At 41.6% G+C, this 57671-nt stretch carries 54 protein-coding genes and 2 pseudogenes (1 of these 56 running past the window's edge); 14 read left to right on the plus strand and 42 right to left on the minus strand.

Annotated features, from left to right (window positions below; all coding sequences use genetic code 11):
- On the minus strand, positions 1-791 hold the 5' portion of the coding sequence (locus tag MHH92_RS22510) for an iron-containing alcohol dehydrogenase (RefSeq protein ID WP_340906406.1). The gene continues 373 nt to the left of window position 1, outside the view; 791 of the gene's 1164 nt are visible here — the first part of the coding sequence; the start codon lies at positions 789-791; the stop codon falls past the left edge of the window.
- A 97-nt stretch (positions 792-888) separates the two neighbouring features.
- Between MHH92_RS22510 and MHH92_RS22515 the strand changes: the two genes are divergently transcribed.
- Complete coding sequence (locus MHH92_RS22515; RefSeq protein WP_340906407.1) at positions 889-1845, plus strand: phosphotransferase family protein; 957 nt, start codon at positions 889-891, stop codon at positions 1843-1845.
- Positions 1846-2019: 174 nt separating this feature from the next.
- On the opposite strand, the gene MHH92_RS22520 is transcribed toward MHH92_RS22515, so the two are convergent.
- From MHH92_RS22520 to MHH92_RS22540, 5 genes are all read right to left on the minus strand, one after another.
- Positions 2020-2898, minus strand: coding sequence for an amidohydrolase family protein (locus MHH92_RS22520; RefSeq protein WP_076319943.1), 879 nt, complete (start codon positions 2896-2898; stop codon positions 2020-2022).
- Positions 2885-6052 carry a GNAT family N-acetyltransferase gene (locus MHH92_RS22525; protein WP_340906408.1) on the minus strand — a complete coding sequence of 1056 codons (3168 nt, stop codon included), beginning with the start codon at positions 6050-6052 and terminating at the stop codon, positions 2885-2887. Before MHH92_RS22525 ends, MHH92_RS22520 begins: the two co-directional genes overlap by 14 nt.
- 299 nt (positions 6053-6351) lie before the next feature.
- Positions 6352-6687, minus strand: coding sequence for a type II toxin-antitoxin system PemK/MazF family toxin (locus MHH92_RS22530; RefSeq protein ID WP_076252839.1), 336 nt, complete (start codon positions 6685-6687; stop codon positions 6352-6354).
- On the minus strand, positions 6684-6986 hold the full coding sequence (locus tag MHH92_RS22535) for an AbrB/MazE/SpoVT family DNA-binding domain-containing protein (RefSeq protein WP_017687001.1): 303 nt from the start codon (positions 6984-6986) through the stop codon (positions 6684-6686). Before MHH92_RS22535 ends, MHH92_RS22530 begins: the two co-directional genes overlap by 4 nt.
- Positions 6987-7240: 254 nt before the next feature.
- Entirely contained in the window at positions 7241-7564 is a 324-nt protein-coding gene (locus MHH92_RS22540) for a hypothetical protein (RefSeq protein WP_340906409.1), read from the minus strand.
- Positions 7565-7889: 325 nt separating this feature from the next.
- On the opposite strand from MHH92_RS22540, the gene MHH92_RS22545 reads away from it, so the two are divergent.
- A complete protein-coding gene (locus MHH92_RS22545; RefSeq protein WP_340906410.1) occupies positions 7890-8495 on the plus strand; it encodes a DedA family protein in 606 nt (201 codons plus the stop codon).
- Positions 8496-8723: 228 nt separating this feature from the next.
- Here MHH92_RS22545 and MHH92_RS22550 read toward each other — a convergent pair whose 3' ends face one another.
- From MHH92_RS22550 to MHH92_RS22565, 4 genes are all read right to left on the minus strand, one after another.
- A complete protein-coding gene (locus MHH92_RS22550; RefSeq protein WP_340906411.1) occupies positions 8724-9107 on the minus strand; it encodes a hypothetical protein in 384 nt (127 codons plus the stop codon).
- A gap of 103 nt (positions 9108-9210) precedes the next feature.
- Entirely contained in the window at positions 9211-10410 is a 1200-nt protein-coding gene (locus MHH92_RS22555; RefSeq protein ID WP_340907749.1) for an MFS transporter, read from the minus strand.
- Between the two features lie 260 nt (positions 10411-10670).
- A complete protein-coding gene (locus MHH92_RS22560) occupies positions 10671-11708 on the minus strand; it encodes an ROK family protein (protein ID WP_340906412.1) in 1038 nt (345 codons plus the stop codon).
- Positions 11709-11906: 198 nt separating this feature from the next.
- Positions 11907-12176, minus strand: coding sequence for a hypothetical protein (locus MHH92_RS22565; protein WP_340906413.1), 270 nt, complete (start codon positions 12174-12176; stop codon positions 11907-11909).
- 279 nt (positions 12177-12455) lie between these two features.
- Between MHH92_RS22565 and MHH92_RS22570 the strand changes: the two genes are divergently transcribed.
- The 4 genes from MHH92_RS22570 to MHH92_RS22585 all read left to right on the plus strand — a co-directional run bounded on the left by MHH92_RS22570 (position 12456) and on the right by MHH92_RS22585 (position 16602).
- The gene (locus MHH92_RS22570; protein WP_340906414.1) at positions 12456-13592 is read left to right on the plus strand and encodes an ABC-three component system protein; all 1137 of its coding nucleotides are present in this window, start codon (positions 12456-12458) and stop codon (positions 13590-13592) included.
- Positions 13589-14071, plus strand: coding sequence for a three component ABC system middle component (locus tag MHH92_RS22575; RefSeq protein WP_340906415.1), 483 nt, complete (start codon positions 13589-13591; stop codon positions 14069-14071). The genes MHH92_RS22570 and MHH92_RS22575 overlap by 4 nt, the downstream gene beginning before the upstream one ends.
- 19 nt (positions 14072-14090) lie before the next feature.
- On the plus strand, positions 14091-16043 hold the full coding sequence (locus tag MHH92_RS22580; protein WP_340906416.1) for a DUF3732 domain-containing protein: 1953 nt from the start codon (positions 14091-14093) through the stop codon (positions 16041-16043).
- A gap of 118 nt (positions 16044-16161) precedes the next feature.
- A complete protein-coding gene (locus MHH92_RS22585; RefSeq protein ID WP_340907751.1) occupies positions 16162-16602 on the plus strand; it encodes an amidohydrolase family protein in 441 nt (146 codons plus the stop codon).
- A 26-nt stretch (positions 16603-16628) separates the two neighbouring features.
- On the opposite strand, the gene MHH92_RS22590 is transcribed toward MHH92_RS22585, so the two are convergent.
- Entirely contained in the window at positions 16629-16886 is a 258-nt protein-coding gene (locus MHH92_RS22590; protein WP_340906417.1) for a type II toxin-antitoxin system HicB family antitoxin, read from the minus strand.
- A gap of 22 nt (positions 16887-16908) precedes the next feature.
- The gene (locus MHH92_RS22595) at positions 16909-17502 is read right to left on the minus strand and encodes a YdeI/OmpD-associated family protein (protein ID WP_340906418.1); all 594 of its coding nucleotides are present in this window, start codon (positions 17500-17502) and stop codon (positions 16909-16911) included.
- Positions 17503-17762: 260 nt separating this feature from the next.
- On the opposite strand from MHH92_RS22595, the gene MHH92_RS22600 reads away from it, so the two are divergent.
- The 3 genes from MHH92_RS22600 (at position 17763) to MHH92_RS22610 (ending at position 21576) form a co-directional block, all read left to right on the plus strand.
- Positions 17763-17984, plus strand: coding sequence for a hypothetical protein (locus MHH92_RS22600; RefSeq protein WP_017686982.1), 222 nt, complete (start codon positions 17763-17765; stop codon positions 17982-17984).
- A 295-nt stretch (positions 17985-18279) separates the two neighbouring features.
- Complete coding sequence (gene yidD / locus MHH92_RS22605) at positions 18280-18507, plus strand: membrane protein insertion efficiency factor YidD (protein WP_076329189.1); 228 nt, start codon at positions 18280-18282, stop codon at positions 18505-18507.
- Between the two features lie 102 nt (positions 18508-18609).
- Positions 18610-21576, plus strand: a complete 2967-nt coding sequence (locus tag MHH92_RS22610) for an AAA domain-containing protein (RefSeq protein WP_340906419.1) — start codon at positions 18610-18612, stop codon at positions 21574-21576.
- A 772-nt stretch (positions 21577-22348) separates the two neighbouring features.
- On the opposite strand, the gene MHH92_RS22615 is transcribed toward MHH92_RS22610, so the two are convergent.
- From MHH92_RS22615 to MHH92_RS22630, 4 genes are all read right to left on the minus strand, one after another.
- Positions 22349-22825: an EVE domain-containing protein gene (locus MHH92_RS22615; RefSeq protein ID WP_340906420.1), complete on the minus strand. Its 477-nt coding sequence runs from the start codon at positions 22823-22825 to the stop codon at positions 22349-22351.
- Positions 22826-22851: 26 nt separating this feature from the next.
- Positions 22852-23388, minus strand: coding sequence for a DinB family protein (locus MHH92_RS22620; RefSeq protein ID WP_340906421.1), 537 nt, complete (start codon positions 23386-23388; stop codon positions 22852-22854).
- A gap of 67 nt (positions 23389-23455) precedes the next feature.
- Entirely contained in the window at positions 23456-24403 is a 948-nt protein-coding gene (locus MHH92_RS22625) for a helix-turn-helix transcriptional regulator (RefSeq protein WP_340906422.1), read from the minus strand.
- Entirely contained in the window at positions 24400-24879 is a 480-nt protein-coding gene (locus MHH92_RS22630; RefSeq protein ID WP_340906423.1) for a MarR family winged helix-turn-helix transcriptional regulator, read from the minus strand. The genes MHH92_RS22625 and MHH92_RS22630 overlap by 4 nt, the downstream gene beginning before the upstream one ends.
- Positions 24880-25015: 136 nt before the next feature.
- Between MHH92_RS22630 and MHH92_RS22635 the strand changes: the two genes are divergently transcribed.
- Positions 25016-25894, plus strand: coding sequence for an SDR family NAD(P)-dependent oxidoreductase (locus tag MHH92_RS22635; RefSeq protein WP_340906425.1), 879 nt, complete (start codon positions 25016-25018; stop codon positions 25892-25894).
- A 70-nt stretch (positions 25895-25964) separates the two neighbouring features.
- Here the strand turns inward: MHH92_RS22635 and MHH92_RS22640 are convergent, their stop codons facing one another.
- The 9 genes from MHH92_RS22640 to MHH92_RS22680 form a co-directional block, all read right to left on the minus strand.
- A complete protein-coding gene (locus MHH92_RS22640; protein ID WP_340906428.1) occupies positions 25965-26792 on the minus strand; it encodes a sugar phosphate isomerase/epimerase family protein in 828 nt (275 codons plus the stop codon).
- Positions 26793-26938: 146 nt separating this feature from the next.
- On the minus strand, positions 26939-28261 hold the full coding sequence (locus MHH92_RS22645) for an LLM class flavin-dependent oxidoreductase (RefSeq protein ID WP_340906430.1): 1323 nt from the start codon (positions 28259-28261) through the stop codon (positions 26939-26941).
- Positions 28243-29439: an MFS transporter gene (locus MHH92_RS22650; RefSeq protein ID WP_340906431.1), complete on the minus strand. Its 1197-nt coding sequence runs from the start codon at positions 29437-29439 to the stop codon at positions 28243-28245. Before MHH92_RS22650 ends, MHH92_RS22645 begins: the two co-directional genes overlap by 19 nt.
- Before the next feature lie 146 nt (positions 29440-29585).
- The gene (locus MHH92_RS22655) at positions 29586-30029 is read right to left on the minus strand and encodes a GNAT family N-acetyltransferase (protein ID WP_340906433.1); all 444 of its coding nucleotides are present in this window, start codon (positions 30027-30029) and stop codon (positions 29586-29588) included.
- A 245-nt stretch (positions 30030-30274) separates the two neighbouring features.
- Complete coding sequence (locus MHH92_RS22660) at positions 30275-31174, minus strand: ROK family protein (RefSeq protein WP_340906435.1); 900 nt, start codon at positions 31172-31174, stop codon at positions 30275-30277.
- Positions 31175-31202: 28 nt separating this feature from the next.
- A complete protein-coding gene (locus tag MHH92_RS22665) occupies positions 31203-32675 on the minus strand; it encodes a glycoside hydrolase family 32 protein (RefSeq protein ID WP_340906437.1) in 1473 nt (490 codons plus the stop codon).
- A 25-nt stretch (positions 32676-32700) separates the two neighbouring features.
- Positions 32701-34311, minus strand: coding sequence for an ABC transporter substrate-binding protein (locus tag MHH92_RS22670; RefSeq protein ID WP_155985154.1), 1611 nt, complete (start codon positions 34309-34311; stop codon positions 32701-32703).
- Positions 34312-34366: 55 nt separating this feature from the next.
- Positions 34367-35248: a carbohydrate ABC transporter permease gene (locus MHH92_RS22675; RefSeq protein ID WP_036617174.1), complete on the minus strand. Its 882-nt coding sequence runs from the start codon at positions 35246-35248 to the stop codon at positions 34367-34369.
- Between the two features lie 16 nt (positions 35249-35264).
- Complete coding sequence (locus tag MHH92_RS22680) at positions 35265-36125, minus strand: ABC transporter permease (RefSeq protein WP_223200008.1); 861 nt, start codon at positions 36123-36125, stop codon at positions 35265-35267.
- A 540-nt stretch (positions 36126-36665) separates the two neighbouring features.
- Here MHH92_RS22680 and MHH92_RS22685 point away from each other — a divergent pair.
- Positions 36666-37742 (plus strand): LacI family DNA-binding transcriptional regulator, encoded by a 1077-nt coding sequence (locus MHH92_RS22685; protein ID WP_282320495.1) that lies wholly within the window; start codon positions 36666-36668, stop codon positions 37740-37742.
- Between the two features lie 119 nt (positions 37743-37861).
- On the opposite strand, the gene MHH92_RS22690 is transcribed toward MHH92_RS22685, so the two are convergent.
- The 13 genes from MHH92_RS22690 to MHH92_RS22750 form a co-directional block, all read right to left on the minus strand.
- A complete protein-coding gene (locus MHH92_RS22690; protein WP_036617166.1) occupies positions 37862-38680 on the minus strand; it encodes a purine-nucleoside phosphorylase in 819 nt (272 codons plus the stop codon).
- 536 nt (positions 38681-39216) lie between these two features.
- Complete coding sequence (locus MHH92_RS22695; RefSeq protein ID WP_340906451.1) at positions 39217-40218, minus strand: endo-1,4-beta-xylanase; 1002 nt, start codon at positions 40216-40218, stop codon at positions 39217-39219.
- 238 nt (positions 40219-40456) lie between these two features.
- Positions 40457-40804, minus strand: coding sequence for a hypothetical protein (locus MHH92_RS22700; RefSeq protein WP_081746078.1), 348 nt, complete (start codon positions 40802-40804; stop codon positions 40457-40459).
- Between the two features lie 135 nt (positions 40805-40939).
- Positions 40940-41812, minus strand: a complete 873-nt coding sequence (locus MHH92_RS22705; RefSeq protein WP_340906453.1) for an aminoglycoside phosphotransferase family protein — start codon at positions 41810-41812, stop codon at positions 40940-40942.
- A 33-nt stretch (positions 41813-41845) separates the two neighbouring features.
- On the minus strand, positions 41846-42274 hold the full coding sequence (locus tag MHH92_RS22710) for a GNAT family N-acetyltransferase (protein WP_179086557.1): 429 nt from the start codon (positions 42272-42274) through the stop codon (positions 41846-41848).
- Between the two features lie 42 nt (positions 42275-42316).
- On the minus strand, positions 42317-42796 hold the full coding sequence (locus MHH92_RS22715) for a DinB family protein (RefSeq protein WP_340906455.1): 480 nt from the start codon (positions 42794-42796) through the stop codon (positions 42317-42319).
- Between the two features lie 27 nt (positions 42797-42823).
- A complete protein-coding gene (locus MHH92_RS22720; RefSeq protein WP_339195036.1) occupies positions 42824-43360 on the minus strand; it encodes a GNAT family N-acetyltransferase in 537 nt (178 codons plus the stop codon).
- Between the two features lie 499 nt (positions 43361-43859).
- Positions 43860-44342: a hypothetical protein gene (locus MHH92_RS22725; RefSeq protein ID WP_339186089.1), complete on the minus strand. Its 483-nt coding sequence runs from the start codon at positions 44340-44342 to the stop codon at positions 43860-43862.
- Positions 44342-44869 carry a cysteine hydrolase family protein gene (locus tag MHH92_RS22730; protein ID WP_339186088.1) on the minus strand — a complete coding sequence of 176 codons (528 nt, stop codon included), beginning with the start codon at positions 44867-44869 and terminating at the stop codon, positions 44342-44344. The genes MHH92_RS22725 and MHH92_RS22730 overlap by 1 nt, the downstream gene beginning before the upstream one ends.
- Before the next feature lie 30 nt (positions 44870-44899).
- Positions 44900-45058 carry a hypothetical protein gene (locus MHH92_RS22735; RefSeq protein ID WP_339186087.1) on the minus strand — a complete coding sequence of 53 codons (159 nt, stop codon included), beginning with the start codon at positions 45056-45058 and terminating at the stop codon, positions 44900-44902.
- 305 nt (positions 45059-45363) lie between these two features.
- Complete coding sequence (locus MHH92_RS22740; protein WP_036617141.1) at positions 45364-45909, minus strand: GrpB family protein; 546 nt, start codon at positions 45907-45909, stop codon at positions 45364-45366.
- A 99-nt stretch (positions 45910-46008) separates the two neighbouring features.
- Entirely contained in the window at positions 46009-46608 is a 600-nt protein-coding gene (locus tag MHH92_RS22745; protein WP_340906461.1) for a hypothetical protein, read from the minus strand.
- 71 nt (positions 46609-46679) lie between these two features.
- On the minus strand, positions 46680-48170 hold the full coding sequence (locus tag MHH92_RS22750; RefSeq protein ID WP_340906463.1) for a glycoside hydrolase family 43 protein: 1491 nt from the start codon (positions 48168-48170) through the stop codon (positions 46680-46682).
- 180 nt (positions 48171-48350) lie between these two features.
- Here MHH92_RS22750 and MHH92_RS22755 point away from each other — a divergent pair, with 180 nt between their 5' ends.
- Complete coding sequence (locus MHH92_RS22755) at positions 48351-49253, plus strand: ArsR/SmtB family transcription factor (protein ID WP_340906465.1); 903 nt, start codon at positions 48351-48353, stop codon at positions 49251-49253.
- A gap of 178 nt (positions 49254-49431) precedes the next feature.
- Here the strand turns inward: MHH92_RS22755 and MHH92_RS22760 are convergent.
- Positions 49432-49614: pseudogene (locus MHH92_RS22760) on the minus strand (GMP synthase (glutamine-hydrolyzing)); the annotation flags it as partial.
- Positions 49615-49938: 324 nt separating this feature from the next.
- Here MHH92_RS22760 and MHH92_RS22765 point away from each other — a divergent pair.
- Positions 49939-50667, plus strand: a complete 729-nt coding sequence (locus MHH92_RS22765) for an HNH endonuclease (protein ID WP_340906466.1) — start codon at positions 49939-49941, stop codon at positions 50665-50667.
- A gap of 40 nt (positions 50668-50707) precedes the next feature.
- Here the strand turns inward: MHH92_RS22765 and herA are convergent, their stop codons facing one another.
- The 3 genes and pseudogenes from herA to MHH92_RS22780 all read right to left on the minus strand — a co-directional run.
- Positions 50708-52456, minus strand: a complete 1749-nt coding sequence (gene herA, locus MHH92_RS22770; RefSeq protein WP_340906469.1) for an anti-phage-associated helicase HerA — start codon at positions 52454-52456, stop codon at positions 50708-50710.
- A 24-nt stretch (positions 52457-52480) separates the two neighbouring features.
- Positions 52481-53620, minus strand: a complete 1140-nt coding sequence (locus MHH92_RS22775) for a hypothetical protein (RefSeq protein ID WP_340906472.1) — start codon at positions 53618-53620, stop codon at positions 52481-52483.
- Between the two features lie 1216 nt (positions 53621-54836).
- Positions 54837-55040, minus strand: a pseudogene (locus tag MHH92_RS22780) (GMP synthase (glutamine-hydrolyzing)); the annotation flags it as partial.
- A gap of 421 nt (positions 55041-55461) precedes the next feature.
- Here MHH92_RS22780 and MHH92_RS22785 point away from each other — a divergent pair.
- Complete coding sequence (locus MHH92_RS22785; RefSeq protein ID WP_340906475.1) at positions 55462-57189, plus strand: ATP-dependent nuclease; 1728 nt, start codon at positions 55462-55464, stop codon at positions 57187-57189.
- The last annotated feature ends 482 nt before the right edge of the window (positions 57190-57671 follow it).

Raw genomic sequence — 57671 nt, forward strand, 5'->3', positions numbered from 1 at the left:
CAATCTCCGGCAAGACCCATATTCAGGACATCGTTAAGCGCCATTGTTCCACAGTAGAGAATGGTTTCGCGCAGTTCATAGTTTTCCGGATCTTTGATCAGACGAGGGGCCGTATCAATAACGGTACGAAGAATCGTCTCACAGAATCCAAGCTGAACCGGTGTATTCGTATCCAGATGGAAATAATGTTCAAACACATGAGACATCATGTCCACCATGCCGTATACAGTCTGATCCAGTGGTACGGTGTATGTGTACTCCGGATCAAGAATGGAGAACGCTGGGAAAGAATACTCGCTGAACCATGCCCATTTTTCCTGCGTGTCCTGATTGGTTATTACTGAACCGTTGTTCATCTCGGAGCCTGTCGCTGCCATCGTTAGAATTGTACCCAGTGGAAGTCCGCCCTGCGGAGTTGCTTCGCGCACAACAACATCCCACATGTCTCCATCGTATTTGGCTCCTACCGCGATGGCTTTCCCACAGTCAAGTACACTGCCGCCGCCAACCGCAAGAACCAGATCAATGTTATGTGTTCTGCATAGTTCTACACCCTTATGAACCGTAGACAGACGAGGGTTAGGTTCCACACCGGCCAGTTCCGTAACCTCTGCTCCAATTTCATTCAACTGGCTGATTACCTGATCGTACAGCCCGCTACGTTTGATGCTTCCACCACCATATACAAGCAAAATACGCTTTCCGTATTTTGGAACTTCGGTTTGTAGTGCTTGAAGTTGCCCTTTGCCAAAAATCAGCCGGGTCGGATTATAAAACTGAAAAGATCTCATAACGTATGTTCCTCCAAAGAAGTCTGAAATTTTGTGCATCCACCATTATAGTTCTCTTTATTCGTAAAAACAAATACAGGCAAGAAGGAGACAACAGATGAGTATGGAGTCTGTCACATTACAACAATTAATAAAACAAACCATTAATCAATATGTATCCTCGGATATTCACATTCTAAGTATCAAAAGTAACCCAATCGGTGCGGGATCTCAAGCCGTTGAATTGCTTCGACATCATATTGAATTCCTTATAAATGGAGTGAATAGGGATATTTCTTACGTAACAAAGAAGGCCACGTTCATTGAACGCTCTGCCTTGTCCAGATTATTTTTAAAGGGAGCCAATGTACCATATCATCTTTCGAATGAACCCCATACTCAAGATCGCAGTCTGATCTGCATTCAGGATGTGGACTACCAAACCGATTATAGTCATCTGGATATAGACCTGCTTCAGAATAAAGAATTACGAGCACTGGCTTACATACATGGAACGAATATGGGGTCGAAAAAAGAACTGCCATGGATACCTATTGTGGATCGATCTCATATCATCGAAATGATGGAAAGACGCTGGAGGCCTTTGTGGAACACCGCCATAGAACGTCCATCATTCATTGAGGAATTTGGATCACCGCTCATTTCGGAAATTGAAACTGTAGCAAGTCATATTGTAGATGATCTTGAAATTCTCATCGAAGATGAGCACACACATACGATGATTCATAATGATCTGAATCCTGGCAATGTATTGGTACACAACAATGAGGATGTTTATTTTATCGATTGGGAGGAAGCAAGGTATGGCTCCCTGTTCTTTGATATCCCTCTGCGCTGTACACATTTGAAACAAGTTGATATCTATCGGGAGTCCCTAAGTTCTCACGGATACGATATTCCACAACATCAATTTGAGAAGTACTTCTCTCTGGCATCCCGATATCTCGGCATCCGTTATATGAGTTGGAACCTTGGGGTTTGGGAACAATACCCACATGCAGAAAACGACTTAAAAAGGTATATGAACATGGTGACTCAACCTTTGTTCTCCTGATCCCTCATTACACATTTAGATGTAAGATGAATTCACTGTTTTCCTGAACAAAAAAAGCTCCTGCCAGCAAAGTGGCAGGAGCTTACATCACAGGGATTCAATATAATCATCGCATGCTTCCATGACAGGCATGCTATACGTCCCCTCAGATATTAATAATTCGGTACTTAGGTTCTACCCCAGATCGGCAATCCGCTGTCCAATACGTGGAAACAGCCCGAAGGCATTCTCGTAGAACACTTTATCATGATGTTGCTCCGGTACAAGTCGGCGGACAAATTCGGCATACAGATCGATGGGCGCAAGCGGCCAGTCGGTGCCAAACAGCATTTTCTCGTAATGATCCGAATAGACCAAGGCCCGGCGGAAATGATCCATGAACAAAGGCTCGTTCATGAACCTTTCAAAATGGGGCCGATCCCCCACCACAAGACCAGACAAATCCGCGTACACGTTAGGATTCTTCGCCACCACTTCAGCTGCATCCATCACCCATGGATCACCCAAATGACAGATCATGAAGTTCACACCGCGCTGCTGCAAGGCTAATTCATCCACCGTCAACGGATGCGAATATTTGAGTAATCCATTCATGGAGTACGTGTCACCCGTATGAATCACGACAGGCAGGTTGTACTTGGCTGCGAGTTCATAGACTGGGGTATAGATTTTGTCGTACACATAGTGATGATAGTATCCGGCATAGAGTTTGATTCCGGCTACCTCCGGGGATTGCAGTCTAGCTTCAATCCTGTCAAGCTCGTCCTGAGCGTTTTTACCGTCTAGCGCATTAGGATTGATCCCCACACATTCCATGAGGAATGATGGGACCTTCTCTTCCAGATCAAGTCCCATCGGGTTAGGGGAACTGGAATCCGGGAACGCTCCCTTCGTCTGCTCCGTAACCCCCATTCCGATACCCATAATGACGTCGTTTTTATCAAACTCCGCTTTAAGACCAGCGGCAGAGTAATCCACTTTCGACAGATCGATTGCTGTTCGGTGAAAGCTGTCGATGTCCGACAGATGAATGTGAATATCAATGATCGGCATGTGAAGCCTCCTTTTCATCGGTAGAAATTGCAAAATTCAGTTTGAGAAGGTCATGCACATCCGCTGAACTCAGCGGGATCTGTCCCAGAACCAGATATGTCGGCTCCGTCCAGACCGTTTCCCCCTGCTGGAGTGTCAGATGATGATGTACGTTCAGACCCGTCACCTGATTATTAGCAAAACCCCATGCACTCTGATTCGGGTAACGATGTACCGCATGCAGCATGTTTTCACGCGAAACCGATCCTACTCGCAAAAGGTCTTCAAGTGGCAGGCCCACATCCACCTTGCCCAGCGGGAATCGATCTTTACCCGGTTGCTCTATCCAACCTTCCGCAAATACAGATGAAGGCTGGAGGAAACGTTCCTCCGCAAGCGAGTAATCCGTCAGCGTCAGGCCACTTTCGTTTGTCACGGCAAGCAGCGTGCATAGCACAGGAACACCGGGCAGCATCAGATAATGCTGGTGGATCGTCATTCCCCGATTCGCTTCATGCTTCTCAATCCGGGTGGTCAGCTTTATACCCTTCCAGACGTTGCCGTATTGATCCTTCTGCTCTGTCCAGGAAGCGGTTCTTTGTTCCAACTGGCGGCTGAAACCATTCATGCCTGGAACCCCAACACCCAGTCCGCCGTACCACGGATTCCACCACGAGCGTGGAGCGGGTTCAGGGTATGAGCTATCCAGCCATTCTTCTCCTGCATATTTCAGGGAGTGTACTACACTCCCGAATTCAGGAGCAACAGCGATTGACAACACCCCATTGTCTACGATGTACAAAGGTCCAGATGAACCTTCTTCAATCTTCTGCTTCACCTCTGTTCCGCTCTGCGGGAACCAAAGGGCAGTTCGCTCCTGAATCCGATCTTCGCCCCGGTATAGCCCACGAACTTTCCAACCACTCACGTGCTGGTCTCGGTCCGCTTCGTCTGGTGAAAATGTCAGCTTGGCGGAGTTTAGGTTCTGCTCCGGACTGAATTCCTTAGCATTTGCCATAACCTCCGGTTCGCCACCCTGTTGCACATATAGCTCCAGCTTGCCCGCAAGCGGAACCAGTTTGTGTTCAGTCAACGTTGCTTGCAGCTCGTCTGGTGCAAATGGATTCCCCTCACTTAGTGTCAGATCCAGATGACTGTCCAGCAACGGAATGACCGGGTTACGCTGCTTGCGTGCAAACGCACGGAAATCATGCCATTTGGCAAACGTGTTCAAAGCATATACAGTTGCTTTGGTCCGTACAACGGCTCCTGCGGCAATACGGCCAAGCTCATGCTGCAACCCCAGCGTGTATTCCGGGCGAAGCAGCTTCAGAGAAGGGTCCCAATAGATACCGCTGGCACCATACTCTTCTTTGCAGAACAGCCAGTTCTCCGTAATCTGTGAGCTATTCCAATGGCTCGGATCGCCAGCGTAAGAATCACCCATATCCACGAAGCGCCCCTGATAAGGAAGGATTAACCTGCTACCATAGAACCCAAAGTTATTCATTAGATACAGGTCCTCTTCCCAGGCAGTATCTCGTGTATTTTCAACCTCATGGTGGAATTCGGCGATTCCATTCGCAGACAGCTTGACCACCGACTTAATCTGCAAGCCAGGGAAATCCTCCGAGTCATACAGTGCTTCAAGAACCTGACGTTCCCCTTCGGGATAAATATTCACTTCTTTTGCTTGTTTCTTGGATAACTCTTCGGCAAACGGCTTACCCAGCTTCGGATAAGTCCACCAGAACGAATGACGGGAGCCCGGGTATTCAATCCACATGTTATTATCTTGCTTGTTCATATGGAGCGAGAATGCGCCGTTAACAGCCACCCATTGATCCTCAATCTGCCCGCCATATTTCCCTTCGATTCCCTTCATCAGTACAGAAAGTTTGCTTGTAAAAGAGATCGCATGGTTCCCCACTGGGACAGCCGTCACTTCTACTTCTTGGGAATAGAGACCATATGAACGCAAGGTGAAAGGCACTGGCACAGACATCTTACCTTTGGCAGGCACCGTAAAGCGCACCGAACGCTCCGCCCATTCCAGGAATTCATCCTCTGGCAGGTCCAAGCTGAACTCCGTTTCGGCATCCACATTATTTTCCACGTTCAGAACCAACTCCGCCGGGATGCCTGGATAGAGTTCCTTCACAGGCAAGATGGTCTTGATCTTGGCCGGGAATTTCGGGGCAATACCTAACCTGAACTCCGCTTTCTTACCGCCAATCAACCATGTGCTGACAACCACGGGATGAGTCTTATTGTTATTCTGTTCCTCTGTAATTGGATCAAGGTGAAACTGACCTTCCACGATGATGGTTTCTCCCGGAGCGACTGCTTGTGCAATGTCCAGCGCAAATCGAATGTTTTTGTTATCCTCACCCTTGATCTCAACCGCCAGTTCGGACGCAGAATTGTTCTTAATGCGATAGCGAACCTTATAGCTGGAACCGAATACCAGATCATGATCATCGACTTCTGTTGAGATTTCGTAATCTGGTGTTTCGAGGGCAGTCAGCCCGCGACCCGACTTTTCAAATTCAGCCCGCAGGGAGACATCTCCCTTTTTCCACGTGTAGTCAAAGAAATCAAAACCACGCTCCCGTCGGCCATCCGGCTCGACCACGAGTTCACGCGTGCTGTCTGCATACCAATCCAACTCCTCGAAATATGGAGCAAGTGCTTCGGTCTGCAAAATGGTAGGGATGAAATTCATCAGATGCACATTATCATCTTTTTTCTCCCAGAAGAATCCACATTTCTTGTACATCGGTACAGCCTTTGTATTGCCTGCCCATGTGAACAGATCCAGGCGAGGCCATCCGGCCTCCACGGTCTTGCGCACAGCATTCAGGATCAAGTTGCGTCCGACCTTATAACCGTGATAGTCGGGGCGTACGTTAAGCAGTGGTACATATAGGGCTCTCTCGTCATAGCGATAATGAGCAAAACTGCAGAAGCCAACAACCTCTTTCTCATGAACAGCTAGAAATGCATAAAGATTGGACGAACTCTCCATCTCGCGGCGAACTGTTTCCTCTGTTCTAAGGTTGGTGCCACCTCCCCAGCTTTCGTTACTGCGGTTCCACATATCCGCGAGTGCGGCAGCGTAAGAGGGGTCGTATTCAATAATATGGATTTGATCAATAATCGAAGTTACGGTCATATTTGGATCTCCTTATCTTTATCTATAGGATGGTCTTTGTGAACTTTCGATATGGCCTTTGCCCGATAGCCGCAGAGATAATACATGCCATGTTTGAAGAAGCTAGCGATAGTCTTATCATACTATAAATGGAAGCATTTTCAGAGAATTAAAAATCTTTCTTTCCAACTTATATGTGCCTTTCGGAAACTCTTGTTAGAAGCGTCAAGGATGGACGAATCTATTTAGGCATGAAAGAAAAAATCCACGTCTTTTAGTTAGACGTGGATTTAGGAATATGATCAGCTACTAATTTTCAATTATGCCAATATAGAACGGACATTGCGTAGAACTGATTTCATAAATTCAGAGGTTGGTTCGGCATGCCCCGCAATTTGGATACGTCGTTGCCGCACATCAAGACTCTTCAACTGATCCGTCAAAACAACACCTGAAAATGGCAGCTCTTCTGGTAGTGTAACTTCAAAAGGATAATCCTTGGCTTGGCTCGTTATGAGACATACAACGGCAAAACCCGTTATTTCATTGAATTCAAGTTCCGATAGAACAATAGCCGGTCGTCTCCCGGCTTGCTCGTGACCCGCTTGAGGATCAAAGTCAAGCCATATCAGATCGCCTCGTTTGGGAATAATCAAAGTAACTCGTTCCCTTCAGTACCAAAGTCTATTTCTTCATGTCTTGTATCCTGTTTCACTTTAGAGAGCAAAGTCTTTAGATGGTTACGTAGTTCCTCATTGGACTCTACAGGCTTGGTTTTTGGACGCAACAACAATTCATTATCTTCTGTCACCAAAATCTCGATTTCCGAGCCTTCTTCCAGATTAAGACGCTTAAGCAATTGGTTAGGAATGCGAATTGCACTGCTATTTCCCCATTTGCTAAGTGTGGCTGTAGTCATGGCAATCCCACGCCTTTCGTTTGATTGATGCTCCAATTATACCTCACCTCCCTACAGTTGTATATCTATATGATATACATGAAACAATAAAAGGATACATTGTATTCAACCATAAAATAATGATTGTACAGCCTATGATTATGAATAGATATACCATTGGTATAAAGCAAAATAAGCATATAAAAAAACCTCATTTGGTCGAAACGAGGTTTCCCAGTCAGATCATCCCCAACAATGAAAAACAGCTGTAAGCCTTAGACGAAAAAAATGAAGTCCAGACTGCCCCTGTTTTATGGAGCTATAGTCCCTCGGTAGCTTACCCTTATATAATGTGCCTTGATCTCGACTGCCAGTTCGGACGCAGAAGTGTTCTTAATGCGATAGCGAACGTTATAGCTGGAACCGAAAACCAGATCATGATCATCGACCTCTGTAGAGATTTCGTAATCCGGTGTTTCGAGGGCAGTCAGCCCGCGACCCGACTTTTCAAATTCAGCCCGCAGGGAGACATCTCCCTTTTTCCACGTGTAGTCAAAGAAATCAAAACCACACTCCCGTCGGCCATCCGGCCTCCACGGTCTTGCGCACAGCAGCGTAAGAGGGGGCGCATTCAATAATATGGATCTGGTCGATAATCGAAGTTACGGTCATGTTCTGATCTCCTTCTCTTTATGTACAGGATGGTGAAGAAACCAGTTATAGTCTTATCATACTATAATTGGAATAATTTTCAGAGGATTATATCATTGCTTCGGTACCCACTTCCGTATGAAGTGTCAATGAATCCATTCAACCCTTATGTATGGGTAAACATATTGCCGCAGTGTGCCCTGAAATGGACATACATGTGAACTTTGACAAGCTCTATTCGCTATTGTTACTCTTTGTACAGGAGTGTTTCTTTTATATATAAAAAAGATAGATTCATGGAGGGAAAGCATGACAGAATGGATCACGCAATTTATACTCTTTTTTAAAGATTTGTCATACGCAGGTCTGGTCATTGCCTTGTCGTTTGAATTCGTACCTGCTGAACTTGTACTGCCCATGGCAGGATATTGGGTGTATCTTGGGGATATGAAGCTTTGGCTGGCTATTCTGGCTGGTACCGTAGGTGGTACGTTTGGACCTTTGACGTTGTATGCCCTGGGACGATACGGCGGCAGGCCGATGGTCGAAAAATTCGGCAAGTATTTCTTGATTCGTCCCCACCATCTGGACGCTTCCGATAAGTTCTTCGAGAAATATGGCAGCGGGGTAGCTTTCTATGGACGTTTTGTACCCGGTATTCGGACCGTGATCTCCATCCCATGTGGAATGGCGAAAATGAATGTGTTTAAGTTCAGTATCTTTACCTTCTTGGCCATGCTTCCGATCACCTCATTGTACATCTACTTAGGCTTCAAATTAGGCTCTCAATGGGAGCACGTGGACGAGATTGTTAAGCCTTATATCGTTCCGGCAGCGGTGATATTCTTAAGCGCTTTTGGATTGTACGTGCTTTTGAAACGTTGGAAAAGAAGAACGGCTTTGAACAAGTCATAGGTTTGCCTCAGGAAAAACGGACTGTATAGTAGAGTAGTGGGTAAAAAATCCTTACTCTACATGACCTTTGGTTATAATTTGTTAAGAAACTAGTGATAGAAGATATACCGTACTAATCGACTCGTATATTCATATGCAAAGCCCCACCGATCATGGCGATCAGTGGGGTTTTATCGGTTTAATGACTATCTAACTAATAAGATACTGATAGAAAAATTAATTTCTATTTTAAGTCCCTTTTAGAATTGTTTTTAAGTCTTTTATAGACTGACTTGATAGCTCATAAGCATAATTACTGTCAGATTCCATTACGACCATACCGACACTCTTATCAAAATCGATGTACAGATCAAAAATTTTGATATCATTGCTACTGTAATTAACAACTATTTTTTCGTCTGTTTTCCCTACATCAATAACCTTCTTGTTCTTTTGAGCAGATTCTAAAATATTTAGAATTTGATTAACAGTGTCTCTTTGAGTGATTTTGATTACATTTCCTTCCTTATGATATTCTATCTCTGCCACAACATCGTCATTGTTTTTTTGATTACAAGCTACAATGATAAGGGGACATAAACAAATTAAAAACAATAATTCTATCCTTTTCATTTTGCATTTCCTTCCTTGTTCATAAAAAAACTCTTTTCCCACTCTAATGTTTAAGTGAGAAAAGAGCCAATAAAAATTATTCATTGCTTTGGTTTATAAGTATTTAAATCAGTTCCTGCCTTCTTTTCAAATACACATACAACACTACGCCAGATGCCGCACAGATCACAGCACATAAACCGATGAATCCATATCCCGCCTGAAGTCCGCGCAGCAGCCCCAACTGAGTCGTTGAACCGTACAGATTCTTCACACCCTCAATCACCCAACCAATTACATAGTTACCAATGACACTACCAACCCCCATCAAGGTAACCGTGAACGTAATCGCGGTGTCACTGCCGTTCGGATATCTGCGTGCGATAAACGCCATAACTGTTGGATAGATCATCGCTATTCCTGCGCCAGATATTGCAAAGAAAATCGCAAGACGCTCTCCCCCTGCAAGCGCCACGAACGTACATACTCCCGAGAAAGCCGAGAACAGAATCAGTGACAATACAAATCCGATCCGGTCCGTCAATGGTCCAAGCAGCAGGCGTCCCAGCGAGAACGTGAGGAAGAACGCAGATAATAACCCGGAGGCTTTGACCGTGTCCCACGTGTAGGCTTTTTCCAGGAAATTAACCAGCCAACCCCCAACCGCCAGCTCCGATACCACGCCAAAAGAAAGAATAAGCACCATCAGCCATAGGGCTGGATCACGTGTTAACGTCTTCAGTGAAGTCCGATCTTCATGAGGAAGATCATCCCCCGGGAATTTACTGCGCAGTGCCGCAATAATCGGCAGCAGGCAGAGTGACAACATGACCAGATACATACCGCGCCAGTCCAATTCGTGTCCAAACACCGTCAAGGACATCACACCCGTCGCCAGCAAAGGCGCCACCGTTGAACTCAGTCCATAGAAGAAATGGGACAGGTTCATCATCGTACCTGTGTTTTTCACAAAGATCCTTGCACCCAGAATCGCCAAGGCAATTTCCAGCATGCCGTTACCAATGTACATGAAGAAGTACGATGAAGCAAAGAGTGGATAGGTATGAGACACAAAAATGAACACACCCGATAGGATCATCGATGCAAACGATATGATGCTAACCGCCTTGATGCCCCATTTGCGAACCAGAATAGCCGTGAAGGAGCAGGCGATCAGGTACCCTAGTGCATTCAGGGACAGTAACGTCCCGAGCTGTTTCTCATCCAGATTGAAGTCGAATTGAATGCGCGGAATGGCCGGGCCCTTAATATTTTCCGATATGCCGAATACGATAAATCCAAGAAAGATCGTTGCCAGCTGCATCGCGTACAGCTTGTTAAACTTTCGTTTGTTCCCTTGTGTACCTGCTTGCTCATTCAAAATAAGTTCCTCCATTGTGTTCAGAAAAATGGTTACACTCTATAACTACGATTGCAGTACCATCTTCCGTCCGCTGTTATCCCCAGATTTTTCTGATCCCCTTTCCTAAAGGAGAAATCCGGTGATAAAGGCGCTCTTCAGATTGGTTCCGCATTCTCCGTTATCGTGTAAAATATTTTGCTTAACTTCATAAAAGTAGTTGTTTACCATTGCTTCTCAATCACCTGAATGCGGTAGGTCAGGCTCTCCAGCGTAACAGCGACCAGTCCAGTCACATATTCGCGCCGAGTATCTCTTTGGATGATCAACTCCGGCATATGCTCTTGTGGAATCAAATGATTCAGACAGCCTTGCGTCAGGCCATCCCGCATAGCCGGGTCCATCGTATCCCCTGTAACCACAATTGTAGCCGGGTTAATGATCGCGATGATGGATACAAGCGTTTGTACAACCAGTTCCTGCAAACCCTCTGTCGATTTCAACATTCGCAGCTGCTCTTCCCGTGACACGCCAAAAGGTAAAAAGGACACCTCGCCCCCAAATTGCGTATTCCCGGTCAGCGGACGACCATCAATGATAAATCCTGCACCCGGAAAATGGTTTTCCGGAAACGTCACCACAGCGAAGTTCTTCTCTTCCTCAAACTGCTGCTGGTTGTAAAGTCCGTAGACCGTCAGGTTCATGTCGTTGCCAATGACCACTTCCACATCTTCATATTGTTCCTTAAGCCTTGGCCCAAGCGGCTGATACATCAGCTCCGGTACGTCGCAAATCCCTATAACCCCGTTGTGTGCCACACCAGGTATCCCGATACCAATCGCCTGCACATTGTGGTGTTGTTCAATCAGATTTGCAATCAGATCCTCTACCACCGTTACATTAATCTCATCCAAAAAGAGTGTCTGTTCGTCCGCCATCTCTCCGTTCAGATTGGCATATGTATGTGTGATCGAGTGAATTCCGCCCTCTGTTCGAATAATCAGGCACAGTACACTGGCGTAGTCCGCATTGAATTGATACCGACTGGCAGGTCTTCCCCCACTCGATTCATCCGGGCCCAGATCGATAATTTCACCCGTTTGGAGTAACTCATTCAGGATCGTGCCGCATGTCGCTACGCTGAGTTTGGTCAGGTTCGCAATCGAAGCCTTCGTGCCTACTCCCATTGATCGGAGTGTGTTCTTCACCAATTCAACGTTGATCCGCTTCACCTGTTGGGTGTTGTGTGATGTGGGTAGCATAGTTAGTTGTATGCCTCCTTCCGTTCTTTTCGAACCATTCAATGAATGTTTTTAAAAGTATTTTAATAATTGAAGTGTAGGGGGATTTGGGAGGAAAGTCAATGCTTAATTGGGAGCGAAAAACGTTTGGATGGAAAGGTAAAAGACAGTGCAAGATCATCTTATATGATCCTGCGCTGTCCTTTAGTTAAGGTGACTTTATGTAGACTGGCTCATTTGATTTGCCAAGATGCTCTTCTCCAGTCGGACTTCAAATAACTTGCGGTTTAGATCCTGTTCCATGAAATGAAGGTGATATGCTGCTTGCTTCACGGTATCCATGTCTAGCACACCTGCCTGCTTTGCGATAATGTCCATGGCGTCTAGGATGAGTTTGTTACATGTGACTAGTTGGTCTACGTAATCGTCTTCCTGTTGGACGAGTTGTGCGTACTGCGAAGCTAGTTCTTCGCTGTTGGTACTTGTCATGTTAATCTCTCCTTTGATAAAGGAGAGATTAACACATCTAATATGAAGAAGTGGTACGCAAAGGCGTACCAATACATAAATTCCATATTTATTTTCGACTATTATAATAAAAACTCATTCCAATTTTTTTAATTAAAAGCAAATAAAAGTATTTTAAAAAATATCCTAAACTTACACCTCCCCTTTCATAAGACCTATGTAGTATAGTGTATAATATCTACACAAAATGTCTTTTCTTGTATTTAAACAGAAAAAAATAGGTATTTAGAGGGGGGTTCTATGGCTACAAATGATAATACGTTGAAAACTTTGGGGTTTATTTACCAGGCTTACATTGGTCTGATTAAATGTTTAGAGATGTCTGAAAATGAAAAGATAGTAATGGAGCATTTTGGAGACGTCACTTTAATTTCGACTTCCCGCTCTTCACAACAAATAGAAGTCAAACATCATTTGAAAGACACGAGACTCTCGGATCGTAGTAATGAAATATGGAACAGTGTCTGGAATTGGTATAACAATGTTGATGAGTATAATAATATGGATGAAATGATCCTATTTACAACAGCAAGGATATCTCAAAAATCAATCTTACGAGACTGGAACAGCTTAGATGCAAACGCCAGATACGAATTATTTAAACACGTTGGTCTTGATAGTAAGTCGAATGAGCGTGAGTTCAGAAAAACTTATAATAAAATTTTCTCAACAACTCATGATCCTGTAAAGTTAAAAAGTGTTTTAAACAGATTTAAAATTTTATCAGCTCAACAAAATATAAATTCAATAGTAAATGACTATTACAAAACTACATTTAGGTTTTTGGGTGAACAACAAAAAATGGAGGAATTTGTTTCTTCTTTAATTGGGGTTCTACTTACAATTCCAGTACATCAAAACAAATGGGAAATATCTTACAAAGATTTTAATGATTTATTCAAAAGATATGCTCAAAGGTTCTCAGATGAGAGTGAAACACCTCTTCAACTTTCTTTTGAATACTACGAACCAACACAACCTGAAATAATTTCCTTGAGTAAGAAGTGTTTTGTTTCAGAGATACAAAGGATAGACATGTCTGATGAGGTAACAGAAGCAATAAATGATTATTGTAGAGCTAACAAAACTATAATCACCTTTTTTGAAAACAATATCGTAAAAGCGAAAGATTTAAAAGACTACAGAAACCAGCTTCAAAAGAAAATAATAATCAATAAAAAGTTACTGAAACTAAATTGTGGGAAAGATTTCAAAATATTTTTAACTGAATCACAAAAGCTTTATCTGCAATCAATGATGATGGAAGCCCAAACAATAAATGGAATTAGTAACAACAGAGATTTTTTCCAAAGAGGAGTCATTCACAGTATTGTAGATGATGGTGACTTAACTTGGCATATGGGGGACTCAAAATGAACATGCAACATATTGAAACCTTAATGTACAATCCATTCTATCTCAGTAAAGTTATACAATCATTTCTTACTGGCTATGAGAAAGAATTGGATTTTAAAACAACTTTTTATGTACTCCCCATAGTAATGTATAGAGAGTCTAGAAATAGGTTACTCCATGCCAATTCAAGAAGTACATTGTACTCGATTTTCTCGAAGGATGTGAAATTTGAAGAATATAACTCAAAAATAAACTCTAAATTTAGTTTAAGTCAAGTAACAGAAATGTTTAACGAATATATAGAAATAACTAAACAGTCTATTATTATCTTAGAAAATCAGAAAAAAATAAAAATATATACAAAAATAGTATTGGTTGAGAAATTTCACTACACAAACACTCCAAATTCTATTAAAGAATATTTTAGGAGTGCCTATTATTTAGGTCAAATTCTTAGCGATATTAATCTAGAAGAATTTGAAAATTTCTTAGAAATCTAATGAACTGTAGGTGGGCATAGTGCAGAGCAGAATAGAAGCTATCATCTTATTAAATAATGAAAATCAAAAAAGGTTTGTCGATTTAGACGAGGGTGTTAACATTATAACAGGAGAATCTAAGACAGGAAAAAGTGCTTTAGTTGAAATTATCGATTACTGCCTTTGCAGTTCCCGCTCCACTATACCTAAAGGAAAAATCACTGATTTTGCCACAATTTTTTCTCTAATATTGATTGTTGATGGTAAAAGGTATTTGGTTGCAAGAAAAATTACTTACTTAGAAAAGAAAAAAATGTTCTTTGCCGCTATCCCAGATGATATTCATTGTGAATCAATCAGTAGAGCTTATTTTGAAGATGAAAAGTTCATAGAATACAAAATTGTACAGAAACAATTAGAGAAAATCTTTAATTTACGTGTTAATAATGTAAAAGAAGACCCAGACAATACAAAAGAAGCTGCTTCATTAAGGCATATGACCTCTTATATGTTCCAGCACCAGAACTTAATGGCAAGTAAATTTGCGCTTTTTTACAGATTCGATGATTATCAAAAGAAAAAAGATGTAATAGCACAATTTCCAATTTTTGCCGGTATTGTTGGACAAGAATATTATTCTACTCTGATGCTATTAAGTTCATACAAAAGGGAACTTAACAAATTACAAATGAATCAAATGAACGATGAGAGAATCAAAGCCGAGAGTATTGGAACTTTATTACCTAAATTAAAGGACTACTACGCTTTGATTGGAATTGAATTTCAAGAGGGAAATAAATCTTTAGCTAATCTCATTGAAATCGCAAATAATTTGCCTGAATCAGATGATAACTCATACACATCAGATCAAATAGTAATACGTTATGAGAAAATCAAAGAAAAAATTGAGGAACTTAGAGCTCAAGAACAGCTACTCAAAAGTAGGTTGTTAAATCTTGATTCAGCTACAGATAATAGTACAGATTATGTTACCTCTTTGAAGAAGTTGAACGATAAAGCAGAAATGTTATCACATACTGATTCGGATTATTCGTGTCCTTTATGTGGCTCTGAATGTAACGATCTTCATCAAATCTCTCAAGATGTAGAAAAAGCCTCTTTATGGATTTCTAGTGAAATAAGTTTAATTACCAATAGCACAGAGCATTTCTCCGAAGAAAGACGTAAATTAACTGATCAAATGAATGAAGTTGTTAAAGAAATTAGACGATTGTGGTCCCAAAAACGAAATATTGAAAGAAATTATCTTTCCAAAAGTAACCGATTTGATTTAGAAAAAAAACTTGCCTACTGTAGGATTGAAATTGAAATTTACATTAGAGCAATTGACAGTGGTTTGTTTAATAATCTTGATAGAGACATTAAAGAAATTCAAGAAAAAATTGAAAAAGCTAATATAAAACTGGGTCGGTTTAATTTTGAGTCAGAAAAGAAAGTTGCTTTAAGAAAAATCAACCAAAATATGAATCGTTTAAAGACTAAACTAGATTTTGAAGAGGAATTTAAACGTTACGATCTTAAATTCAATTTAGATGAATTTGAGATTGCACTGTTTGGTAAAGGCAACGAAAAGGTCACCCTCAGTGAAATGGGAAGCGGAGCGAATTGGGTCTCGTGTCATATAGCCTTGTTCCTAAGTCTACTTCGCTACTTTACCACTCAAAAAAGCAAATCACCAATGCCCTTAATTATGTTTTTTGATCAACCAAGTCAGGTATATTTCCCACAGGATTACGTTCAACATGGCGACAAGAAGACTCTTCATGAAACTGAGAATGACAAGCTTGCTGTAACAAAAATGTATAAAGTGATGTTTGATGAGGTTGAAGACATATTTAAATCTACTGGTATTAGTCCTCAGTTAATTGTAGTGGATCATGTAGATTTTTCTTCAATGCAAACAAAAGAAGAACGTGAAAAATTCAAACAATTTACAAGAAGAACTTGGAGAAATACTGACGCGCTTGTTTAAAACAAGTGTTGTCAATTTCAAATTAATATTGATGTTTTAGTTTATAAGTTCCACAAATGCCCTGAATGGTTACACCGCACTCATCCCCACCCTGCAAGCTGCCTATCCATCCGCTTCACTGGATACCAGCGTAACGAAGGTAAGTGCAACGGTAAAAGAGAATTCCAGACTCGTCTACGATTCCATGCTCAAAGGTGTAAAACAAGCGATCGAAAACGACATCACCATAGGAATAGGCACTGATGCCGCCATGTCTTACGTGACTCACTATGATATATGGAGAGAGATGGACCACTACATGAGACAGGCCAACCTGAACAACAAACAGGTCATCGACATGGTGACCCGAACCAATGCGAAGATCCTCGGTGTTGACGATGTTACAGGGACGGTGGATATCGGAAAACATGCCGATCTGATTATCATGGAGCAAAATCCGCTGGAACATATCGAGGCCTTGTCAGACATCTCTATGGTCATGGTCAAAGGAAATCTAATTCAAACACCCTCTGTTACAAGAATCAAAGAAGTCGACGATGTTCTAAACTCAGTTTCGTGAATTCAGATATGTAAACATAGAGTTCATCAATAATACGTAATACTTGCTTCAATTAAATACGCTTTATCTTTAGGGTTCAATAATTCAGGCATTATGCTTTGAGGAGGCGGAATATCTTCAACAGGTTCTCCATCCAAAAATAATTCAAGTGCTTCTTTCGCCATCAGTAATGCTTCATCAATTGATTCGCCACAGGTGATACATCCAGGCAGATCAGGAAATGTAACATTAATTCCATCCTCAGCAAAATTAAAAATTGCGTAGTATTGGTAAGTTCGAATCATATGGGACACTCTCCTGTTAAGATTAATCATTCAACCCTTTGCCTTCCAGGATCGGCTGCATGTACTTCTCGATTCGTGACACTTTTGTTTTGGATTGCTTTGGTTGTGAGAAATAATAGAGATATGCCCGCTGCCGTCCGGGTGTCAGTGCTTCAAATGCATCTTGGAAAGCAGGATTCTCTTCGAATTGCTGCTGAAGTTCCTCAGGAACGCTATATTCAGCAGTCTTTTTCATTTCCACTTGCAATCCAGCCTGTTCCACTTCAATCGCTTGCTGGATATAGGCTTTGATCATAGCCTCCTGCTCTACAATCTGCTCCAGACTGGTGAAACGAAGCTGGCGTTCTGCCTGTACATTCTCCGTTTGCTGGACCAAAATGTCGTGTGTATCCTTCAGCAGAGCACCTTTGAAGAACAGAATAGCCACGTATTCTTTGAATCCATGAATTAAAACGATGTTTTTCCCATCCAGCATGTAACAAGGGTGCATCCATTTCATATCCTCTGTCAGTTCAAAATCCCGAATAATCTCTCTCAGCTTTGTGGACTCTTCCTTCCACGTTTTGAGTTTCTTCAAATAACCGTCAACTTTGCGATTCCCACTTGTATCCGTCATGGAGAAATACCTCTCTTTATCTCATGTTCTTATAAGATCAATTGTACTGGTTTTCAGTGGATTGTACAGCGTTGCTTACAGAGCTTTTATTGACTTTTCCACTTGAATTTAAACCTTCATTGCAACAAAGACCATCCTGTTAGATGGCCTATCATTAATCCAATCTCAACTAATAAGTTTCAATCGACAGTTTACCATACCCATAGTAAAATAATGGAATGTCTATTGCCATAATTCCAACATACGAAAGGATGATTTAAATGAGAGAGTACACAGTTGTTCCAGGTCCGAAAAATGTTCAAGTAAACCGAGGTGATACTCAGGCTGCTGTTAATTTATTTGCGGATATCATCAATCACAAAGCACAATCTGGATGGATCTATCAATCCATGGAGTCGCTATCTGTCACCGAGAAGCCCGGTTGTCTCCAGCAACCTGTTACAACGCATCATTATATGCTGATTTTCTACAGAGAGATTTAATAATAGTACAACAATCATGAGAAACTCAGAATCTGAGGAACTGATATTTAATAACATGCCATCCGAAGAAGAACTTATTAGACTCTTACATACACATCATGAAGAAAACGATCCTCGAAGCAGTTTCTATATAAGAACTCATGTTATTCCAGAAATCGATTGGTTGAAGTCTTTGCTTAACGTTACACTTGCATTATTCGCAGGGCTAATCATCTCTATGATCTGTTTTTATATCTTGAATCCATTCATTCCAGTATATGCTTTGCTAAGTGCCCAGATTGTTTTCATAGCAAGTATGTTCTTCATCGTTCTACGACGTGTTAGAGCAATCCTGATATGGAGTATTAGAATTTATCAACGTTTTGCCCCCATTGAAGTGAGGAACAAATGTCGTTTTGAACCAAGCTGTTCTGTGTATATGATTCAAGCTATTGAGAAATACGGGGCGATTAAAGGTCTTTCCTTAGGCATCCATCGTCTTCGCAAATGTAATATCAACGGTGGAGGATATGATTATCCGTAAAATCGAAAAAGCCCATAGACTGTCTAGAATATGGGCCTTTCTTCATTCCGGCATTTAACTTTTATCTTCGCTTCATAAATACGAGATTTATAGGAGGACCCTTTGCTAATAAAAGAATTGCTTCACTATTATCTAGACTGTCTTAAATTTGAAAGCTATTACTCTATACATATTAAAGAAGAAGAACTTGTACATTCGCAGATTTATCCTAATGATATAGAGGACATTATTACACGCTATGAAAAGCTAAGTGCTAGGTTAACATCAGAGGAAACGATTCTGTTTGGTTATCCACTTATTAGAACAGTTCAAGGAAATAAAACTTCATATATACCATTATGTTTATGGAGTAATTCAAGCTTCTTAGCGAATCGAAACCTCTTCATAGCGGACTATGCAGGGTTCCATCAAGAGATCTTCAAGTCTTTTACAGATTATAAATCAATGGATATGCTACAGAAATTACATGAACAATTTGTTGCTTCACCCGATGCTTTCCTACATAATCAGCAGAATGTTGAGAAGCTTATAGATTCATCTGAATACAACTTGCAGGATATTATTCCAAGTCATGTGATCCTATTAGCTAAGAATACAACTGGCATTAATTATTTGATCTCAAAAGAGATTGAAGATGTTTTAACGGATAAAAACCAGCCAAGCGCTGTACTTAGCAGCTTTCTTACTCACAGTTATGCCTTATCTGATTCAAAACCTGAGAGAACGCAGCTACATATTGTACCCAGTAATTATCCTCAAAATCTTGCACTTGCTGATCTTCAGCACACTATTAGCATCATTAAGGGACCTCCAGGAACTGGAAAGACGCAAACTATTATCAACTTATTAGCTAACCAAGTTGATCGCCTAGAGACATGTATTGTAGCTAGTACTAACAATCAGGCAGTTGATAATATCTCTGAAAAATTAGAAGGAAAAGGAATCTCAAATTCATTTTTTGGCTTTGTACGCCTAGGAAATAAAACGCACAATCAAAATCAGGCGTTAGCAATTCAGACAGCGATTGAGCGTATGAAACAAGAAATGAATAACTTGTTATCAGACAATACTTACGATTCATATTTACATAAAAGTCATTTATTATTGGATCAGATTAATCAGGTCGAACTACAAGAACAACAGATTATTGACTTGGAGAACACCATAAAGCAACTTCAAGATTTAATAGGTGTTTTAAACAACCGATTGCGTGTAAACCATCTGATGACTATGAAAAATAATTTCGAAACCCTTACTCTTCCCCATGCACAGATAGAACACAGATTACGTCAGCTTGTAGATGAACCGTTACAGTTATTTGGAAATGATGTTTTTCGTAACTTCCGAGCCTACATCGCAAGTAAACTCAAATTTTACATGAAGAGACGTATTCAAAAATATTTGCAGTCGATTGATGCTTCGCAATTGTGGGAGTTTGTCGATACAACCATGCCAACACATTCACTTGCTCTATGCGAAGAAATTATTAAAGTCATCAATCTCGAACAACGCTTGCAGCAATATCAAAATCAGCTTTTACAGTTGCAGAAGCAACAAAAAGATCAGTCAACAAGCTTAGCAACGTTGTATACGAAAAAAAACGATATAGATCTTACAATTGTTCGCTCTCAGTGGCTTAGAAAAGCAGAACCCATCCTTCGTAATCAAACGGAAATGAACAATATTGCCCAACTTATAAAAGAACTCAGTGAAAAAGGGGAAATTAAAAGAACTTCTTTTGCCTTTCCTGCCTTTTTGAAGTTATTCCCTGTTCTACTCGTAAGCAGTTTATCGGCTCGACGTTGTATCCCATCTGGGGCATCCATAGACCTAGCTATCATAGATGAATCATCTCAGTGCTCTATCGCAAGCGTTTTTTCTCTATTACAAGTTTCAAGAAGAGCTTGCTTTTTTGGTGACGTTCATCAATTAAATCATATTGTCACATTGCAAGATGAACATAGTAAATCATTGTTTGATGTGCATGCGAGCGGCATTGAGTATTCACCGTATTGCTTTCAGAGCGTCTCAGCTTTTCAAAGAGCGGCACATGCTTGTGAACAGAATGAACATGGTCAACACTTACTCAATTACCATTATCGATGTATTCCTTCTATTGTATCTTTTAGTAATCAACATTTCTATCGCGGGCGTCTACTCACGATGCGTCAAGAGCCTGAGCGGAAACCTTACCATACAGGGATCTTTTCAACGAATGTATACGGGAGAGCTACTGGTACTTCCAATGATCACGAACTGAAGGAAATCATATCCATCGTTGAAAGGTTAGAACAGAACGGCATCAAAGAAATTGGTATTGTCACACCATTTGGTGCACAAAAAAAGAGATTGCTGCAGATGTTCAGACATAAGCCAAACATCAAGATTGGAACTGTCCATACGTTTCAAGGTGGGGAATGCCGAGCTATCATTTTCAGCACTGTTATCTCCAGTGGTTCAACCGCTTTCCAGATTGATTTTGTTCAAAATAGTTATCGTTTAATAAATGTTGCACTAACCAGAGCACTTGATTATTTCATCCTTGTTGGTAACCTAGCCGAGATTGATAACGGTAAGGGTTATCTAACCAAATTAAGTCAATATATATATACAATAGAGGCCAATAGTTTCTATCGTCCTGCTATCATGTTATCCATTGAATTCAATCAACTCATACGTGAAGAAAACCGCAAAACTTTAATGCATCAGGGAGAACGTATGATTTATAACAAGTTATTGATATTTCTCGAAGGCATGCCCTTCATTGTATTTCCCAAAGTGCCTATCAAAGATGTACTCTCTATTCAAATTGGATTAGATGCTGAATTAAAATCTTATTATTTCACCAGTCATATGGACTTCGTAATCTACGAGAAGGATTCTCTCCAACCTTTATGCTCCATAGAATATGATGGTTTTTATCACAGACGTGATGCCAAAACAATAGACAATGACCGAAAAAAAGATTCGCTTTGCAGTTATGCTGAATTTATGCAATTCCGTATTGCTTCCAATGATGAGAGTGAGGGTTGGAATAAATTAAAAACCTATCTTCATTCTTTCAATTAAACTATTCAAAACTATTATTCCTCCTCTTAAATTCATACAAAAACAGAGAGCACGAAGTAAATAAAACCTAAACTCAAAAAATAACTGATACCCAAAAAGATATCAGTTATTTTCATCTGCTTTATAATAGTTAATTCTCTTTCTTTACTTCTTACACGAACATTGCCGGCAACAGGTTATAAATCATCTTTCAGCTTCCGCCTGGGTGTTTGCATCACCTGTTCCAATAAAGCAGTAGTTTACCATCTACAATCTAACCTGTGACGTTCATGTCCAGATTCGTACCATTCAGGTGGAAATACTGATCCTAGTCTGTGCTTTGATCTTTTAAGGGACGACAGCCCTCAGCATTCAAATTTTACTATACTAAGAAATGACTTTCCAACACCGCCCGATTCCACAATAAAATCATACTGTATTGTCGGCTTTGACACATCAATCAGACTACCAGATACATTTTTAAACCTGTTGAATAAATGTACTTCAAAACCATGACCCAAAGTAACACTCTTAACTTCTTCCTCATTCTAATAGCTGTAGCCCTGAGGATCAGATAATACAATTTTTAAAATAAAAAATTATTAAATTCCTGTTCTCTAGCAAAGGTGTATACATCTTCAGTTATATTGCCGGCATAACTACGAAATACGGGGCAATTAAAGGTCTTTCCTTGGGCATCCAGCGTCTTCGCAAATGTAATATCAACGGTGGAGGATATGATTATCCATAAAGCAAAAAGGTCCATAGACAATCTATGGGCCTTTTGGTTTGGTTAACATTTCAGGCTTAAGCTAATATCCAGTAGTGACTGTGCCTCATTTTCCAACATGGAGGAAGCTATCATCCTGAAGTCTTCAGCCCCAATCTCAAAGTGACCTTTACGAAATGGAAACCCCCAATTGCGATTCTCGCGTGTAAAAGTGAGTTGGTCTAACAACGTTGCGATCTTTACTTCTCGACACGGAAGATAACGGAGATCTCGGCGAAAGGGTACAAAGGATTCCGACATCTGATATTGGTATATCCTGTCGTCAGTAATTTGACCAATAGCGGTAAACGCCTGAAGTGGCTGCCCTGTTGATATGTCTGTGCGTGGAGAATAGTATATCAACCAGTCACCCGCGGACATCTGTCGCAAAAGTGCTGACTTGCCATGGCACAACTGAGCAAACCCTCCCTCTACGGCTACATTTACATGAGAAGCAGATACAACGCCAATCCAATATCTGCTGTCCTGATTTGGTTTCATGGATACATCTCATTCCCTTCTCTCGTTTACATTTCCAGATTCGATTTCAATCGATCCAATTGTAAAAAATGATGTCTGTAGTGCATCTCTATCAACAAAAACCACTCCTGAGCGTTTAGAGCGCCAAGCCTTGGATGACGTATTTTGTTGTTTACGGACGCTTGGTGTAGTACAGATGCTGTACTCCTCATCCGGTTCACTACCTCGTGAAGCCCATCGATCAAGGACCCCATGCTCTCAGGTGGTTGCGGGGTGTACTGCGGGGAAGCGGGTACTTTAACGGGAACGGGAGGGAATTGTCCTAATGCAAACACTTGCCTACCCAGTTCTGTTTTTTCCTCCCCCGAGTTTAATGTCGAATCCTCGCTTCTCAAACACTGCTCAATATTATGCAGATGTAAGAAAAGCGCTGATTGAATCAAATGTACATACATCTGTCCAATGGACCATTCCTCTTCACTCTGTTTTTTATATAAGCTAGACATATCCAATTTGTTCAGTTCTGCCAAATATCGTTCTACAGCCGTTTCAAATGATGTCAATACTTCCGTTGTACTTCTCATCCTTCAACCCACTCCTCTTGATCTGTGATATATCAAAGTATAAAAAAACACTACTGACAGGTGTATGTCAGTAGTGTTTTAAGATGTTTTTGGCTACTTCCTGCATTCGGAAGCGCAAAGACTCCGGCTCCAAGACCTCGATATCTCCACCCCAGCCAAGTAAATAATGCAAGATTTCTTCCGGGTAGCGGACACGAAAATGAAAAATGACACCTTCCTCTTGCTCCTCAAATGCATCCATATAAAAATGAAGGACCTCCATAATTTTGTCAGCAATTTCAGGTTTTGCTCTGATTAATACTTGCTCGTTACGGTCGTCAGGAGGTCGATAACTGTTTAGATCAAAATCCGGTGGCAAAAGGAATTGATCCTCCAGCACGGAAAGTTCAGTCATCCGTGACAAACGAAAATGACGAATGTCTTGTCGCATATCACACCGTGCAATTAACATCCAATTCTCCTGGACAAGTGAGAGTCCATAGGGTGAAACCTCACGCATGTTATATCGATTGCCATCCGTTCCTGGCATTTTTTTCAGGTACATAAAGCTGATCTTACGTTGATCCAGAATGGCATTACGTATCCGGTTAAGGTATGTTTTGACCCGCGCTCGGGTTAAAGATTCAACCGTATGAAGCAGTCGCATCGTTTCCCGAACACGTATTGATTCATTACGAACGGATTCTGGTAAGATTGCTTCAATTTTTCGTTGAGCCGACTTAGCCTCCATCGCGTATTCTGTATCCATTCTCTGTTCGATAAAATCAGCTCCCATGAGCAGGGATACGGCTTCTTCTGCGGTGAAGCTTACCGGGGGCAGAAAATATCCTTCCATAAGGGAATACCCCTGACCCGGAGCACCCATGATCGGAACACCAGCCTCACTTAATGCCTGAATATCTCGATATATCGTACGTACACTTGTCTCGAATTGAGCAGCTAAATCTTCTGCTCGTAACATCTTTCTTCGCTGCAATTCAAGCGTAATCGCAAGCTGCCGCTCCGTTTTGTTCATTTTCTAGCCCCCACCGTTTCATCATCCAAACCGTTAAACTGCCTGAGCATGGCGGTGAAACGTTCCAGTTCCTTATCATCCCATCTGGATATACGGTCATAAAAAGCGGACTCCTTCTCCTTGAGCGCACCAACCGTCGATTGTTGACCAAGTTCCGTAAGAGATAGTAACACCCCGCGCCGATCCTTGGGGTCTTGCTCTTTGCTAACATATCCCGACTTTTCAAGTTGTTTGATTAATCGGCTGACCGAGCTGCGGTCCATTGCATTCGCTTCTGCCAAAGCCGCGGCGCTTGTTGGGCCGTAGGAGTAGAGCCACCGTACCAGTTGAAAAGCGGCAGGTTGCAGTTTCGCATCAAAACGCTCGGCAGATCGAACGTTAAGCGCATGAGATGCACTGATCAGTGCATGAATCTGCTCACCCAGCGCTAGCTCCAAGGTTGCTCTATCTTTGGTTTGGACTGGATTTTCACTCATTATTGTTAACTCCCTCTCCTCGATACATGAAAGTAGACTTCTGGAAATATAGTTGACAAATATCAATTAATATTTATAGTTGATTTATGTCCATTATATAATTCCGAATCTATTCGTGTCAAAAGGAGATCTTCTCATGAAAACTAAACATCCCATTATTGTAATTACCGGAGCAACAAGCGGTTTAGGGCAGCTTGCAGCCATGGAACTCGCCAAACGCGGGGCACATCTTATACTTACAGCCCGAAGCAAGGAACGTGCCGAGGCTACCAGGTACAAAATCAAGGAGATCATGCCTTCTGCCAAAATCGAATTTTTCTATGGAGACTTATCCTTACTGAGTGATGTAAAACGTGTTGGGCTTGAGATTGCAGCCGCTTATCCGCGTATAGACGTACTTTTGAATAATGCCGGACTTCATGCTTTTGAACAGCGAGTCACGTCCGAAGGATATGCCGAGATGATTGCCGTCAACTATTTGGCACCTTGGCTGTTAACGCACACATTGCAATCTTCTCTGATACAGTCGGGCCATGCCCGTGTCGTCAATATTGCATCTGAAGCTTCGCGGAATCACGGCACTCTGGTGTTGCCAGATGACTTAACGGATATCACTCCTTTTACTGCACGCGGTTCCTCTCCAATCTATGGCAAAACCAAACTGCTTAATATTATGTTTACTGGTGAACTAGCCAGACAATGGCGTGGAACCGGAATTCGCGTAAATGCCTTGAATCCTGGTTTTAATGTTACGGGTCTTGGACGAGAGCTATGGTTTGCAAGTGTGCTTGAACGCATGTTAACCTTATTGCATATTGGCGACCCGCGCCGGGGTGCGGATATCATTACTCGGTTGGCTGTGGATTCGAAGTATGGCGAGGTATCAGGAGGATATTTTAATGTGGGAACTGGAGCATCTATTGTTCCTATACATCCTGGCGGAGATGAGGCCATGCAAAACAAACTGTGGATCGTTACGAAACAACTGATGAAAGATCACGGCGTGCTGGATTAATCAAAAAAGAACAGGGGTGTTCCATAAGCCATTAACATAGCTAGGAACAACCCTTCCTTTTTTCAGTAACTTAGATTGCCGCAAATACCTTGTCAAAACCTGCTTTCGACTTAGCCAATATTTCACTCAAACTTAGGGTCGGCGCTGGAGTTAGTACTTCCTGAGCCACTACACCATTGTAACCAATCGCCTGTAGATTTCTCAGAAATCCACCCAGATCAATGACCCCATCGCCGGGATACAAACGCTCATAATCCAGTAATTCTTCCACAGGCAAATCATAAGCATCGTTGATGTGAACATGAACAATCTGCTCTTTCTTCAGCTTCAGCAGATCTTCCATCGGTAAACCATTTGTATGCCAGTGATAGGAATCTACGAGCAAACCTACGTTAGGCGCATGGATCGTCTCAATCCAGTCCAGCGTATCTTCCACACGCCAGATAAACGGATTCTTCCATTGCGTCCGCAAGTGATGGCATCCCACAAACTCCAGACCCAACTTAATCCCGTAAGCGTCCAAGATATCTGCGCAGAGTCTCAAACGTTTCGTAGCCGCTGCCATAAATTGCGCTGCCGGTTGATCCGTTGAGGGTAAAATATACGTGCAACAGCTGTAACAGTCCAGCGAAGCAGAAGCTTCTGCCATAGCGACCAACGATTGCAATCCCTCACGGAATTGCTCATCTGTCGTCCGCCACTCCACTGTCAGACCCGATGAACCGATGATCACCTGATTACTTTCTAGCAGATGTTGTGCCTGTTCCTTGCCATACGTTTCAATCAATGAGAGCGGATTCAAATCTACAGATCCGAATCCGTGCTTGGCCGCATCTATGATATATTGTTCATCAGACTCGATATTGCCCAGTCCCGCATTCGTTAATCCTCTAATCATCCCAATTTCCTCCTGTGACTCGTCTGGAATTGCTGCTTGTGTATCATTTTCTTTATCATTTTATAATAGCAGTACTCTCCGAAAAAGAAACCATCAAAAAAGAGCCGCAACAACGTTATATTAACGTCATTACCGCTCTATCTTTTTTATCTTACACTCTCTAACGTATACCGGTTACGCGGAATCTCAAGACCCAGATTCTCCCTTAGCGTCTCATGTTCATACTCCGTACGGAACAGCCCTCGTTCTTGCAGAACCGGAACAACTAACTCCACGAAATCTTCCAAGCCATTGGGTACCACGGTACGAACATTGAATCCGTCTGCCGCTTCGCCTTCAAACCATTCCTGAATCTGATCTGCGATCTGATCCGGTGTACCAATGAACGATGTACGCGGGGTAGATGCCAGCAATGCCACTTGGCGCAAGGTCAGCCCCTGTTCTCTTGCCTGCTGCTTGATCTTGTCCGTTGTACTGCGGAAGCTGTTGCTGCCAATCTCCCCAATCTCGGGAAAAGGTTCGTCCAGCGCGTGCTGGGAGAAGTCATAATGATCGAAGTAACGTCCCAGATAATTCAACGCCTGATCAATATTCACCAGTTCGGCAATTTCCTGATATTTCTGCTCCGCCTCTTCCGCTGTTCTACCCACAATGGGGCCGATGCCCGGGAAGATCAGGATATCCTCTGCCTTGCGTCCATAAGCCACCGCACTTGCTTTCACATCGCGGTAGAACTCCTTAGCTTCCTCCAGTGTCTCATGTCCCGTGTAGACGGCATCTGCCGATCGGGCGGCCAGATCTTTACCAGATTCAGATGAGCCCGCTTGGAAAATGACCGGATGACCCTGCTTCGAACGCCCCACATTAAGCGGACCCTGTACCGAGAAGTGTGTTCCCTTGTGATTCAACGTATGTAACTTGGCAGGATCGAAAAATACGCCCTGTTCCTTGTCTCCGACAAAGGCATCGTCTTCCCAGGAATCCCAAAGGCCTTTGACCACATTCAGATGTTCTTCCGCAATTTCGTAGCGTAGCGCATGGTTCGGATGTTCGCCTTTGCCAAAGTTCAGTGCCGAACCTTCCAGAGGCGAAGTAACCACATTCCATCCGGCTCTCCCACCGCTTAATTGATCCAACGAGGCAAATTGCCGCGCAACCGTGAAGGGTTCACTATAGGAAGTAGACAATGTAGCAACCAGCCCGATGTGGGAAGTTGCCCCGGCGAGTGCGGACAGAAGCGTGAGAGGTTCGAAGCGATTGAGAAAATGAGGATTGGACTTCTCGTTGATGAAGAGGCCATCTGCAATAAAGAGCAGATCAAACTTCCCTTTTTCCGCGATACGTACCTGCTTCTTGTAGAACTCCAGACTAACGCTCGCGTTAATCGGAATATCCGGGTGACGCCAAAAGGAAATGCTGTTACCCACTCCATTCAGATTGGCTCCCAACTTCAATTGTCGTTGCGACATATATATTCCTCCCTATGTTGTGGTGATGACACTGCCCAAGCCGCTCCCAGCAATACAATTCCTGTGAAGAGAAAAATAAACGGAATGCCGATCCATCCACCGAGCAAACCACCGATTAACGGTCCAAGTACAATACCGAACTGACTCGCCGTCTGACTCAGACTGACAGCCCTCCCACGAAAATCGTGATCAGCATACTTGATGATCAGCGCATTAAGTGCCGGATAGACTGCGGCAAAGAACAAACCATAAACAAATCGCAGGCTGCCAAAATAAATCAGATTCGTTGCTGTCATTTGAAGCAGACTGCCAATTCCACCGCCAATCAGACCAATAAACAGGGTTTTCTCGTATCCGATCCTTCCACCAATCTTCCCCCATCGCGGCCCCATAATGACCGTTGCCACACCAATCGCCGAGAAGACAATCCCTGCACTAAGTGTTGCACTGCCAACATCTCCGCCAATCTGAACCACATAGAGCGTCAGCACCGGTTCGATGATGAGCACGGAGGTCGAGACTAGGAGAATCAAACTGTAGATTCGCATCAAACCCGGCGTGGAAGCCGCTCTTTTCAAATCCCCTATGATCCTTGTTGGTACTATCGTACGAGCTTGTCGTGACTCCTTAACACCGAGGACCATCAGTGCCGCGAGTAATGTAATGACAGCCGATGCAATGAAACATCCCCGCAGTCCGATCCAGTGACTTAGCACACCTCCAGCAAGAGGACCAAGAATCCCGCCCGCAGCGCTGGCCGTGGAGATCACGCCAAGTGCATAACCCACCTGTTTCTCCGGAGTATTGGTGCCAATCAGTGTAATCGAGGCGGGATGAAAACCAGCCATGAGTCCCTGAAAGACCCTTACCGCGATAAACGTATACGGATCGTAAACAAAGAAGTTAGCCAGATGTGCAATGCCTAGCCCCACTCCGGAACGGACCAGCATCAGTTTGCTGCCATATTTATCAGCCAGTGATCCCCAGAAGGGTGCGCATAATCCACTGATCAGAAAGCTGATGGAGATCGAAATACCGGACCAAGCTTCCAGACCGCTCTGGATACCAAGATCATTTTGCAGAAATATAGGAAAGAACGGAACGGACAGCGAGTACGCCATATGATTAAAAAACAGGCCGAACCACAGAATATACAGATTTCTCTTCCATTGTGGCATCTTGGCATTCTCCATACTATATAATTCCTATATAAAAAGTAGGTTATTATCCATATTAGGGTAACGTCATCAGAAAGTATAATAGAAAAGTTCAATAGACCCATTCAAGAATTAAATGAATGGGTCTACTACATATCGCGATCATACTATTCCGACAATTGGACCGACATAAATACATCGACCTCATCTTCACTGTCCAATATAAATCCAAATCGTTCATACAATCGCCGAGCAGGGCTTCCCTGCAAAACATTTAACATAACCCGTTTCCCCTGAACTTCAGCCTGTTCAAGCAACATGTTCAGTACATGAGTTCCTATTCTCTGGCCTTGATAATCGGGATGTATGTAGAAATGTTCCAATAGATATGCCTCAGCCTTGGGCTTTAACGCTACACAACCTACCATTGAACCCTCCACTTCAATAATCTGTGTCTGGGCAGGATTGAATGTATTCCGGAAACGTTCACGCACCTTCACATCATCGTACCTTCCCAGTCTGGTTAGATCATCGTATAATACCAAGGCTCGCAAATCAGCGAGTTGCTCTTGGTCTGCCTGTACAGCTTGACGCATTGTGATTGGGTTCATTTGTTGAATTCCTTTCCATTAGAGACACGTTAATTTTTGAATGTCTTATCGCACTATAGAACACTAAAAATCATACCTTTGGCAGCTCACTTGAGCAACATCGGATTTTAGAACGCACTATATTTTTCAAATATATTGAACTCCTCAAAAAAATAAAAAAGCCCAAAAAGGACGGTGCATCATTGGCTTATACAAATAAGCGAACCCGCAGCCATCCCTTCTGGGATGTAGATTATTATAGAAAACTATGAAACATGTGAAGCTTGTGCTGCATGTTGCAATGCTTCCAGACCCAGTGCTAACGCACCACACAGGCCTGCATGCTGGCCCAATCCGGGCTGCACAATATATTGGTCGATATGTTGCGTGATTGGGGCTGCATTTACATAACCATTGAGATTCCGCACTACCTGCTCCCGGATCATAGGAAACAGATGATCTTGCTGCATCACACCACCGCCCAAGATGATCTTCTGCGGCGAATGAAGCAAGATGGCCGTTGTAATCGACTCCGCAATGTAAAAGGACTCAATCTCCCACGCCGGATGATCCGCCGGCAGTTCACTGCCAGGGATCTGCCAACGGGCTTCAATGGCTGGCCCTGCTGCCATACCCTCCAGACAATCGCCATGATACGGGCATAATCCGGCAAAGTGGTCGTCTGGATGGCGTCTTGTCCGAATATGTCCACCCTCGGGATGTAACAATCCATGGACTCGTTGGCCCCCTGCCACGAGTCCAACACCAACGCCTGTGCCAATCGTGTAATATACACAGTTATCCAGCCCTTGCGCTGCTCCCCACGTCACTTCACCGAGCGCAGCAGCATTCACATCCGTATCCCATCCAAAAGGAACCGGAAATTCATGCTTCAAGGTTCCAATCACATTACAGTTTCCCCACCCAGGCTTAGGTGTGGTCGTAATATAACCATAGGTGGGACTATCCGGTTGCAGATCAATCGGACCAAAGGAGCCGACCCCTATGGCTTCCACATCTTTATCCCTGAAATAGTCGATCACCTTGGCAAGAGTGGTCTCCGGATGTTCTGTTGGAAAGCTGATCCGATCTTCAATCTGTCCATGCTCATTACCTATACCACATACAAACTTTGTTCCGCCCGCTTCTATAGCTCCAATACGCATCGTTTTGGGCTCCTTTCCTTCATTACAATTAACCTTTAGCCTTGGTTGATGATATCTCATAGATATGAAGTGAAGAGAAGAACAGATCTGTATTTTCGGCATGAGCAGAGATGCCTTGGCAATCCGCATCCGGATAGATCAGATCCGTGATAACCGCCTGACCATCATTTGCAAATACCTCCACAGATGAATGATCTACAAAGATACGCAAACTTTGATTTCCATCCACTTCTTTTAACTCAGCTGTATGACGGCTCAGGAAAAGTTCATGAAAATTGCCGATGCCCGATCGACTACGATCAACGTACACTTCACTTCGGATCGAGTCTACACCAACGACCGTTTCGTGATCTGCGCCGCTTCTTAGTGCAAAATGGAACGTCTGATCCTGAGCCCACTCTGCATGGATCTCATAGTTCACGAGTTGCAATGCGTTCAACTGCTCACTCACTTGCTGAATCGAAGCATCCTGTAGGGACAATACTGGCGTACGGGCTTGCTCAAGTTCACGTGCAGGACGTTGAATCAATATAACTTCTCCCGCTCTTGTCTCCAGTGTCAACTCCCGGGCAATGGTCATTGCTCCACGGTAATCATTGGTTGGCGTCTGGTTGGCATACATCCAGTTGCTCATCCAGCCGATAATGAGGCGTCTTCCATCTTCCTCAGGAACGTCAGACCAACTAACTCCTGCGTAGTTATCCCGACCATAATCAATCCAGCGAATCGTCTGGGATGCCTCGTCTGGGACAAATGTAGTTCCATCAAAATCTCCGGTAAAATATTGTGTTCTGGAGCCTTCAATAAAAGCAGGATCTGCACCGATGCTAACGAGCATCACCCATTTCTCCTGCCCTGAATCTCCATCTACTGCAAGCGGGAACAGGTCGGGGCATTCCCACACGCCATCGTGTGAACCAATACCGGCTCCAAATTCACTTCCTAGCGTCCAATCCTTCAGATTGGGAGAACGATACAGACATACCGTTTGACCACAAGCGATAATCATAACCCACTCCTTGGTCTGCTCATGCCAGAACACTTTGGGATCACGGAAATCAACAAAGGACTCATGCTTTAATACCGGATTACCCTCGTACTTAGTCCAGGTTCTGCCGTTGTCTTTGCTATACGCCAGACTCTGGGTTTGTATGGCATCTTGGTTTTTAACTTCAAGATGATGGGTGAAAATAGCAACCAATCCTGGCTCACCCTCAAAGAATCCGGTCGTATTATTCCAATCCACTACGGCACTTCCCGAGAATATAGTGCCATTCTCATCGGGGAGTAAAGCTATTGGTAGTTCCTCCCAGGAGATCAGGTCCCTGCTCACTGCATGGCCCCAATGCATGGGGCCCCATGTAGTTCCATGTGGGTGATGCTGATAGAACAAGTGATACTCCCCATTGAAAAACACCATGCCGTTTGGGTCGTTCATCCACTTCTCTTTTGGTGAAAAATGGTATTCATTTCTGTAATCTTGTTTAAGAATTGTCGACATTATGGTTTCTCCTCCGTACTTTTCTTTATTTGTTATTACGGTCATATCCCGCTTGTTTAATCTGTAGCCATTCTTGCAATCCAAGGCGATCCAACTCTTTCAAGTAAGCATCCCATTCCTGATCTATTTTCCCGTTCTGATACCATTCTGTACGCAGACGTAACACGTAGGCGAAGAGATCGGTCTCAATCGTGGACAATCGATCCAGTTCATCAATGGAGAAGAACACACTTGGATATACGTTCTCCGCTTTCATATGCGGAACCATAACCTTGTCGAGAAGTTCCATGCGCCAAGCCGCATCTTCCGGTTTGGTTGTGTATTTGTCATAATAACTGTCGAGAATGGCCAATGGTCCTGCGATACTGGTTTTTTGTCTGAGTTCCACAGGTGCAGATCCTTCCAGTGGAAGATGTTTCAGCATCCCTTTGGCTTCATCGAATTCAAAAATATTTTGCTGACTCTCGTCTCCATAGGTACCCCAGTTGTTCTGCACAGATTGGAGCGGATCGTACAGTTGGTCTACCCACTTCGCTGTAGATTCCAGGTTTTTATTGCTGCTGGTAATGACCATGCGACCACGATCAAGCCCAATCCCGTTTGTTCTTGTGACATTGACCTCTCCGTTAGGCCCGGCAACAGGAGGCAGAACATCATACGTATCATTCATGCCTGTAATGTTAGCCTTATCCCATGTGAAGTACATGCCGTACTTATTATCCTTGCCTTTCGCAAGATACGTGTTCCAATCCTGCTGGTACGATTCGACATCCACGAGGCCTTCCTTAACCAGCTCATGAATGTATTTAACCGCTTCCTTGTAGCCTTCATCAGCTGCCGTGAAGACCACTTTCCCATCATTGGTTACCACGGTATGATCCCAGTTCTCTCCGAGTCCAAATGCCGCAAAGAGAAATGTCAGATCTTCTCCGCCCGGTTTGTTAATGAAAGATAACGGAATTTCGTCGGCCTTACCGTTGCCGTTTGGATCTTGAGTTTTGAACGCGATCAATACTTCTTTCAGCTCTTCGGTTGTCGTTGGCATCTTCAGTCCAAGCTTGTTCAGCCACTCCACATTAATCCAGGGCAAGTTATCCACTGCCTGAATCCGTTGTTTGCCACTTCCGAGTTCTTCAATCCATGGGAATGAATAGATATGTCCGTCTGGAGCCGTGATCATGCTCTTGTATTCGGGAGCTTCCTCCAGCACCTTTTTCAGATTGGGCATGTGTTGTTCAATCATGTCCTCAAGTGGAATGATCGCCCCGTCCTTCGCCAGTTTCAGGAGATCATAATCCCCGTAACCTGCATCAAAAATGGCATCCGGCAAATCACCGCTGGCGACCGCCAGGTTTCTTTTTTCTGCAAATACATCACTCGTATAGTTCTTCCAGTTGATATGCACATTGGTTTTCTCTTCGAGTCGCTTGTTAATCAGCTTGTCGTTTGGATCAGCGGGAGCCAGCGGAGAGCTCTGTGTTATAAAATTCAATGTCACCTTGCCATCAGGGGATTGCGCCTCACTTGCCGCGCCGCCGCCTCCACCTCCGCCACAGGCGGTTAAAAAGAGCATTGCAGATAACATGGAAATGGATGCCGTTGTAACGGCTTTTCTGGATTTGTTCACTTTTTTCATAATAATGACCTCCATGAGTTGGATTGGATCAACTTACTGTATCGCAGGCTGTTCACTATTTGAGGGAACCGACCATGACACCTTTTTCGAAATACTTCTGGAAGAACGGATACATGATGATGAGTGGCAGACTCGAAATGACAATCGCTGAGTATTTAATCATCTCGGAGAGCCGTTTCAGTTCTGCCATCGCGAGCTGATCACTGATCATGCCCGGTGCAGCCTGATTCTGAATCAGAATGGAACGCAGAACCAGCTGTAACGGATGCAGGTTCGGATTATCGAGATAGATCATTGCATCAAAATAGGAATTCCATTGCCCAACGAACGCATAAAGTGCGAGTACAAAAATGATCGGTTTCGACAACGGAATGACGATCTGGAAGAAAATCTTCATCTCAGAGGCGCCATCCACGTTTGCAGCTTCTTTCAGTTCTCGAGGGACTCCTTTGAAAAAGGTTCTCGAGAGAATGATGTTCCAGACGTTAACGGCTCCAGGGATGATGATCGCCCACACCGTATCAAGCATGCCGAGATTACGTATGAGTAGATAAGTAGGGATTAATCCCCCGCCGAAGAACATGGTAATGATAAAGATAATCATGAAAAACCCACGTCCCGCGAGCCTATCATCCGACAATGCATAACCTGCAAATATGGATACAGTCACGGTGATTAGTGCAAAGGAAACCGAGTACAATACCGCATTTGCAAACCCCCGGATCATGGCTGGATTGGACAAAATCATCTGATATCCGTCCAGACTCCAGTCCGATACATTAAAGGACAGTCCACGATTCAGTAACACCGTGGGGTCCATGAATGAGGCGATAACAATATAAATCAGGGGAACAACCACAACCAGTACAGCACAGGTGAGAAAGATGGCATTGAGTGTGAGGATCAATCGATCCATTCCCGTGTGTTTAACAACCATGGATAATACTCCTTTCCTAATAGAGGCCTTCGCCTTCATTCAATTTCTTCACAATCAGGTTCACCGTCACCAGCAAAATCACATTGATAACCGAGTTGAACAATCCAACTGCCGCAGAATAAGCGTAATCTCCAGACTGTAACCCCACCTTGTAGACATACGTGGCAATAATCTCGGAGGACGGCAGGTTCATGGACGTCTGCATCAGATAAGCCTTCTCAAATCCAATGGACATAATCCCGCCAGCTGCAAGAATAAAGACGATGGCCATAATCGGACGAATCGTTGGAAGGTCAATGTGGCGAATACGCTGAAGGAGATTGGCTCCATCCAGATTAGCCGCATTGTGAAGCTCCGGATCCACATTGGCCAAAGCCGCGACGTATATAATGGAAGCCCAGCCCGCTCCGGTCCAGATATCGGACAAAATGTAGATCCAGCGGAAATATTCCGGTTCAGACATGAACATGATCGGCTGACCTGTAATCCATGTGGCTAATTGATTAATTGGCCCTGTCGGTGAGAGGAAGATGAACAGCATACCCACAACAACAACAACCGAGATGAAATTGGGTGCGTACAGAAACAATTGAATATTTTTCTTGATGCCAGCTTTGCGTACCTGATTCAGCATGAGTGCCAGTAAAATAGGCACCGGGAAACTGAATATCAATCCCAAAAAGCTGAGTTTAAGCGTATTCATTAAAATGATATCGAAATTGGGTGAAGCTATAAATTTCTCGAAATGCTTCAGTCCTACCCAATCACTACCCATGATGCCTTTGATCGGACTGAAATCCTTAAACGCAATGATGGCTCCGTACATCGGAATGTACTTGAAGATAAGAGTCAAAATTAAGGCTGGTGCAAGCAACATATATAAAAAGTAATTTTTTTTGAGCTGCTGTAACCTATGACCGCTTGTCGTCCTCACTTTCAGTACCCTTCCTTCGCCCTTTTTGCTGTCGGCTATGTTATCCAACACGATACCCCCGTTCATTCTAGAAGTTGACAATTGTTTTCAGTAAGGGCTTTCAATATTTACAATTGCCTATTTGATAATTTACAATTTATCAGGTTTCAACGGATTTAGTCAATACGTTTTGTAAAAAAATATTTGTGCATTTGATCATTTCATCTTTGCATTAATGTAACTAAAGAGGATTAAATTTGCATATATACAGCACTGAATCGTTAATACCCGCATAGATTTTTCTATATCATGACTGTAATAGATTATCATTGTTACACTAATTAACAAAACTTCTGGAACAATTATGAAAATAGAATTCGACTATCTAAATGTAAATGTAATTGTGCATTTGTAAAACAGAGATTGCTATTTGTCCCGTTCTATTATACATTTGACTTAGAGAAGAATATGGATGACTATTGATGATTAGAGGTGAAGCATTAGATGGCAAAGGAAAAAGTCACGATACAAGACATCGCTGATGCTTTGGGGATCTCCAGGAATACGGCTTCCAAAGCATTAAATGATAGCGGAAACATCCCGGATGAAACCCGAAATCGTGTAATTAAAAAAGCAATTGAACTTAAATATAAACAGTTTGCCTATATGGACAATGAGCATGTTCTAACCAAGGCTCCGGGTAATATCGCCCTGTTAACTGAAAACCTGCCTAATACATCTCACTTTGGTTCGTTGTTAATCAGTGGTCTGGAGAAAAGAATCAGTGCGGAGGGATACAATCTCTCGATTCATATCGTGCGTGAAGACGATCAAGATACACTTACACTTCCCAACAATTTTGATATAGCCAAAGTAGACGGCATCATTTGCATTGAATTATTTGATCTAGAATATACACAGCTGATTACCGATCTAGGCATTCCCACCATCTTTATCGATTGCGCTTCCAACATATGTTATCCCGAATTCAAAGCAGATCTGTTACTCATGGAGAATGAACATAGCATCTATCAGTTAACCACAAAATTAATTGAGAGCGGCTACACAAGTATTGGATTCGTCGGAGATTACAATCACTGCAAGAGCTTTAATGAACGATGGGTTGGATATCAGCGTGCTATGCTGGAGGCGGGGTTGCAGGTCGACCTGTCCCATTGCATCGTAGATAATGATCGCCTGTGTTTCTCCAAGCCAGGATGGTTGAACCAGCGAGTGGAAGAGCTGGCCTCCCTACCTTCCGCTTACGTATGCGCTAATGACTTCATTGCAGTTGATCTGATCAGGGCGTTAAAAGACAGAAATGTCGCTGTGCCACAGGATATTGCGATATGCGGATTCGATAATGCACCCCAATCTCGAATTATTGAGCCAGCATTAACGACGGTTCATATTTATAGCAATGAGATGGGCATTAAGACTGCGGAGATGCTGTTATCCCGGATTAATAGTCCAACACAGCCGTATCAGGTCTCCCACATTGTGACCAAACCCATCATCAGGGAGTCCACACCAGCAATCATGGCCGATCATTCTCAGATGGTTCATAGTTCTGCAAAATAAAAAAAACGTATGTCTCACGAGTAACAACTCGTGAAACATACGTTTTTTTGTGGTTTCGATTGGGTTGGATGAAAACTCTATCCTATCCATCGTGGCCTAGATAAAAAATCATCTCGCGATTAGATCTCTTTCAAAATGCCTTTTACAAGTCCGATAAAGGTTGTTTTCACTTGCGCAGCCACTTCAATAACTTCATCATGACTTAACGGCTGATCCAGAATACCACAGGCCATGTTGGTCAGACAGGAAATGCCTAGCACCTTCATACCGCCATGAATGGCAACAATGGCTTCAGGTACTGTGGACATACCCACTGCATCCGCACCCATCGTACGAATCATGCGAATCTCCGCTGGTGTCTCGTATGCCGGGCCACTCCACCATGCATAGACTCCTTGCTGCAGGCCAACATTCTGCTCTTCTGCAACCTTAAGGGCAATGCTGCGCAGTTCGCGATTGTATACCTGTGATACGTCTGGGAAACGAACACCCAGTTCAGCATTATTCGGTCCCATCAACGGGTTATTGCCTACCAGGTTAATATGATCTGTAATGAGCATCAGTTGACCCGGCTCAAAGCTGGTGTTGATGGCTCCGCAGGCATTGGTGATAAGCAATTGCTCGACACCCAGCGCCTTCATGATCCGAACGGGGAAAGTCACTTCGTCCAATGTAAAACCTTCATAATAATGAAGGCGGCCTTTCATCGCTACAACCGTTTTGCCCATGAGTTCACCAATAACCAATTCATTGGCATGGCCGATAGCCTCAGATTGAGCGAAATACGGAATATCTGTATACGGGATAACGGTCGCATTTTCAATCTCGTCCGCGAGCGCTCCCAGTCCAGAACCCAGAATCATGCCTACGGCAGGTTTGGTATGGATTCGGTTTAATATGTAATCTCTTGCTTCCTGAATATGTGCGGATTGATGCATAATGATATCCTCCTGATGATCTGAATTGAGTTAACGAAAACTGAGTTAATGAGGCGTTACTCATCAAGTGTAATGAACAATGGTCATGATGTAAATGGAAGCTGTTCTATATACAATAAAAAAACGACCCTATGCTCCAGAATCGTTTAAAAACATGGACATACCCTATTCCAATGTATATTTGTTTCTACTTTTCATGTAATCGATTGTCATGATCAGTAACAGCATCAATGTAGCAAACATCAGCGGTTTGGCAAAAGTACCTTCTTCAAAGATACAATAACTAAATATAAAATTTCCGGCAAAAGTAATTAAATAATTTCGGATGTAATCCATCTTCTCATCTCATTTCAGGAAAGAATTTGGTTCACCATTTCTTCAACCCTATCACATAATCCCATTTAATACCATATTTTTTATCATCCATACAAATCAACGCCTCTAATCATGCACGAGATAACCGCACTGTATAATCTATATTGACTACAGCAAAAAATCGGCCACATCGTGACCGATTCTCTCCACTTCCCTGATGTTTAGGACATAGAATTAATGATACGCCAAAATGATTCCTTAGGCTGCAACTGCTGATCAAAAACAAAGGGCCAATTTTTGCGTCCGCGTACCGGGAAATGGTCTAACCAGGTATAATTGTCCGCTACTCCCCAGAACGTCACAGAGGTAATGGATGATTTATACTCACGGAACAAATTAAAGATTTCTTCATATCGACGCTCCTGTAGCTCAGCCATCTCTGAAGTTGGCGCGGTGAGGTCCGTTCGACGATCCTCATGACGAAACACGGACATATCCAGCTCCGTAACATGCAACTGCACATCCAGTGAAGCATAACGCTCAATAGCCATTCGGATCTCCTCAATTGAAGGACCATGAATATTCCAATGCCCCTGCAACCCAATCCCGTGTACAGGCGCTCCCTTGTCCAGCAAAGACCGAACCAGATTGTAGATCTTCTCCCGTTTGACCGGATCCGTCTCATTGTAGTCATTATAGAAAAGAAAAGCATTTGGATCAGCTTCATGAGCCATACTGAACGCTTGTAGCAAATAATCTTCCCCCACCAGCTCTAACCACTTCGTGTCCCGCATGAACAGGTCGGTCTTATCTTCAACAGCTTCATTAACGACATCCCACGCATATATTTGCCCCTTATACCGACCTACTACCGTATCAATATGTTGCTTCAAGCGAGATAATAACAGCTCTCTGGAAGCGGGAGCACCTGAGGTATCCTCAAAGACCCATTTCGATGTTTGATTATGCCAGACCAAAGTATGTCCGCGGACCCCAATCCCTTGGGCAACAGCAAAATCAACAATTTTATCCGCCGCCTCAAAAGTATAACGATCCTCTTCCGGGTGAATTTCTTCGAATTTCATCTGATTTTCAGCCGTGATACTATTGAAATGTTTGGCGATGAAATCCCCTTCGGACTGCAACATTCTGGTATGTACAGCAGCACCTATTTTGAACGTATTAGCGTACGTAGCATGTAGTGATGGAATTTCGGTTGGCATTTACAATTCCTCCCTGCCATTTTTTATCCATCATATCGTTTGTTGAATACGCTTACAATGAACAAATTATACTTCTCCCCCCTCATATTTAACTATTTATGATCCTCGGCCCTGTTTGCACAACAAAAACACCTCCACGTATGTCCGACTGCTCATCGCAACAGAACATTTCTTCGAAGGTGCTTTGTGGTCGTGATGTTCAGTTAAATTCACTCATATACAAAGAGGATATGAAGCGTTACAGCTTGTCTACCTGTAACAAGGTCACCTGTTTCACTGTGCATGCCGGGTTAATTTGCTCCTCGGACAGAATGTTTAGCTTAATCAGGCTTTTCAGCTTATGGCTGTCTACCTTGGACAACAATCGCCAGATGTCCGGGTCTGGAAGAGAAGCATACAGCTTCTGATCATCGTATTCCTTCCGGTTCTGCAGCACTGTTTTCACGGTGTAACCACCAACCTGCGTCTCATAGACCCCTTGTTCTGCACAATACGCGACAATCTCATCTCGTAGTACAGACAACTGCTGCTCAATATCTTTTTGCTGCTGCTTCAGTTCAAAGTACGTTTGCACTTTCTGCTCCATATCGATCACGCTCCTCTACTATCATAGGTATGCGAGGATCGCTAGTTTAGGACTGGCTGTTTATTTTAATTGAAAAATGCGGTCTTTCTATTACTTAATCGTATACTGTCGTCATTGTGTATCCCCGTATTACGATTACAGCAGATGTTCATTCAAATATGGATTATGGACAGCCATGGTGTGAACCCTTTCCATTACATCTGGCCCCATGGGTACATCCCCAACGCGTCTTAACAGAATCCAGCGCAGACAAGCTATCGCTTCAAAAACCTGCTCCTCTTCCAGCGTGTACGGATAACTTGCAGAACGTGCAAATTGAGCGTGATACATCTCGCCGTAACTTTCCCCATTATAGATGGTGATCAGAAACACAGACCATGCCATATCGTATCTTGGATCGCCGTATTGCCCATTCGTCCAGTCGATAATGGTGTAATGGTCGGCCATCTCAAGAATGTTTCCCAGATTATAATCGCCATGAATCAAGCGGTCCTGTCTGATCTGGACCTGCTGGATCAAGTTTTCCAGAAGATCATTTATATCGTCATGTAATTCAATTTGAGGAAAAAAGTATTGAACAAAATCGTACCTGAATATGTATTCTTCATCTTCCCCAGTACCCACTTCATTCACCGGATAACGATGGACCTCCATTAATCGCTCAGCCAAATGTGTCAGTTTGGTTTGTGTCAATTGGGTAACCGGCTTTCCGTCATAGCTTGTTAATAGCACTTGATTCTCTTGCTCGTCTAATCCCCAACCGTAGGGTTTGGAAACACGAATTCCACTTTGATAAAGCTTGGACAATAGTCGATATTGTTTGGCGATATCCGGTTTGGAATCCTTGTCCCAGACTTTCAAGACGTACCGCTGATCTCCCATTTCGATTTTCATCACAGTTGCTTCTAGTCCAGGTGACAAGGGAATGCTCTGATACTCCTGTTTAATCACCTGCTGAATACGTTCATCTAGTTCTACCCAATTCACCTGGCTAAGTTGAATCGTCATCGGTCTCCTCCTTCCATGATACACAAGATTAGATTATAATCGTTTATCAAATACCTTCTGCCATTTCTTCTCTTCATATCCGATAGCTATATAAAACCGATGTGCAGATTCCCTTTTTCCGTTACAACGTACCCGAATGTTATCAAAGCCGTTAACCCGAGCCCACTCCTCGCATTCGCTCATGATTATCTTACCAATCCCCATCCCTTGATGAATCCCATCCACAACTAGTCCACCAATCTCGGCAAAAGATGGACTCTCAATGGAATGTCTTCCCTGTACATGGCCCCAGCCTACGACCCTCGAATCAATCTCAGCCACACATACATAATGGTCTGGTAAGGAAGAGAGAAGAGTTAGTCTCTCCTTGATTTCTTCAGTTGTGCTGACATAACCCAGTTGATGGGATAATTGACTCATCACTTCGCCATCCTGAATCGTAGCTCTCCTGCAATGAATCATCACTTCTCCTCCGTTCATTCATGTCATGCCGCTCTCTCCCTGTTAGTCAGGTATAATCAGGCCTTTGCCAATGACATTGGCGGATACTGGCTGTTTGCCCAATTCTCTGGCCCATACTGACAGCTGTCCCATATGGTGAATCTCATGGGCGATCACATGTCGCTTTACTTCTCCCCATGAATATGTACTGGCCTTGCCAGCTGAGCGATGATCGATAAAAGCTCTTTTTTCCATACTCGACTCCCAGGCTGTAACAAATGCCTCCACATCAGGACGTAACTTGCGATCGAGTCTCCTTACTGCCTCAAGATTCTGGTAGTTCGCAAAATCTTCTGCATCATCCGGTTTGCCCTGAAGCAACTGAAGCCAGCTCCACTCTACATCAATGATATGAAATAATGTTTGTAATATGTTGCCTACTCCGCCCGTGCGAGGCCGAAGCAATTCTTCAAGCGGTACATCTTCACACCACACATACCATTGCTCACGCACCATCCAGTTATAACGAAAGAATGTTTCCATTGGTATATTCCCCTTTATCGATGTTTTTCATAGAGATTTGATCAATTCTGTATGGGCAAAGGTATCCTCCGAATGTTCAAGATCACCATAAATTCTACTAATCTGATTGAATCCGGATTTGATCCAGAAGCGTAATGCAGTCCAATTTTTGAGCGCTACGTTGATTCGAATTTCCTTGTAACCAAGTTCGGAAAAGTGACGAGTCAACGCCTGAATTAATTCTTGTCCATATCCCTGCTTCTGGATCTCGCTCTGGACATATAAAAATTCGAGATAGATTGAATCCTCGGAGGGATACCCATGGTACACACTTAACAAACCAATATAGCGGTCATCCGCATTCGTGCGAATGGATTGAATTCGATAATTCTCCAGCCTGCCTCCCGGCGGAAGGTGGCCTTCTTCAAAACATTCTTTCACATAGTTCCGATCATGCTCTTGTCCATCCCATTGATGCAAGTACCGACTGGTCTCATATATGGACTCAAGTTCAGGAATATCGGATTCTTCCACATTTGAGATAATAAGTCGGTCTGACTTCCATTCTACTGGAAGTTGTTTCATCGTAATCACTCCATCTTGATATTCTAAATAAATTAAACTATTGAATATTTACACTTACCACTCCGATGACAGAACAACCTTCCGATCGCTGTTATCCCCAGATTTTTTTGATTCATTTTATAATGGGAAACTCCGGGGATAAAAGCGAACACTTCGCTTCTTCAGGTTTTTTCTGTCCTCTCCATTTCGTGTAAATATTCAGTTCAATTTATTTAGTTAATTTCTTTTTTATATATAAGATCACATGAATTCCTGCATAAATAAACAGGACATTGAACAAATATAGAAGTACATTTAAATAGATGCCAGATATAAACCAGATTGCTCCCTCAGAATTAGCATAATGATAATCCGTAAAGAATCGGAGCGGGAAACCATACTCTGTTCGGAGCGGTCCATCTTCAGTATGTAAAGTTCCAGGAATACATAGGATGGCTAATACAGCAAGCCAGGCTGATAGATTCATTATTCTTTTGTTTATCGTCAATACATCTCCCCCTTATTCAACACTAACGGTATCTTCACCAAAATACGTCCCTTCCAACTTTTGATCCATAAAGTCTCTTAAGTCCTTTTGATCAAGTATATATTTCGAATCTCTATTAAATCTGCTTTTTGTGGATACAATAATCTGTTTCCGATTGTATTGAATCGTAACTTTAGCGTTATGCTTTAATTTCAAAGCAATTCCCGCACTAATACTTCCTGTGACATCATCTACTGGTATTTTGGCTGATTCCGGGGCTGCATTCAGCCAGCCGACTATACGGCTAATGTCTTCTTTACTTAACGTAACATTGTCAATGCTAACGTGTGCTCCACCGTCGCCTGTCCTGGTGTACACGACAATGCTCATCTCTGTGCTTATCACTTGATTTCTTGAAATCGGCTTATTCGGATCAGGGTTACTCGTGATTAGAAGATACAGAAACATGATTGCCGCACCTATGAAAAACCAGAATCGCCTACGTTTTCCTAGCATTACAGCGCATTCTCCGTATCCACCACGTTGGCAAACAGTCTCAGTACCGTATTGTGATGTGCAATAATCTGCTCTGCTTGAAGCGTCTTTGCATTCCATGTGCTGTGCGCATCTTGAACCAGATTGACCGTGTAACCCAGACTGTACGCTCTGCGGCAAGTCGTGTCTACACATACCTCAGTCTGCATACCGGCGAGAATCAACTCCGTCACGCCATCTTCTTGCAATTTCAGATGCAGATTGGTTTCGTGAAACGAATCCGGTGTCTCCTTTTCAATAAGGAGGTCACCAGCAATAGCAATAGGTGAAATGGACGGATGAATGGCCCACCCCAGAGTTCCTCGTTCCAGTGGACTGCCTGGCCCTTCGCAGTGTTGGATATATATGATGGAATGCCCTGCTTCACGGGCCCTGGCAATTAATACCTGGATCTTCTGAAGCAATCGTTCCCCTTGATATACGGGATCTGCTTCATCAAACATCGCTACCTGTACGTCAATGATTAGAAGTGCACAATGCGTTGTCATCTTGCTTTCCTCCTGACAAATCAATTTAATTCAACTCTTTCTTCTTCGTACCTTTAACAAAACTTCCAATCCCATATCAATCAGTACAAATAGAATAGCGGCAAGAACGCCAAATAAGGTCAGAACTAACGTCTCTTTGAAATCCCAGATTGCTTCTCCTACGCCCATGACCAGATAATAAATATACATGCCTAAAACTCCAGCACATGCATAGCCTAATATCCTCGTACTTAGATACAACACATGATTAGGGAATTGTATTCGGCTGAGCAGATAGTCTAGCAATATCGATAAAGGTAGCCCTATCAACAGGATCAAGGGAGTCGCGTATACCAGATAAATAAGAATGTAAAAATCAAAACTGTAGGATTCATTCATCGATATGAGACTCGCAGCCAAAGTAAAACAAATGATGGTTAAAACGGTTGTTATCAGCTTTCTTCCCATGTTCATCTCATCACTCCAATACAGTTATCTCTATTCATTGGATGTGCTCATGCGTCAGATTTTGCCGGCTGCCATCCGATTTCTTGAGACCAACGATGTGCTCTCTGTAATATACTCCACACCATTGGTCCTTTTCCTTCAACATATTTGGGACGCTGATCTTTATACAATGACATGAGTCTGTGCTTTTCTTCTGCATATTTCAAACAATCTTCTGGATGCTCCCTTAAATAGTCTCTGAACAGCAAGGTCATCTGCTCGGAGAAACTGCCTGCCTGTCTAACGTGTATATGTATCCTTCTGTTTCCGGGTTCTTCACGAAAGTAACGTTTAGTCTTATCTGGATTTTCTGCTCTAAATACAAATCCGACTGTTTCGATCTCATGTTTGTAGTCCAACAAATTTTCATACTGGGAAACAGATATTTGTATATCTATGATGGGTTTGGCATCTATTCCAACAATTGAAGTGGACCCAACATGGTCAATCCGCACGGCCCTTTCTCCTAACGCGTCTCTTAGTTTCGAACCCGTTTCGAGAAACAAATCACGCCATGCCGGGTCATACTTTGCAATTCTCCATTGATCCTCCATACAACTCCTCCTTGGTTATCCAATCAAGCTATATAATTAAATAACACGTTCTTTTAACCTTTTGTTACATGTAGATTATTTAGTGATGCCATATAGATATCATGCAAAATCATCATTATTTATCCCTAGTTCTATTTGTTTTTGGGATTCGATCATATATTCGTACGCATCATCAATTTCTGTTATACCTTTAATATTCTCTTTTAACAGTTCAATAATTAAATTATAATCACTCTCTCGCATCTTTATATCTTCCATATAGTTATCGTTATAGTCATTCATAAAATCTAATTTGTTCTTATAAAATCGAAATCTCTCCAAAACATATACTTCCTTAAGATTAATAAATAATGCTACAAAATCCTTAAAGTTTCTGGCCACTAAAGTTACTTGATTACCAAACGCAGTAGGTTGGATAAAGATAACCGGAGCTTCTTCCAAATCACTAATGGATCTGTTGAACGTAAAAAAAGCAAAATGGTCACCGTCTGCCCCTGTTCTTCCAAATATGATGGCATCATCTGGCGTACAATAGTATCTATCCTCATCATTGTTAAAACTAATATAAAAACCCATATAATCGTCGATGGTTCCAACATGTTGTTCACGTAATTTCTTATCTATTCGAACGATGTCTACTAAGGATTCTGGCATTTTATAATGTACTTGCAAGTTTAAATCACTCTCTTCTATTGGCATTTATTAATATATCTATATTTTGACACAAATTAAAAAAAAGAGAAGGACCCTTAGGCCCTTCCCTTAACTTCTTAATGATAATCACACTTGAAATTTGTAAACTCAGCTGAAGTATCTTGCCCGCTCGCGTATAACCCAATAAGTACGCCTGTAAAACCTCCTGCCACCTCCGAGGATAGGTATCTCGTCTGTGCCGTGCCCAGCAGAATCTCTTCACCATCTGCTTTAAACAGGAAACTGTAGCGTTCCTGGCTTGAGCGGATCACCAGCGTTGCATGCTGTTTATTTCCCAGATCCACTTCATGTTCTCTCGATTTGATATCACCGATATTTAGACGCTCGATCACCTTATAGCCGTCCTGTTCCTGACGAATAGCCATTTCATAATGATGATTCTCATCCATGTAGATCGTAATACCGGCCTCGCCATTCGTCAGACTGACATCGACAGAAATCGTAGCATTAAAGTCTTTTTGACGTAACCCGATGAACGTCGGGGATGCTGGAACGTCCAGCGTTACATCGGTTCCTATTAGCGTAAGCTTGTCTGATTCAAGCTGATAATGCTCTGCATTCGGATGACGAAGGTAACACCAGTCGAGGTTCCAATCTGTATTTTCAAACGTATAATGCTTCTTATCCTGCTGGATCACCTTGTCGGGAATGCGATTGGTCTCAAAACTCGTCAGCGTTGTGCCTTCATGCCCGGCTGTAAACCATCCGTCTTCACCAAAAGTGATAGGAGTCAGGAACACTTCCCGGCCCAGATGATGGTACGTAGCCCATCTGCCAATCTGACGGAACCCTAGGTGAAAGAGCCACCAGTTTCCCAAATCATCCTGAACCAGGTCACCATGTCCAACCCCCTGCAACTCATAACCGCCCAAATTACGATTGGTCAGAACTGGATTGTGTGCATAAGCTTCGAACGGACCCGAAGACGAAGTTCCCCGAGCATACGTAACCATATGACCATACTCCGTACCGCCCTCAGCTGCAAGCAGGTAGTAATGTCCGTTTATTTTATACAGATGCGGGCTTTCCAGATATCTTCCGCCAGTACCATTCCATATCGAACGACTCGGGGTCAGTTTGCGCCCAGTTTCAATCTCAATCTCACACTGGACAATTCCGCCAACGCCTTCATCATCCACCCCATTACTCATGAACAAGGTCTTTCCATCTTCAAAATACAAATCTGGATCAATACCGCCTTGATCCACGTTAATAGGCTCTGACCATTCTCCGTAGATATCGTCCGTCCATACATAGAAATTCTGATGTGTCGTATCATTCGTTGTCACCATGTAAAAACGTCCGTTATTGTGCCTAATGGTTGGGGCAAATACGCCCCCGGAACTGCTCACGGTCTCCAGCTCAATCTGACTTTTACGAGTGAGGCAGTGACCAATCTGCTTCCAATTCAGCAAATCCTTGCTCTCAAAGAGCGGTACGCCCGGAAAATATTGAAAAGAACTACACACCATATAGTAGGTATTGTGCACCTTAATCACACTAGGGTCTGGATAAAAACCTTTTACAACAGGGTTATTGTATTTCATTACTCCACTCCATCTCTTATCATAAAACTCACAAATATAAGAATCCAACTTCGTAACAACTACAAAAATTAAACACCATCGGGCATTAACTTGCAATAAATCTGGATTGAATCTTGGAGTTAATTTTATTAAATTAATATATATGTGATTTTAGAAGATTGAGTGTAGGGAGTTGTACAGATGATCAAAGCAAATGGAGAGCCCCAGTTCCTTCCTTTATATGAGGCGCTGGCAAGTGAGGTCAGATGGAGAATCATGGATATGATTGCAGATCGCGAAATGAATGTGAAGGATATTGCCGCAGCCTTAGAGCTTAGCCCCTCCATTGTCACGATGCATATTCGCAAACTGGAGGATGCGGGTCTAATTGGCAGCAGACGAGTTCGGATCAACGGAGGGACGCACAAATTATGTTACCTCAAACAAAATCAGATTGAAATCGAGCTGCCGTCCGCAAGCCAAACTTCACGAACCAGAGAACAGACGATAGCCGTGGGACACTACACTGCTTTTGATATCCACCCTACCTGTGGGCTAGGAACACTTGAGAAAGAGATCGGCGTATGGGATGATCCGCGTTACTTCCTTGATCCCGAGCGTGTTCACGCCGCTATCTTGTGGTTTGGGAAGGGCTATGTTGAATATAAAACACCTAACTTTGTACTACCGGATCAGACAACTGATGCTATTGAAATTTCGATGGAACTAGCCTCTGAAGCTCCGGGATTGCGAGATCATTGGCCTTCCGATATTCGTTTCACCTTCAATGGCATTTCTCTTGGAACGTGGACAAGCCCTGCCGACTTTGGCAGAGCAGCACGCGGCAAATATACGCCGGAATGGTGGCATCGTAATGTAAATCAATACGGTTTATTGAAGACCATTCGCATTGATGCCTCCGGTACCTATATGGATGGTGAGCGGATGTCGGACATCACACTCGAGGATATCAAGCTTAGCGAACCCTTCTGGACGCTTCGCTTCACGGTTGACGAGAAAAGCCCCAACGTAGGGGGATTAACGATCTATGGTGCCGGTTTTGGTAACCACGATCAGGATATTGTTATTCGTGTATTGGGTTAATTTGGCTCGCTGTACAGGAATCCTCCCTTTCCTGACATAAAGGAGAGGGATTCATCGGAAAATGCTGCTCACTGGTATCACATCGTAGTAGCTTTAGTATGTAATGTGGTTGTGAGATACCTTTTCTTAGCAAATTAATATGAGCTTGATGATAAGGGCTATGATCAGCTATATGCCATTATCCCCACTCAACCGTTGCAGGTGGTTTGGAAGTTACGTCATAGACGATACGGTTTACGTTATCAACTTCGTTAACAATCCGTACGGAGATTTTCTCCAGCACATCCCAAGGGATACGTGCCCAGTCCGCAGTCATACCGTCGATGGATGTTACAGCATGGATACCTACTGTGTAGGAATAGTGAGAAATTTTGAATGTAAATACTGGTCTATTATCCAGTTGTTTTGCATATCAATTGTAGCGGGTAAATATAAGAATTTCAACTTAAAAATATAAACCCATAAAGATATTCAAGTCATTAATCCGTTGTTAGATCCATAATCCATTTTTGTCATCTGACTTCATGCCCTTTGATTGCCGAACCGATACATCGCCCTTAGTTAAATGTTCAATTTGTTATTTATACTATCTTATAAAATACACGAAGTTAATATAACAACCTCTTTACCACACTTATTTCACATGGTAGTATCTTCATATTTAACACTAAGGAGGAGTATATATATGCACAGAATAGACTGCTATGGAAAAGTATTTATTAAAGAAGAACTAATACATGCAAATAATGCGGCAATTAAAGAAGATAGAAATCGGCAGTTAAATGAATTTTTTTTGGAGCAATTATCTCCAGAACTCTATTTTCCAATCTGTTTAGCCTTCGACCATCATAATAAGGGAGAAGTACGAGTAGAGATTGTATTTGGAGAAGGCTCGTATGGTTTTTTAGATATGTCAAAAAAACGGTATGATTTATTGCCCATTGCTTCAAAAAATGAACACGGTAAAGTAATCCTCAATTATCCAAATGGAAAGGCTCATCCCGATAATAGACCCTATGAAGAAAAAGTTCAAAAAAGATTGATTAGAAAAGGTGATTTTAGAAAACAAGTACTCGAAGCATATAATTACAAATGTGCAATGTGCGATGTGAAAGCAAAGTCTTCTTTAAAAGCCGCTCATATTTACCCAGCACATAAGTGTAATGATGATACAATAAGTAATGGAATCTGCTTGTGTGCAATTCACGATGCAGAATATGAGGTAGGAAACATAGTTATTCAACCAGACGGAACAGTAATTAACTATGCAAGTGAAGAAATCATTATTCCAAACTATAAAAAAATCACTCTTCCAGACAATTCCCATAACCATCCTTCCTCTGAACGATTACAACAAAGGTTGGAACTTTCATTTACAAAAAGAAAAAGAAAGAAACTAAAAATAGATCTTTAGTATTAAAGGAGCCAAAAAATGGCTCCTTATTCTAAGCAATTTATTTAATCCATCTCTCGGCTAATCTATCAAAAGAGATATCGAGCCATTCTCTTTTCCAGTGTTCGAGGTACATAATATCAGCCGAGGAAGGTGGTGGGGTACATCTATCAATAGTGACTAAAGAAGGCATAATCAACGCGTCACCTAAGAGAATTGCATCCCCTTCTTTAAGCGTGGGTAATGAATCAGTAAGTGGGCCTAGCGTATCAGGCATAAGTCTTTTTACGTAGTTCTGGTCATCAGGGTTAGTTAACCGCATGGAGACAAAGTTACTGCATTGAGAAAATATTGTTTCAGAAATTTCAGACGGTCTCTGACTTACGATCATAGCACTGACACCGTACTTCCTTCCTTCTTTTGCTATTCTCTCTATAGATACCCTGGATGCATTGTATTTTGCGGAACTACTCTTTGGTACATATTTGTGAGCCTCCTCATATACTAAAAGTATAGGAGCATATTCTATATTATCCTGATTATAAGACTGTTCTTTTTCTAGCATTTTTTTATAATGGTATCCATATTCAAATATTAATCTTGATATTAAAGATACAGTTATACTTAACACTTCGAACGGAACCCCACTTAAGTCTATTATTGTAACATTTGATTCTCCATCTTTTTCATATCCTAATATTTGTCTCAAGGAATCCTCAAACGTATAATTTTCGCTTTTTTTTCCAAATAAAAAGTCTAACCTTTTATCTAAATACTTATTTCTTATACGAGAAATAAACTTTTCTAAGCTTCCATCATTATACGTTCCCTTGCTATAATTTTGACTTTTCGCTTCTTCAAACTCATATTGGCTTATAAAGTAAAAATCAAATTTTTCTTCATCCGATTCAAAAGATTGCTCATTATTTTTGATGCTCATTTTGTTCGGACTTTTATAATTCTTTGTTTCTCTACTTAAATTTAATAGACAATTCAAAACCTCAGAAACTGAAAATCTAACAGGTGCATCATAAGTTAACTTATTGTTATCATGAGTCATTTGTTTGTTTCTAGTTATTACCCTTCTTAGGAGAGATGACTGATTATATGCTTGATTTTCTCCTGTTTCTACCAACAATTCTTCTAATTCTTCTCCATTCATAAGCCAATAAGGAAGGATTAGAGAATCAACATCAAGGTAGTTTGCATACGGGAATGCAGTATGGTACTCAGAATGAATATCAAAAATAACTATATGTGAATTATTCAGATTATTATATCCATCATTTTTTGTTATAGTTGCTTCCTGTAAAATCTTTGCAACTGTATGTGACTTACCTGAGCCAGTCGACCCAACTACTGCGATATGTTTGTTAAAAAATTTATTTCCATTAACAGGTACTTTAATTGTTTTATCTTGAGAAAGTGATGCAAAACAGAACTTACTTTCAGATTTGATTGATGCGTAGATATGTTGAATTTCTTCATTTTTCGCTGGTTCTACATCTGTTGGAGGAATAGCAATGTTATTACCTCCCCTCGTGAAATTTCCATCAACATCTAAAAACCCTATAGGCATTGCTTCTATAATATAAATACTGTCTTTATTCTCTTCTTTTTGAATCGTAAAATTTTCAATTATACAAATTAATGCACAATCTTCGCTATCAGACACCCTGAGATAAGAACCTACTGAAAACTTTTCACTCTGTAGCTTAAATTGCTCAATATTGTTTACTTCTATTTTAATTTTATTAGGAAGCACAGAAACTACCTTGGCAACTTTTTCCTCCGTATCAAACAAACTCATTATATATATCCCTCCATATTAAAATTAGACTATATTTAATATCTGAGAAATTTCTTCAAGATGAATATTTGTAATTCGGACTTTTGCTTCATCTATCTCAAGGTAATCACACAAATAGAAATGAAAAATTTCATTAATATAATTAGAACTCAGAACTTCCAATAAATTTTCCTCATTTATAATTTTAAAAAGGCAACTGGTGTCAGCTTTAAATTTGTCAATTCTAAATCTATCGCCATCAAAAAATGTACCGTCGTTAAATTTACTCCCTTTATCATACACATCTCGTTTGAATTTATTTGTATGCTCTTTACTCAGTTTTCTTAAATAAAAAATAGGAGGGGGCGATTTACTTTGCTTATTATACTTTTTGATAATCTTAGACATTATATTGGTTATGGTAGAGAAATCTACATCTTCATAAATATCAACAATAAATAATCTTTCTAAGTTCATTAAATTTAATCCGACTGTAAAATACTTTTTTTTGAGGTACTTCTCATATTTTTCCCTTCCAAGATAACTGGCGTATCCAGAATCAAAAAACAATTTCCTTGCTTTTATTACATATGAATCTAAGTGAGTCTTACTAATCATTCTTTTTAGCCTATCTTTATCTATTGTCAATTCAAGCAAATGAGAGCGAATCATTGCATGATGTAAAATTGCTTCCTGCCTATCTCCTAATCTATAGGAAGATTGAATTAATGTGATGACCTCATCAAATTGCGTAATGTAATTTTCAGTAAAATAAAGTTCAAAGCAACCTAAAAATTTTTTTTTTTGCTGATTAGTATAATTAGATTGTTCGTTCGATAAAATATCATTTAGTTCATCCATAGATAAATATTTCTTATGTGATACTGTATTCCTAAAGTAACAGTGAAGTCGATATTTTTTACTTTCATCCCCTTTATGTAGATCTAATAGTTGAATAACCGGTTTTCTAATCTTACTATTAGAATAGGTTTGTGATTCTTTATGTTTTACTTGAATGATAAAGTTTTCATAACTAATATCTTGCACTTGTTCAAATAGAACCTCTTGAGAAGGATTATTTAATATGGTTTTTATAGTCATATCAAATTGGTATAGGAATCCCTTTACTGCATAGTATCCGCCGTCTCTTTCTTCTTTGTTTACATTTTTCGATGTATTAACCAAACAAAGCACCTCTTAAAGGAAAAGAATTCAATGCTGAGTATATTGTAACCCTTTTTATTGACAATGTATGTCGAAATAAGGCGCATTTATAACAAGTAGTTAAATTTATTGTCGACTTTTTCAACCCATTTTTCACCATTCAATCTGCTTTCATGTACGCACACTAAATTAATGAACATTTGGTACGGGTAGAATGAGCCTTACCCGCCCGCTAGGGGTCAAACCCGTTTCAATCGGTACTGGGTGAGGTGTATGAAATCGCTTACTAGGATAATGGGTATAACGCCCTGTTTTCAGTTCTCATAATACACAGTTATGAGAACTAATTCCGAACATCCAAAAACGCCAGTCATCTATATAATATAGAATGGCGCTTCGATTCATAAAATCAACTTATCTAATCTTGTATTTAGTTCCTCTAATGCTATTTCAAATTTTTCACTTGCATCTGAGGATTGCTCATTTAAAGCTCTGCTTCATGTTTCTTCTCTAAACAAGACTCCCCGATTCTATTTAGCAACTCATCAAACTTACCTTCAATTCGATCCATTTGTTCCTTTATTTCGCCCATCAAACCCACGCTTTTCCACATGATCGCTGTCTTTTGAGTAATTTTAGCGTTCAATGATTCCTTATGGCATTATCAGCAATAATGCTGAACTAACCCCAAAATTATCAGTAATTCCATCGTTACACTCATCATCACTAAACGTGACCATTACGGTTTTGGCATCCTTGAGATTTTTAATCCGCTGCATCGGATTGCTCTATTCATTAAAAAATTCATCGTCCACTAAGTATTGAAAAAAACGCTCAGAGTAGCGAGATTGTTATTTATTGTTCGTTTGACTTTATTCCCTATACGTTGTCGCTTCTGAATATACTTTCTAATGTGAAGCTGATTTACACCCTAGACTTCTACAATCCCTAATTCTTTCTCCATGAACCTTTCCAACGGTTCAAGCGGAACATGCACACATCAACATACCGCTTTACTCGACCTAATAATTCTTAATTTAGCTTGAAATCCTGAACCAATTCCTTAATTTTGGTCATAAAAAATACTCCCTTCTATTTGCTAAACAACGCACATAAAAGAGAGTAATTTTAAACATTCAATAGTTGCAGGTTAATTGGAAATTCCTTCATGACTACTGCCAAGAACCCTTATACATCAAGGGCTTTCAAGTATCAGCCAGCATGGACATTGTTCAACCTATTCCCACTCGATCGTTGCAGGTGGGTTGGATGTTACGTCATAGAAGATACGGTTTACGTTATCGACTTCGTTAACGATCCGTATGGAGATTTTCTCCAGCACATCCCAAGGGATACGTGCCCAGTCAGCAGTCATACCGTCGATGGACGTTACGGCACGAATACCTACAGTGTAGGAATTCGTACGCGCATCACCCATTACCCGCTTCAATATTAGGTCATTACATGTATATTATTGGTTATTTTATAGATCAAAGGTAACGGTTTAAAATTGTAAATAAAAAGCTGAAATTAGCAAAAAAAACTCCTCATACACTTGAAAACAAACTAGGTGTTTAGGAGTTTAATCTAATTTTCAACAACTACAACGCCCTAGGGAACAAGTAAGTTTTAAGCTTTCTAGTAAATTTAGTTATTCAATCAAATGAAGCGGTTAAAAATGGGGGAATTAATTCAAAATTCGACTTTATCCTCCTTAAACCTTTCTACCACCATTTGAAAATAGTTCCAAATCACCTTTAAATATTATATGATGTAAAAAGCAGGACTTTCAACTCACTTTCTTAGGATATCATTAATATTTTTCGTAACATTCAACCACTTAAAAGTATGGAGGATGAAAAATGAGGTTAATCAGTTTTAGTGTGAAAAACTACAAAGTCTTCAACAATAAGTTCTCAATTGGTTTTTCAAGGGATTCCATTGTAATTCTTACAGGTAGAAATAACACCGGAAAATCAACTATACTCGAAGCAATCAATTGCTTCTTTCAGAAAGAAACTAAGGCAAAAACAATTCCAAATGATTGCTTCTCAGTACGCGGTACAGACATTGTGCTCGAGGCTGTGTTTGAGTCTGATGATCAAGAAAGAATAACGATTGTTAAGAAATATAGAGAAGAAAATGCCCCTACTTTTTGTGATGATAAGGGAAAGGAGATCAAGAAATCACACAGCTTATACGACAAACTAGATGAAATCCTGAATAACAGACCCTTTTACATAACGCCCTCCATGTTACCTGATGACATAAATGATTTGATTCAGAACATTTACTCGGAAATAATTAAAAATGACCTCCTGAAACTTGAAAGTTTTAACGGAGACTCGGAAGAAGAGCAGGATACTCTTGAACTGGCTAAAGAATATTCTAGCCTCAAAGAAGCATACCCTGCATTTTTAAAGAAAATCAAACAAAACACTGATAGCATACTATCGAAGGTAAGTAAGGATGTTTCCGATAACCTAAGAGTGCTTTTCTCTAATGACCACCTATCTCTTAATGTTGTTGGCGGTGAAAGCTCAGGGTTTTCATCAGCAGACCTGCTAAAATCGACAAATTCAAGCGTCCACATTGATAGTAACAAGCAATCTAAGATGCCTTTGGCCAACCAAGGAACTGGTCTTCAAAGAATGAGTCTGATTTACCTCATTCAAAATATGATTGAGAAGAAACTTTTGGGTGAAAATGACAATAAACTATTACTCATAGATGAACCTGAAGCATTTTTGCATCCTGAAGCAGTTCGAGCATTAAGCCGTTCACTTTATAAAATAGGTGAAAAGATGCCCTTAATGATTTCAACTCATTCACCGATACTTATAGACTTATCTGAAAGACACACTTCCATTCAAGTTTTCAGAGTGGGTGAGAAAGAAGCCATACAGTTATATCAATCAGTCAGTGAGCAATTTGATGATGACGACATAGCAAACATGAAAATTTTAAATTACGTGGATTCCTATGTGAATGAATTTTTCTTTGCTGATAAAGTAGTTATTGTCGAGGGTGATACTGAGTACATTGCCTTTAAACATCTTGCCAAACAAAATGGGTATAACATTCACATAATTCGCGCTAGGGGTAAAGCTACCATTGTTACTTTAATGAAGGTTCTCAATCAATTCAATTCCTCTTACGATGTACTACATGATGTGGATAACCATGAAAAGCACTCTTCCACTACGCTGAAAGCGCAATTAACGAATTGCAAAAAAATATATAACTATAAACAAAGCGATAACATAAGAGTATTTTGTTCAGTATCTCATTTTGAAAAAGCAATTGGTATCGGAGATGTCTCGGATGACAAAAAGACAAAGGTTATCTATCAAATACTGCACAAAGAAGAACAAGGAAAGCCGGAAACAGACGAATACTTTGAAGCTAGGGGCTTGATTGAAGGTATATTTGAACAAATAATTAACCGTAATAATGAGCCACATTTAAGCGGAGGGTTTAAAAAAGTCTCAAGTTCTGAGGATTACGATAGATTATTTATTGGTTTGATTGCTCAAAAAATTCAAGAAGAAACAGAAAAGAAAAAGAAAGACGATGCACTTAAAGTTTAATGCTTTAAATGAAAACGTTTATTTAAAAGACGGGGTACCTTAAGTCACATAAATGACAACAAGGATCCCGTTTTAATTTATATGTCTTTTTAAAGTTCTAAACACGACAGTATAGTTTATCTCTACCCCATTGTTTATTTTTCGAAAAAGAACAATAAAATGTGTCATTAACTAATGACTTATCAAGGCTTTGAAGGGAATTGTATCGTCTGTAGATCGAAGTCGGATTGCTGTGTGGATATGCACGAAAGCTATTTAAAGTGAAAAATTGGTTTTCAACTGTAATCGCTCCCCCTTTACGACTCTACTTTTTCCCATAATTTGTGATTATATGAAAAAATTATAAAGTGCAACTCACATGCTTTATTTTTTGAAGATTTTTAACCTGCTCAATTGATTTAGTACTCTATCCTATACCTTTATTCGAGGGTGTGATTCTCTCTTTCATGTCGCATAATAATTGATATTGAAGTTTTCTCGCT

It is taken from the genome of Paenibacillus sp. FSL M7-1414 (assembly GCF_038003195.1).
In the GTDB taxonomy this organism is placed as follows: Bacteria; Bacillota; Bacilli; order Paenibacillales; family Paenibacillaceae; genus Paenibacillus; species Paenibacillus amylolyticus.

Coding starts and splice junctions, on each gene's coding strand:
- MHH92_RS22700 (WP_081746078.1), bottom strand. CDS start 40,804: ATGGAGCAGAAAGTGCAAACGTACTTTGAACTGAAGCAGCAGCAAAAA.
- MHH92_RS22725 (WP_339186089.1), bottom strand. CDS start 44,342: ATGCTAGGAAAACGTAGGCGATTCTGGTTTTTCATAGGTGCGGCAATC.
- MHH92_RS22755 (WP_340906465.1), top strand. CDS start 48,351: ATGATCAAAGCAAATGGAGAGCCCCAGTTCCTTCCTTTATATGAGGCG.
- MHH92_RS22555 (WP_340907749.1), bottom strand. CDS start 10,410: ATGCAGCTGGCAACGATCTTTCTTGGATTTATCGTATTCGGCATATCG.
- MHH92_RS22735 (WP_339186087.1), bottom strand. CDS start 45,058: ATGTATATTTATTATCTGGTCATGGGCGTAGGAGAAGCAATCTGGGAT.
- MHH92_RS22675 (WP_036617174.1), bottom strand. CDS start 35,248: ATGGTTGTTAAACACACGGGAATGGATCGATTGATCCTCACACTCAAT.
- MHH92_RS22765 (WP_340906466.1), top strand. CDS start 49,939: ATGCACAGAATAGACTGCTATGGAAAAGTATTTATTAAAGAAGAACTA.
- MHH92_RS22515 (WP_340906407.1), top strand. CDS start 889: ATGAGTATGGAGTCTGTCACATTACAACAATTAATAAAACAAACCATT.
- MHH92_RS22590 (WP_340906417.1), bottom strand. CDS start 16,886: ATGATTCGAACTTACCAATACTACGCAATTTTTAATTTTGCTGAGGAT.
- MHH92_RS22715 (WP_340906455.1), bottom strand. CDS start 42,796: ATGGAAACATTCTTTCGTTATAACTGGATGGTGCGTGAGCAATGGTAT.
- MHH92_RS22625 (WP_340906422.1), bottom strand. CDS start 24,403: ATGAACAAAACGGAGCGGCAGCTTGCGATTACGCTTGAATTGCAGCGA.
- MHH92_RS22630 (WP_340906423.1), bottom strand. CDS start 24,879: ATGAGTGAAAATCCAGTCCAAACCAAAGATAGAGCAACCTTGGAGCTA.
- MHH92_RS22680 (WP_223200008.1), bottom strand. CDS start 36,125: ATGTTGCTTGCACCAGCCTTAATTTTGACTCTTATCTTCAAGTACATT.
- MHH92_RS22670 (WP_155985154.1), bottom strand. CDS start 34,311: ATGAAAAAAGTGAACAAATCCAGAAAAGCCGTTACAACGGCATCCATT.
- MHH92_RS22705 (WP_340906453.1), bottom strand. CDS start 41,812: ATGACGATTCAACTTAGCCAGGTGAATTGGGTAGAACTAGATGAACGT.
- MHH92_RS22720 (WP_339195036.1), bottom strand. CDS start 43,360: ATGAAACAACTTCCAGTAGAATGGAAGTCAGACCGACTTATTATCTCA.
- MHH92_RS22575 (WP_340906415.1), top strand. CDS start 13,589: ATGAACATGCAACATATTGAAACCTTAATGTACAATCCATTCTATCTC.
- MHH92_RS22620 (WP_340906421.1), bottom strand. CDS start 23,388: ATGAGAAGTACAACGGAAGTATTGACATCATTTGAAACGGCTGTAGAA.
- MHH92_RS22565 (WP_340906413.1), bottom strand. CDS start 12,176: ATGACAAGTACCAACAGCGAAGAACTAGCTTCGCAGTACGCACAACTC.
- herA (WP_340906469.1), bottom strand. CDS start 52,456: ATGAGTTTGTTTGATACGGAGGAAAAAGTTGCCAAGGTAGTTTCTGTG.
- MHH92_RS22645 (WP_340906430.1), bottom strand. CDS start 28,261: ATGTCGCAACGACAATTGAAGTTGGGAGCCAATCTGAATGGAGTGGGT.
- MHH92_RS22520 (WP_076319943.1), bottom strand. CDS start 2,898: ATGCCGATCATTGATATTCACATTCATCTGTCGGACATCGACAGCTTT.
- MHH92_RS22750 (WP_340906463.1), bottom strand. CDS start 48,170: ATGAAATACAATAACCCTGTTGTAAAAGGTTTTTATCCAGACCCTAGT.
- MHH92_RS22710 (WP_179086557.1), bottom strand. CDS start 42,274: ATGATTCATTGCAGGAGAGCTACGATTCAGGATGGCGAAGTGATGAGT.
- MHH92_RS22695 (WP_340906451.1), bottom strand. CDS start 40,218: ATGCCAACCGAAATTCCATCACTACATGCTACGTACGCTAATACGTTC.
- MHH92_RS22740 (WP_036617141.1), bottom strand. CDS start 45,909: ATGGAGGATCAATGGAGAATTGCAAAGTATGACCCGGCATGGCGTGAT.
- MHH92_RS22690 (WP_036617166.1), bottom strand. CDS start 38,680: ATGCATCAATCCGCACATATTCAGGAAGCAAGAGATTACATATTAAAC.
- MHH92_RS22560 (WP_340906412.1), bottom strand. CDS start 11,708: ATGCTACCCACATCACACAACACCCAACAGGTGAAGCGGATCAACGTT.
- MHH92_RS22730 (WP_339186088.1), bottom strand. CDS start 44,869: ATGACAACGCATTGTGCACTTCTAATCATTGACGTACAGGTAGCGATG.
- MHH92_RS22570 (WP_340906414.1), top strand. CDS start 12,456: ATGGCTACAAATGATAATACGTTGAAAACTTTGGGGTTTATTTACCAG.
- MHH92_RS22545 (WP_340906410.1), top strand. CDS start 7,890: ATGACAGAATGGATCACGCAATTTATACTCTTTTTTAAAGATTTGTCA.
- MHH92_RS22615 (WP_340906420.1), bottom strand. CDS start 22,825: ATGAAACCAAATCAGGACAGCAGATATTGGATTGGCGTTGTATCTGCT.
- MHH92_RS22600 (WP_017686982.1), top strand. CDS start 17,763: ATGAGAGAGTACACAGTTGTTCCAGGTCCGAAAAATGTTCAAGTAAAC.
- MHH92_RS22745 (WP_340906461.1), bottom strand. CDS start 46,608: ATGCCAATAGAAGAGAGTGATTTAAACTTGCAAGTACATTATAAAATG.
- MHH92_RS22650 (WP_340906431.1), bottom strand. CDS start 29,439: ATGCCACAATGGAAGAGAAATCTGTATATTCTGTGGTTCGGCCTGTTT.
- MHH92_RS22550 (WP_340906411.1), bottom strand. CDS start 9,107: ATGAAAAGGATAGAATTATTGTTTTTAATTTGTTTATGTCCCCTTATC.
- MHH92_RS22655 (WP_340906433.1), bottom strand. CDS start 30,029: ATGAACCCAATCACAATGCGTCAAGCTGTACAGGCAGACCAAGAGCAA.
- MHH92_RS22635 (WP_340906425.1), top strand. CDS start 25,016: ATGAAAACTAAACATCCCATTATTGTAATTACCGGAGCAACAAGCGGT.
- MHH92_RS22785 (WP_340906475.1), top strand. CDS start 55,462: ATGAGGTTAATCAGTTTTAGTGTGAAAAACTACAAAGTCTTCAACAAT.
- MHH92_RS22660 (WP_340906435.1), bottom strand. CDS start 31,174: ATGCGTATTGGAGCTATAGAAGCGGGCGGAACAAAGTTTGTATGTGGT.
- MHH92_RS22640 (WP_340906428.1), bottom strand. CDS start 26,792: ATGATTAGAGGATTAACGAATGCGGGACTGGGCAATATCGAGTCTGAT.
- MHH92_RS22665 (WP_340906437.1), bottom strand. CDS start 32,675: ATGTCGACAATTCTTAAACAAGATTACAGAAATGAATACCATTTTTCA.
- MHH92_RS22525 (WP_340906408.1), bottom strand. CDS start 6,052: ATGACCGTAACTTCGATTATTGATCAAATCCATATTATTGAATACGAC.
- MHH92_RS22595 (WP_340906418.1), bottom strand. CDS start 17,502: ATGACGGATACAAGTGGGAATCGCAAAGTTGACGGTTATTTGAAGAAA.
- MHH92_RS22685 (WP_282320495.1), top strand. CDS start 36,666: ATGGCAAAGGAAAAAGTCACGATACAAGACATCGCTGATGCTTTGGGG.
- yidD (WP_076329189.1), top strand. CDS start 18,280: ATGTTCTTCATCGTTCTACGACGTGTTAGAGCAATCCTGATATGGAGT.